Source organism: Marinobacterium profundum, from assembly GCF_001528745.1.
Taxonomy (GTDB): Bacteria; Pseudomonadota; Gammaproteobacteria; order Pseudomonadales; family Balneatricaceae; genus Marinobacterium_A; species Marinobacterium_A profundum.
This window is the reverse complement of the sequence record NZ_BCNS01000105.1, coordinates 1-57,671: the sequence shown is the minus strand read 5'-3', so window position 1 is coordinate 57,671 and position 57,671 is coordinate 1. Positions and strand designations below refer to the sequence as shown.

The 57,671-nt window shown below is 58.7% G+C and carries 43 protein-coding genes and 1 pseudogene; 20 read left to right on the top strand and 24 right to left on the bottom strand.

The annotated features are described in order from the left end of the window. Window positions 1–155: 155 nt before the first annotated feature. From MPRO_RS10775 to MPRO_RS10755, 5 genes are all read right to left on the bottom strand, one after another. The gene (locus tag MPRO_RS10775) at window positions 156–2,486 is read right to left on the bottom strand and encodes an ATP-binding protein (protein WP_067291735.1); all 2,331 of its coding nucleotides are present in this window, start codon (window positions 2,484–2,486) and stop codon (window positions 156–158) included. A 198-nt stretch (window positions 2,487–2,684) separates the two neighbouring features. Next, window positions 2,685–3,065: a response regulator transcription factor gene (locus MPRO_RS10770; RefSeq protein ID WP_067291732.1), complete on the bottom strand. Its 381-nt coding sequence runs from the start codon at window positions 3,063–3,065 to the stop codon at window positions 2,685–2,687. 518 nt (window positions 3,066–3,583) lie between these two features. Then, complete coding sequence (locus tag MPRO_RS10765; protein ID WP_067291729.1) at window positions 3,584–4,939, bottom strand: Do family serine endopeptidase; 1,356 nt, start codon at window positions 4,937–4,939, stop codon at window positions 3,584–3,586. Window positions 4,940–4,986: 47 nt separating this feature from the next. Continuing rightward, a complete protein-coding gene (locus MPRO_RS25780; protein ID WP_158651793.1) occupies window positions 4,987–5,301 on the bottom strand; it encodes a hypothetical protein in 315 nt (104 codons plus the stop codon). 83 nt (window positions 5,302–5,384) lie between these two features. Beyond that, window positions 5,385–5,690 (bottom strand): hypothetical protein, encoded by a 306-nt coding sequence (locus MPRO_RS10755; RefSeq protein WP_067291722.1) that lies wholly within the window; start codon window positions 5,688–5,690, stop codon window positions 5,385–5,387. A gap of 443 nt (window positions 5,691–6,133) precedes the next feature. Between MPRO_RS10755 and MPRO_RS10750 the strand changes: the two genes are divergently transcribed. The 4 genes from MPRO_RS10750 to MPRO_RS10735 all read left to right on the top strand — a co-directional run bounded on the left by MPRO_RS10750 (window position 6,134) and on the right by MPRO_RS10735 (window position 9,859). Next, complete coding sequence (locus tag MPRO_RS10750; protein ID WP_245635075.1) at window positions 6,134–6,487, top strand: hypothetical protein; 354 nt, start codon at window positions 6,134–6,136, stop codon at window positions 6,485–6,487. A 252-nt stretch (window positions 6,488–6,739) separates the two neighbouring features. Next, window positions 6,740–7,222, top strand: coding sequence for a c-type cytochrome (locus tag MPRO_RS10745; RefSeq protein ID WP_067291716.1), 483 nt, complete (start codon window positions 6,740–6,742; stop codon window positions 7,220–7,222). 106 nt (window positions 7,223–7,328) lie between these two features. Next, window positions 7,329–8,291: a c-type cytochrome gene (locus tag MPRO_RS10740; protein WP_067291714.1), complete on the top strand. Its 963-nt coding sequence runs from the start codon at window positions 7,329–7,331 to the stop codon at window positions 8,289–8,291. Window positions 8,292–8,554: 263 nt separating this feature from the next. Beyond that, the gene (locus tag MPRO_RS10735; RefSeq protein ID WP_067291711.1) at window positions 8,555–9,859 is read left to right on the top strand and encodes a DUF2254 domain-containing protein; all 1,305 of its coding nucleotides are present in this window, start codon (window positions 8,555–8,557) and stop codon (window positions 9,857–9,859) included. 100 nt (window positions 9,860–9,959) lie between these two features. On the opposite strand, the gene MPRO_RS10730 is transcribed toward MPRO_RS10735, so the two are convergent. The 8 genes from MPRO_RS10730 to MPRO_RS10695 form a co-directional block, all read right to left on the bottom strand. Then, window positions 9,960–11,753 carry an ABC transporter ATP-binding protein gene (locus tag MPRO_RS10730; protein ID WP_067291708.1) on the bottom strand — a complete coding sequence of 598 codons (1,794 nt, stop codon included), beginning with the start codon at window positions 11,751–11,753 and terminating at the stop codon, window positions 9,960–9,962. Further along, the gene (locus MPRO_RS10725) at window positions 11,750–13,516 is read right to left on the bottom strand and encodes an ABC transporter transmembrane domain-containing protein (protein ID WP_067291705.1); all 1,767 of its coding nucleotides are present in this window, start codon (window positions 13,514–13,516) and stop codon (window positions 11,750–11,752) included. The genes MPRO_RS10730 and MPRO_RS10725 overlap by 4 nt, the downstream gene beginning before the upstream one ends. A gap of 281 nt (window positions 13,517–13,797) precedes the next feature. After that, window positions 13,798–14,910: a lipocalin-like domain-containing protein gene (locus MPRO_RS10720; RefSeq protein WP_067291701.1), complete on the bottom strand. Its 1,113-nt coding sequence runs from the start codon at window positions 14,908–14,910 to the stop codon at window positions 13,798–13,800. After that, the gene (locus MPRO_RS10715; protein ID WP_067291698.1) at window positions 14,903–17,356 is read right to left on the bottom strand and encodes an FtsX-like permease family protein; all 2,454 of its coding nucleotides are present in this window, start codon (window positions 17,354–17,356) and stop codon (window positions 14,903–14,905) included. The genes MPRO_RS10720 and MPRO_RS10715 overlap by 8 nt, the downstream gene beginning before the upstream one ends. After that, window positions 17,353–18,015, bottom strand: a complete 663-nt coding sequence (locus tag MPRO_RS10710) for an ABC transporter ATP-binding protein (protein WP_067291695.1) — start codon at window positions 18,013–18,015, stop codon at window positions 17,353–17,355. Before MPRO_RS10710 ends, MPRO_RS10715 begins: the two co-directional genes overlap by 4 nt. 96 nt (window positions 18,016–18,111) lie before the next feature. Then, entirely contained in the window at window positions 18,112–19,239 is a 1,128-nt protein-coding gene (locus tag MPRO_RS10705) for a HupE/UreJ family protein (RefSeq protein ID WP_216821287.1), read from the bottom strand. After that, complete coding sequence (locus MPRO_RS10700) at window positions 19,229–20,707, bottom strand: DUF4331 domain-containing protein (RefSeq protein ID WP_082708649.1); 1,479 nt, start codon at window positions 20,705–20,707, stop codon at window positions 19,229–19,231. The genes MPRO_RS10705 and MPRO_RS10700 overlap by 11 nt, the downstream gene beginning before the upstream one ends. 27 nt (window positions 20,708–20,734) lie before the next feature. Next, window positions 20,735–22,195 (bottom strand): tetratricopeptide repeat protein, encoded by a 1,461-nt coding sequence (locus MPRO_RS10695; RefSeq protein WP_082708647.1) that lies wholly within the window; start codon window positions 22,193–22,195, stop codon window positions 20,735–20,737. Between the two features lie 248 nt (window positions 22,196–22,443). Between MPRO_RS10695 and MPRO_RS10690 the strand changes: the two genes are divergently transcribed. Together MPRO_RS10690 and MPRO_RS10685 are read left to right on the top strand one after the other, a co-directional pair. Then, window positions 22,444–23,034, top strand: a complete 591-nt coding sequence (locus tag MPRO_RS10690; protein WP_067291681.1) for a cysteine dioxygenase family protein — start codon at window positions 22,444–22,446, stop codon at window positions 23,032–23,034. A gap of 335 nt (window positions 23,035–23,369) precedes the next feature. Further along, a complete protein-coding gene (locus MPRO_RS10685) occupies window positions 23,370–23,963 on the top strand; it encodes an SPOR domain-containing protein (protein WP_158651792.1) in 594 nt (197 codons plus the stop codon). A 99-nt stretch (window positions 23,964–24,062) separates the two neighbouring features. Here the strand turns inward: MPRO_RS10685 and MPRO_RS10680 are convergent, their stop codons facing one another. The 3 genes from MPRO_RS10680 to MPRO_RS10670 form a co-directional block, all read right to left on the bottom strand. After that, complete coding sequence (locus MPRO_RS10680; protein ID WP_067291676.1) at window positions 24,063–24,692, bottom strand: response regulator transcription factor; 630 nt, start codon at window positions 24,690–24,692, stop codon at window positions 24,063–24,065. Then, entirely contained in the window at window positions 24,689–26,596 is a 1,908-nt protein-coding gene (locus tag MPRO_RS10675) for an ATP-binding protein (RefSeq protein ID WP_067291673.1), read from the bottom strand. Before MPRO_RS10675 ends, MPRO_RS10680 begins: the two co-directional genes overlap by 4 nt. A gap of 149 nt (window positions 26,597–26,745) precedes the next feature. Then, the gene (locus MPRO_RS10670) at window positions 26,746–27,099 is read right to left on the bottom strand and encodes a hypothetical protein (RefSeq protein ID WP_067291669.1); all 354 of its coding nucleotides are present in this window, start codon (window positions 27,097–27,099) and stop codon (window positions 26,746–26,748) included. Window positions 27,100–27,590: 491 nt separating this feature from the next. On the opposite strand from MPRO_RS10670, the gene MPRO_RS10665 reads away from it, so the two are divergent. From MPRO_RS10665 to MPRO_RS10640, 6 genes are all read left to right on the top strand, one after another. Next, window positions 27,591–27,851: a BufA1 family periplasmic bufferin-type metallophore gene (locus MPRO_RS10665; protein WP_067291666.1), complete on the top strand. Its 261-nt coding sequence runs from the start codon at window positions 27,591–27,593 to the stop codon at window positions 27,849–27,851. A gap of 256 nt (window positions 27,852–28,107) precedes the next feature. Beyond that, window positions 28,108–28,626 (top strand): DoxX family protein, encoded by a 519-nt coding sequence (locus MPRO_RS10660; protein ID WP_082708645.1) that lies wholly within the window; start codon window positions 28,108–28,110, stop codon window positions 28,624–28,626. 39 nt (window positions 28,627–28,665) lie between these two features. Continuing rightward, window positions 28,666–29,559 carry an MNIO family bufferin maturase gene (gene bufB, locus MPRO_RS10655; protein WP_082708643.1) on the top strand — a complete coding sequence of 298 codons (894 nt, stop codon included), beginning with the start codon at window positions 28,666–28,668 and terminating at the stop codon, window positions 29,557–29,559. Then, entirely contained in the window at window positions 29,556–30,362 is an 807-nt protein-coding gene (locus tag MPRO_RS10650; protein WP_067291662.1) for an HvfC/BufC N-terminal domain-containing protein, read from the top strand. The genes bufB and MPRO_RS10650 overlap by 4 nt, the downstream gene beginning before the upstream one ends. Further along, window positions 30,359–31,936 (top strand): FMN-binding glutamate synthase family protein, encoded by a 1,578-nt coding sequence (locus MPRO_RS10645; RefSeq protein WP_245635074.1) that lies wholly within the window; start codon window positions 30,359–30,361, stop codon window positions 31,934–31,936. Before MPRO_RS10650 ends, MPRO_RS10645 begins: the two co-directional genes overlap by 4 nt. 76 nt (window positions 31,937–32,012) lie before the next feature. Beyond that, window positions 32,013–32,933: a YeeE/YedE thiosulfate transporter family protein gene (locus MPRO_RS10640; protein WP_067291659.1), complete on the top strand. Its 921-nt coding sequence runs from the start codon at window positions 32,013–32,015 to the stop codon at window positions 32,931–32,933. Between the two features lie 906 nt (window positions 32,934–33,839). Here the strand turns inward: MPRO_RS10640 and gcvA are convergent. The 5 genes and pseudogenes from gcvA to MPRO_RS10620 form a co-directional block, all read right to left on the bottom strand. After that, complete coding sequence (gcvA, locus tag MPRO_RS10635) at window positions 33,840–34,763, bottom strand: transcriptional regulator GcvA (RefSeq protein ID WP_067291656.1); 924 nt, start codon at window positions 34,761–34,763, stop codon at window positions 33,840–33,842. 402 nt (window positions 34,764–35,165) lie between these two features. Further along, window positions 35,166–35,330 (bottom strand): annotated as a pseudogene (locus tag MPRO_RS26325) (methylmalonate-semialdehyde dehydrogenase (CoA acylating)); the annotation flags it as partial. A 44-nt stretch (window positions 35,331–35,374) separates the two neighbouring features. Next, a complete protein-coding gene (locus MPRO_RS10630; protein WP_067291654.1) occupies window positions 35,375–36,865 on the bottom strand; it encodes a CoA-acylating methylmalonate-semialdehyde dehydrogenase in 1,491 nt (496 codons plus the stop codon). Between the two features lie 82 nt (window positions 36,866–36,947). Next, window positions 36,948–38,105, bottom strand: coding sequence for an iron-containing alcohol dehydrogenase (locus MPRO_RS10625; RefSeq protein WP_067291650.1), 1,158 nt, complete (start codon window positions 38,103–38,105; stop codon window positions 36,948–36,950). Window positions 38,106–38,206: 101 nt separating this feature from the next. Further along, window positions 38,207–39,826, bottom strand: a complete 1,620-nt coding sequence (locus tag MPRO_RS10620; RefSeq protein WP_216821286.1) for a BCCT family transporter — start codon at window positions 39,824–39,826, stop codon at window positions 38,207–38,209. Between the two features lie 684 nt (window positions 39,827–40,510). Here MPRO_RS10620 and MPRO_RS10615 point away from each other — a divergent pair. Then, entirely contained in the window at window positions 40,511–43,024 is a 2,514-nt protein-coding gene (locus tag MPRO_RS10615; RefSeq protein WP_067291647.1) for a CoA transferase, read from the top strand. Between the two features lie 142 nt (window positions 43,025–43,166). Here MPRO_RS10615 and MPRO_RS10610 read toward each other — a convergent pair whose 3' ends face one another. After that, the gene (locus tag MPRO_RS10610; RefSeq protein WP_067291644.1) at window positions 43,167–43,931 is read right to left on the bottom strand and encodes an IclR family transcriptional regulator; all 765 of its coding nucleotides are present in this window, start codon (window positions 43,929–43,931) and stop codon (window positions 43,167–43,169) included. Between the two features lie 386 nt (window positions 43,932–44,317). On the opposite strand from MPRO_RS10610, the gene aldA reads away from it, so the two are divergent. From aldA to MPRO_RS10590, 4 genes are all read left to right on the top strand, one after another. After that, the gene (gene aldA / locus MPRO_RS10605) at window positions 44,318–45,742 is read left to right on the top strand and encodes an aldehyde dehydrogenase (RefSeq protein ID WP_067291639.1); all 1,425 of its coding nucleotides are present in this window, start codon (window positions 44,318–44,320) and stop codon (window positions 45,740–45,742) included. 247 nt (window positions 45,743–45,989) lie between these two features. Next, window positions 45,990–47,279, top strand: coding sequence for an MFS transporter (locus MPRO_RS10600; protein ID WP_067291637.1), 1,290 nt, complete (start codon window positions 45,990–45,992; stop codon window positions 47,277–47,279). Continuing rightward, the gene (locus tag MPRO_RS10595; protein ID WP_245635073.1) at window positions 47,276–48,514 is read left to right on the top strand and encodes a mandelate racemase/muconate lactonizing enzyme family protein; all 1,239 of its coding nucleotides are present in this window, start codon (window positions 47,276–47,278) and stop codon (window positions 48,512–48,514) included. Before MPRO_RS10600 ends, MPRO_RS10595 begins: the two co-directional genes overlap by 4 nt. A 2-nt stretch (window positions 48,515–48,516) precedes the next feature. Next, a complete protein-coding gene (locus MPRO_RS10590) occupies window positions 48,517–50,130 on the top strand; it encodes a GMC family oxidoreductase (RefSeq protein WP_067291630.1) in 1,614 nt (537 codons plus the stop codon). Window positions 50,131–50,217: 87 nt separating this feature from the next. On the opposite strand, the gene MPRO_RS10585 is transcribed toward MPRO_RS10590, so the two are convergent. Further along, window positions 50,218–51,846 carry a BCCT family transporter gene (locus tag MPRO_RS10585; RefSeq protein WP_067291627.1) on the bottom strand — a complete coding sequence of 543 codons (1,629 nt, stop codon included), beginning with the start codon at window positions 51,844–51,846 and terminating at the stop codon, window positions 50,218–50,220. Window positions 51,847–51,905: 59 nt separating this feature from the next. After that, the gene (locus tag MPRO_RS10580) at window positions 51,906–53,552 is read right to left on the bottom strand and encodes an amidohydrolase (protein WP_067291624.1); all 1,647 of its coding nucleotides are present in this window, start codon (window positions 53,550–53,552) and stop codon (window positions 51,906–51,908) included. Between the two features lie 554 nt (window positions 53,553–54,106). Between MPRO_RS10580 and MPRO_RS10575 the strand changes: the two genes are divergently transcribed. The 3 genes from MPRO_RS10575 to MPRO_RS10565 all read left to right on the top strand — a co-directional run bounded on the left by MPRO_RS10575 (window position 54,107) and on the right by MPRO_RS10565 (window position 57,220). After that, window positions 54,107–55,027 (top strand): LysR family transcriptional regulator, encoded by a 921-nt coding sequence (locus MPRO_RS10575; RefSeq protein WP_158651791.1) that lies wholly within the window; start codon window positions 54,107–54,109, stop codon window positions 55,025–55,027. 172 nt (window positions 55,028–55,199) lie between these two features. Beyond that, complete coding sequence (locus tag MPRO_RS10570; protein ID WP_067291617.1) at window positions 55,200–56,045, top strand: AAA family ATPase; 846 nt, start codon at window positions 55,200–55,202, stop codon at window positions 56,043–56,045. Then, window positions 56,045–57,220 (top strand): vWA domain-containing protein, encoded by a 1,176-nt coding sequence (locus tag MPRO_RS10565; RefSeq protein WP_067291613.1) that lies wholly within the window; start codon window positions 56,045–56,047, stop codon window positions 57,218–57,220. The genes MPRO_RS10570 and MPRO_RS10565 overlap by 1 nt, the downstream gene beginning before the upstream one ends. Window positions 57,221–57,671 lie beyond the last annotated feature (451 nt).

Genomic DNA, 57,671 nt, shown 5'->3' with positions numbered 1-57,671 from the left:
GATGTTACTAATAACCACAGCCATATCGGACAGAGCGCTTTGCAATATGGAGTTCAGGGTCTGTTGAGTATCCGGGCCCTTACCGAAAAACACCGCCCGGAGGCGGTGTTTTTCTGATGCAGCTGAACAACGTACAGTGCGGGATCCAGCGAGTGTCAGGCGAGGGCGGGCTCTGAGACACAGGGCAGTTTGACCGTCACCATAGTGCCTTTGCCAGGTTCGCTTTGGACCTCAATGCTGCCATGGTGCAGCGCAATGATTTCCCAGGCAATCGACATACCGAGCCCGGTACCCGGGATGGATCCGCTTTTGTCGGCGCGGTAGAAGCGCGTAAAGATATGCTTGAGATCCACCTCACTCATGCCGATGCCCTGATCCCTGACTTTAACCTGCAGCATCCTTTGCTCCTCCTCGATACAGGTATCAACGCTAACCTGTATGGCAGCGCCCTGGGGCGAGTACTTCTGGGCATTGCTGAGAATATTCATCATAACCTGGCTGATTTTGTCGGCATCGATCACCGCCTCTGGCAGACTGTCTGCAATCGTCAGCTCGAATTCATGCCCAGGCCCACCGGCCAGGCTGATGTCATGCACCGCCATTTGCACCAAGGGCAGCAGCTCCTGACGCTCCAGCTTGAACTCCAGTGCACCGCGGGACTCGATGCGCGCCAGATCAAGCAGATCATCCACCATGCTGACGAGGCGTGACGTCTGTCGATACACCGATGTCAGCAGCTCCTTCTGCATCTTGGAATCATAATCGGCATGAAGCAGCAGCTCGGTATACCCATAGATGGCGGTCATGGGCGTGCGCAGTTCATGGGCCGCAGTGGACAGGAACTCGGTCTTCATCTGCTCCAGTTCCTTTTGCTTGGTCATGTCGCGGAAGTAAATCACGCCACCCAGGCTTTTCTCGGTAGCCTCAAAACGGACAAGACGTTGCAGGTAACGCGTTTCAGGGCGCGCAAGGCGCAATTCATCCACCAGCAGAGTGCCGTCATGGTCATCTCGATTGGCCAGATGCGCCGCATAATCGATATTCTCCAGCGTCGACTCGTTTTCACATAGCGCCGCAAGTTGCCGATCTAGATCCGAGCAATGCAGCCCTACAATGGCTTCAGAGTTAATACCAAAGGCCACTTCAAACGCCTTGTTCACCTGGCGAATGTGGCCCAGGGCATCAAATGAGGCAAAGGCATCGGGGCTAAGCTGGAAAATGGACTCACGCTCGGCGGAAATCTTGCGCATCAATTCCTCAGCCTTGCGCCGCTGGGTCACATCACGATAATTCCACAGATGCAGGCGCTCTTCGGCATCGCCTACCACCGGGGCATAATCCAGTTCATATTCGCTGCCATTGCTATCAACCAGCAGCATGCTTTTAACCGCAATGCCTTGCTCCATCATGGCCTTGAGACTCTCGGGGAAACGCTCACCATCGACAAAGCGCTCGGCGGCAGGCTGCGTCAGCTCACCGATCTTCATGGAAACATCAAAGATATCCGCGTAGCGCTGATTAGCCAACTGGGCCCGACCATCACCATCCGTCACCAGAATACCGGAAGGCAGAGCCTCGATAAGGTCTCGTAACTGGGCTTCACGCAAAGACAGAGCCTGGGTTTTTCGCTCTACCAGCTGGCGCAGGCGTACGGGTTCTGCATAGACACGTCCACCCAGCCAGGCCAGCAGCAAGGCACCCAGGACCGATGCCATATACCCCAGCGGCAACGCCGCTTCTGTTTCAGGCAGAGACATTTGAAGCTTCCAGATGGCATTGGGAACATGTATGTCGTGGGTGACGGTTAGCTCTTTGGTGTCGTCCAGTTGCAAAGAGCTGGCGAATACCGACATCTCACCCGATACGGGGTCCTCACGTGACATGCGATAGCTGTAGCCTCGCTCGGCAAGAGATCCGAGCTCGGAATCGGACAGCAGGTCATCAAGATAAATCAGCACCGATGTAAAACCCCAAAAGAAATCGGTACCGTTACGATTGATAAAAACAGGGTTTCGACCGATCACCGCCACGCCGCCCTGCACCAGAGTGAAGGGACCTGCCAGTGTCAGCTCATTCTCTTCCACCGCGTTGCGTGCTTCTGCCTTGCGCTTGTCATCGCGCAGAATATCGTGCCCCAACGCACGCTCGTTACCCTCAAGCGGGTAAATACTGCTGACAATCCCTGCCGGAGCCAGCTGCAGATTGGAAATACCACCTACGCGCTTGATGAGTTCCATCGCATAGCTGTCAAAGTCGGAACCGGAAAAGTCACCATTTTTAACACGTACTTCGTGCGCCAGAATGTAGGTCGCCGCCAGTGACTTTATCAGTCGGCGTTCAATCGAGTTGGCCTGAACGCCACTGATTTCATGCAGCAGGGATATCTGGGTTTCGCGCTCCACCTGGCCCGCCAGATAGGACCAATAGCTGCCGGCCAGCATGACCAGTACGAATACCAGTATCCTCACTCCGTTGATTCTGCGCATTGCAATCTCCCTCGTTCAGGCTCGACTTAACGGCATAGCGAATTCTAACCGCAGCATGGTCAAGCGGGGGCGTACGGCCAAACGGTACTGTGCATCTGACAACTATAAAGAATCGGCGCTCAGGCTCTATAGCCTGGCCACACAAGATCGCTGCCTGCTGGCCACCACTGGTCTGTAGTTACTGCGGCCGCGAAAAACTCAGGCTGAATCTTCCAGAGCGCCCAGTATCTCATCGACCGTCTTTTTCAGTGCCAGCGGGCTAAACGGCTTGGTAACGTAGCCATCGGCTCCCACCAGGTTACCGACGTCCAGGTCCCCCTGCTGCGCCCTCGCACTGAGCATGACGACCTGCAGTGATGGCATCTGCTGCTTCAGACGCTGACAGGTTTCAAAGCCATCGTACTGCCCCGGCATCATCACATCGAGCAGCACCAGATCGGGATTTACTTCGGCGACGCGCAGCAGGCACTCATCACCGCTTGCTGCCTCATGCACCTCGTATCCACCTATTTCAAGAGATAGGCGAACCAGCCTTCGCAGGTCGGGCTGATCATCAACCACCATAATTCGCTTATTCATCGCTTTGCTCCGTGACTGCCTTTATCTGCAATAACCGCTGCAGCAGGCCAAGTTATTGTGACTGTCCATCCCGCTAAAGGCATTTCGCCCTTATCTCTAGCCTTATTCAGGTGCGAGATATCCATCTCTCGGCTGTCATGGATACATGCTTGTCCAGTTTGAGCAGCAATCTGCACAAAACCGTGGCGACTCCTGGATGCATTTTGCTCACATCACCTAGTCGCCACAAACAAGTACAAAACTATCCTCTTTGCACTCCGGATACCAAACAATATAGTTCTTAATCGATTGGCCTTGTTCGCAAAATGCGATACATATCGAGAGAGACCCAAATACGTTTCAATACCCTGACACACAGCCTAACATCTTGATTCCAATCAGTTAAGCCACTTAAAGACGCATCCTCAGGCCCTATTTAGCCTGGTTGTGGCCAGATGGCTTAGCATTTACTAATACCAAGCAAGACCCGGGCCAAAAATGAAAAGGCAGCCTTTTCACGCTGCCTTGGGTTAGCTCAATTAGTGAATAACCAGATAAAACACACCGCCACCCCGCTCGACCTGTAACAGCACGGGATCCTTGCTGTTCTGCAACGCCTGGGCGATATCCTCTGCCGAGTCGACCCTGATGCGATTTACACTCAGCAGGACATCATTGGCACGCAGGCCATTGGCCGCCGCCATTGAGTCCGGCGCCAGCGCCTTGATCTGCACCCCTGGCCCCTTAGGGTTGGGCTGCAGCATGACATTTTGCAGCAGTGGATGCTCAGCCTTGATTGCCCAGTCCGCCGACTCACCGACATCGACTTCAAGCGTCAGGGTTCTGCCATCACGCAATACCTTTAACGTCAGGGTTTCGCCTATATCGCTAAAGGCAATGCTGTTGCGCAGCTGACCGGTACTTGGCGTTGCCTGGCCATTAACGGCCATGATCAGGTCCCCGGCTTCCAGTCCTGCCTTGTCGGCTTCGGAACCCTTCTTCACATCGGTCACCAGCACACCCTTTTGGCCATTGGCCAGCTTGAAGGCCTTTTGCAGCGCAGGCGTCATATCCTGAATTGCAACGCCGATCTGGCCTCGTTTGACCTCGCCGTGCTCAAGAATCTGCGCCGCACTGGCCTGGGCCATATTGACCGGTATGGCAAAACCTATACCCACGCTGCTGCCGCCAGGGGCAATAATCGCCGTATTGATCCCCACCAGCTCACCACGAAGGTTCACCAGAGCCCCGCCGGAGTTGCCAGGGTTGATGGAGGCATCGGTCTGGATAAAGTCTTCATAGCCCTCGATCCCAAGCCCGCTGCGCCCCAGTGCACTGACCACACCGGTGGTAATGGTCTGGCCCAGCCCAAAGGGGTTGCCAATGGCGACTACGAAGTCGCCTACCCGCAGATTATCCGAATCCGCCAGAGTCACGGCGGTCAAGGCATCGGCCTCGATCTTCAGCACCGCAATATCCACCTCGGGATCGCCACCCACCAGCTGCGCCTCAAATGTGCGGCCGTCGATTAGCGATACCTGAATTTCATCGGCTCCTTTAATCACATGGAAATTGGTAATAATGGAGCCATTGGCTGCATCGACAATCACACCGGAGCCCGCACTGGTCTGGCGGCGCCTTGGCCGCGGCCTTGCCTGCTCATCGGGAATATTGAAAAAGCGCCGGAAGAATGGATCCTGCAGCAAGGGATTCTGCTGTTGCTGCTTGCTGGTGTAGGTGGAGATATTCACCACCGCCGGATTAACCTGCTCAAGCATCGGAGCCAGCGACGGCAGCTCGCGCCCTGACCCATCCGCCATCGGCCAGCCCGCCATGCTCAAGCTCGACAGGGTGCCAAGCATCAGAATCAGCATGTACCTGAATTTACGCGTCATTGTAGAGATACTCCTGTGCATCAAAATATTCATACGTACAGTCTGGGCTATCGGACCAGCGCACGATTATCGGGATGTCTGTTACGGATAAGACTGCCTATCTGATCGAAGGCATCCGCGACCGCAAGACCAATAGAGCCATTATTCACGTACACATCGCACTGTTTGCGCCCGGCGGCACGCATCGAAATATGGCACTGATACAAATGTTTGGGACGCCCACCATAAGGCACCTGGTCCAGCACTATATCCACGCGGGTAATCTGTGGCGCAGCAGCGGCAAGCCATTGCAGCCTGTGACTAATCTGCTGTTTTGCAGGCGCATCACTCACGCCATGACGAAAAAGAGTTGAAGTAATCATGCAATCCCCCAAAGGCAACAAACTGCAGACGTGCAGGCGCCACCCCAAAATAAATGGAATCAATAAAAATGAAGCTATAGCTGTTAAACGCTTGGAAAGAATGCCGAAAAGGCAGGGGGCGCGCGTATGGCATGAAGAGCGCCTGTCGAGGAGCCGCAGGCGGCCTGACATTTGAACGCAAACAATGCTTGTGGCAGATCGAACAGACTGATCAATACAACGGCGACAAAAACCCTATCCGCACCGCTTGAAGCCGCAGGATCAATAGCCGCAGACAGCGTGCTGAAATCAGCATGGCTCGCCGGCAATGCTTCGTCATGAGCATGCTCGGATGCGCCTGCGCCCAGCGAAAACAGCAGCAGTGTCAGGGTGTAGAGTAATGCCTTCACGTCTGTTCCAGGCTCCGTACAACAAGTTAATTACCGGTGCAGATTCAATAGATTGCACGAATCGCATTTAGTTCGGCAGCAGACCCGCGAAAACTTGCCGGCATCACTTTGACTCCCCCTGCTAAAGACCAGCCAACCCTGGGCCAGTTAAAATATTCTGCCGTTACTCCCCTGTCCCGGAGACAGTTAATCTGGCAGAACTCAGGCCTTTGGCTGCATTGCGCAGCTAATCTCCGTATAGTTAAAAAAGTGCCAAGGGGAAATAATGCGATACAGGCTGATATGCGTCAGTGAGCAACGCTGCTCTGTCGACGTTATTGTCGGCATCTGCCAACACAGGGTGAAATACAAATATGGACGACAGAGTCAGGAATATAAAGACACCAGAAAAATGTGAAATATTTGCCAAAAACTGCGCCGACCGTGGCAGAGATGATTTGGCGATGGAAGCCAAGCAGCGGGCCGTGCAATTGCGGGCCGACGCCTACGAGACTGAAACAGAGGCAGAAAAAGATGCCATAAGCGCCATCTACGCCTATGAAGAAGTCCTGAGCGCCAAAAACGGCAAGAAGACCCGCGCCTCCAGCACCTGGCAGCTAATCAAGCGCCACGGTATCATCAGCGCCGTTGATCGCGCCATCAACCGCCCGGCCGAGCCCGAAGGCTACAGCAGCCTCGTCGATATGGGTCTGGCAGACTATGCGCTGGAAGCCGTGATCATCCGCTATCCGGAAATTTTCAGCGACGACGCCGTAAAAATTTCCCAGGACAGAATCAAGCAGTGGACCTGTCCCTGATCGGTCGCCGTAAATCCCGCGGGCGCTGAACAGGCATCATCAGCGCCCGACTTTGTTTCTACTGTTCAGGCTACCTGGCCCTCAGTGCCGCTGGCAGCCGCATGACCTCCACGCCTCACCCAGCAACAGCCAAACTCCGCAAGACACTCCAAGCCCAATAGGGACTTTTTCGCTGTTTCAAGGTAACTTGGCATTTGTTCATGCCACCGGGCCCTATACTCGCTATACCCCCTAAATCACTGGAGAGCTTTAATGATCAAACGAAAGGGAATTGTCGCAACGCTGGTAATCGTATCGGCACTTGGCAGCGGCGCCGTTTTCGCAGAGGAAGTCGAGAAAATCATCGAAGCCCGGCAATCTTTTATGCAGCTGTACTCATTTAACCTTGGCCTGGTCGGTGAAATGGCCAAAGGCAAGACCGAGTACGACGCAGACATTGCCGCCAATGCCGCACAGAACCTGCTGGCGCTGGCGAAGATGAACACCAGTCCCATGTGGCCTCAGGGCAGCAGCAAGGCCGATGCCGGCCTTGAGGAAGTGACCAGCGCTCTGCCGGAAATCTGGACCACCTACCCCAAGGTGTCCGAAAAGCACAACGACCTTACCGCAGCACTGGAAACCTTCGCCACAGTGGCAGGCAAGGATCTTGCCAGCCTCAGGGGTGGCATGAAGGCCGTCGGTGACGGCTGCAAAGGCTGCCACCAGGATTTCCGCGCCAAGAAAGAAGACAAGTAACGCAGAATAACCGCGTTTCTCAGGCGAGATGCCCAGGCCCCTTCCCAGGGCATCTTTGCCGAGTCTGTCAACAGCGCCACATCACGACCGACATTCAGGACATCCCATGAAACTGTGCTTGAAAGTGGCCACGCTGGTCGCAACGGGCATCGCCGCCGGACTCTGGCTGCTTAGCGCACCCGAGCCCGCCATCTCGGCCAAGGCCCTGGCTATGGCCACAGGCTCGGATACCCAGGCGGGTGATACCGGGCCCGGTGACGCAGAGCGCGGCGCCAGTGTCTTTCATATCGGTGGCTGTGCCTCCTGCCATATGCCGCCGGACTACGAACAGCCGGATACCGACAGTATCCCGCCGCTCAGTGGCGGCATGCGCTTTAGCACCGACTTTGGCACCTTTGTGGCGCCCAATATAACCCCCGACAAGGCGACCGGCATTGGTTCCTGGTCAGACGCAGACTTTGCCACAGCCTTGCTAAAAGGCGTGTCACCCCAGGGGCAACACTATTATCCAGCCTTTCCCTACAGCTCCTACGCCCGCATGAGCCTGCAGGATGTCGCTGACCTCAAGGCTTTTATCGACACCCAGGTTGCCGTCAACCGGCCCAATGAGTCGCACCAACTCGACTTCCCCTTTTCCGTGCGCCGAGCCCTTGGGCTCTGGAAGCAACTCTATCTGCGCCCTGGCCCCGTGATCGACCTGGACACTGAGGATCCCGAGCTGCTGCGCGGCCAGTATCTGGTCGAAGGCCCTGGGCACTGCGGTGAATGTCATTCGCCACGCAATATCCTTGGCGGTACTGACTACAGCCAATGGCTCGGTGGCGCCGCCAACCCCGATGGCGAGGGCAGCATTCCCGATATCAGCCCAGGCGCGGGCGACTTTGGCGACTGGGACAAAGCCGATATCGCCGAGTATCTGTCCTCCGGCTTTACCCCCGACTACGACGTGGTTGGTGGCTCCATGGCCGAAGTGGTGGAGAACACATCGAAACTGGCGGCCAGTGACCGCCACGCCATTGCGGCCTATCTCAAGGCCATACCCACCGTTATCGCAAAAGAGGATGACTGACAGGCCTGCAGGCGCCTAACCGCCTGCTACGCTTTTCGGGTAGCTATTAGCCCGGCGGGTTAATACATGAAGCTGGGATGCTTCATCATTGGCCGCAGGCCAATGCGAACGCCATCTCTTCGTCCCCAAGAAGGCCAGCAAGTCCATGCACTTGCGCCCAATCTTTTAGGCTAAAGAGTTCTGGCGTGACGGACAAATAGGGAGGGAACCTATTTGTCCACCAGGTTAATAGCATTCAACGGGTGCCCGCAAAATGACTGATCATGAATGATCGCCTGAGGTTTCTGTTCAACCGCATCAGCGAGCGCCTCTGGGTCAAGCCGCTGCTCAGTTGCGTGCTGTCGATCCTCTGGGTCTTCGTTGCCAAAATGGCCGACTACGCCGGCCTTGCGGCCCTGGTGCCGAGTATTTCACCGGATTCGATTGAAACACTGCTCAGCATTATTTCCTCCAGCATGCTGGTCATCGCTACCTTCGCTGTCGCCTCCATGGTATCGGCCTACGCCTCGGCCAGCAGTACCGCCACACCACGTACCTTTACCCTGGTGATCTCGGACGACCGATCCCAGAACGCACTCTCCGCCTTTATCAGTGCCTTTATTTTCAGCATCGTCGCCCTCATTGCCCTGCAGAATGGCTACTACGGCAAGGCGGGCTATTTTGCCCTCTTCATTCTGACCCTGCTGGTGTTTGCCATCGTTATCATCACCTTCGTACGCTGGGTGGACTCCATCGCCCGCCTGGGTCGCCTGGGCAGCACAGTACACAAGGCAGAAAAGGCCGCCGCCACGGCATTGCAGCGCCGACGCTGCTCGCCCACCCTCAGGGGCATTGCGGTGACACCGCTTGAACCCGGCGCACAGGCGGTGTTCAGCGACAGCATTGGCTATGTGCAGATCGTGGATCTGGCAGCGCTGCAGGCGCTGGCTGAAAAGTCGCAACTGCATATCAGCCTGACCAGCCTGCCCGGAAACTTTGTCGGCCCAGGTCGGCCCCTGGTACAGGTAACAACAGAGGTACCAGACACAGAATCCGGCGCAGCCCCATCGGACAAGGATCCAGAGCCTTGGGACGACGCGGAAATTGCCGCCGCCTTTCGCGTTCAGCCCGAACGCACCTTCGATGAAGACCCGCGTTTTGGCCTGATCGTACTGGCGGAAATTGCTTGCCGGGCACTGTCGCCGGCGGTGAATGATCCAGGGACCGCCATCGATGTGATTGGCTCGCTGGTGCGGCTGTTTGCGCTCTGGGCGACACCTGTGGACGACGACGAGCGCTGCAGTACCCTGTATGACCGGGTTAGCGTACCGGAACTCGCCCTGCAGGATCTGTTTGACGATGCCTTCGACCCGATTGCCCGCGATGGTGCCGCCAATCTGGAAGTGGCCATACGACTGCAAAAAGCCTTTGAAACCCTTGCCGCCACTGGCCCGGGTGAAATGCAGCAAATCAGCCTGGAGCATGGTCGCCGGGCGCTGGCACGCGCCGAACAGGCGTTGCGCTTCGAGCCGGACCGACTGCGGCTGCGTCAACTGGCAGACAGACTGAGGGAAGCGCCGCCGTACTGAGCCTGCTCTGTTCCCAAAGGCTGCTCCCAAGCCCTGCACCGCCCTCCTGTAACCAGGCCCAGCACCTCCAGCCCTTGCGCCCAACCCTTTGGCCCAGCCCTCAGGCGTCTTCGGCCTCTGCCACCCGCCGCGCCTGTTGCTGCAGGCGATACATGGAAGCGTAAAGGCCATCAAGACGATCCAGCAGTTCGGTGTGAGTACCAGATTCGGCAATCTCGCCGTGGGACAGCACCAGAATACGGTCGGCCTGGCGGATGGTGGATAAGCGATGCGCCACCACAATCAGCGTGACCTTGCCATGCAACTCGCTCAGCGCCTGCTGCACCACTTGCTCGGTTTCGCTGTCGACGTTGGCCGTGGCTTCATCGAGCAGCAGTATGCGCGGCGAGGCCGCCAGCGCCCGGGCAATGATCAGCTGCTGGCGCTGACCGGTCGAGAGCCGCGTGCCCCTTTCCCCCAGCAGTGTCTGATAGCCATCCGGCATAGCCTTAATCAGACTGTGCAGATGCGCCTGGCGCGCCGCCTTTTCAATCGCCGCCAGCCCCAGACCCCGCCCCATATCAATGTTGTCGTAGAGACTGGCCGCCAGCACGAAGGGCTCCTGCGGAATCAGGCCTATGCCTGAGCGCAGGGCCTCGTGACTCAGCTGTGACAGGGGCTGATCGTCCAGCCGGATCTCGCCGCCGCCAGGGCTGTAGAAATTCAGCAGCAGGTTCAGCAGGGTGCTCTTGCCGCTGCCGGTATGGCCCACTACCGCAAAGAATCCGCCGGCCGGCACCTCGATTGAAAGCCGTTTCAACACGGTCTTGCCCGGCTGATACTGGAAATCCAGCTGACGCACGCTGATGGCACCGGCACTGATCTGGGCATCACCCGCCGAGTATTGTTGCTCGCCCTCCTGTATCAGCTGATGCACACGGCTGCCTGCGACCATGGCCTGCTGATACAGATTAAAGCGCTGGGTGATCTCGGCCAGGGGTTCGGTAAAGCGGCTCAGGTAATTGAGAAAGGCGTAGAGCACGCCGATTTCCGCCACACCGGCGACCTGCTGCAGACCAAAGCCCCAGACCACCGCCACCAGCACCAGAACGCTGAGCAGATCGATGGCCGGGCGCAACAAGAGTGCGCCGGCTCGCACGGTGCGCATGCGGGCCTGGTAGTACTGGCTGTTCAGCCCCTCGAACTGGGCACTGAAGCGCTGCTGTTGATTGCTGGCCTGAATCACCCCCATGCCGGCGATAGACTCGCTGATACTGGCGTTGATCTCGGAACGAAGCTGGCGCGTTTGCCCCACAGCCGCGCCACTGAGACGCTGATAGACGTAGATCACCGCCACCACCGCCGGCACCAGCGTCAGTGCAATCAGCATCAGCTGCACATTGAGCAGCCCCATGGCGACTATGATGCCCGCCAGCAGAATCAGGTTGGTCAGCACCACCGACAGGAACTGCACATACAGGTCCTTGATGGCCTCGGTATCGTTGGTGATGCGGCTGACCAGCTGACCGGTCATGGCGCGGTCGTAGAAGGCCATGGGCAGGCGCAACACATGGGCGAACACCCGCTCGCGAATATCCAGCACGGCCCCGAGCGCCATATCGCAAAAGCGCAGCGTTTGCTGATAACGCAGCCAGGCGGCCGAGATCTGGGTCAGCAGATAGACCAGCAGCAGTGTCAGCAGCGCCCGCAGCTCGAAATTTTCCACCAGCAGGTGATCATCGATAAAGATTTTCAGCAGTATGGGGCCAGCCACATCCGCCGCTGTCGCCAGCAGCAACAGGAGCAGGGCCTTGATCAGCAGCGGTTTGTCCCGCACCACATACTTGCTCAGCAGCCGAAAGGCGCCGCGCTTGTCTGCAGGCTGTTCGGAGTGAGTCTCGGCTGCAGCGGTCATGCCCTGACCTCCTGATCCCTGGCATCGAGCGAGGCTTCGAGTTGCTGATACGCTTCCATGCGACTGTACCAGCCGTCCGCGATCTGCAGGGCTGCATGATTGCCACGCTCCAGCACAAGGCCGTGGGACAGCACTATAATCTCGTCGGCATGCTGTACCGCAGACAACCGGTGGCTGATGATAATACAGCTCTGAGCGCCGATATTGCGCCGCAGATGCCCCAGAATGCGCCGCTCGGTATGCACATCCACCGCCGAGAGCGCATCGTCCAGCACCAGTACCGGCGCCTGAGTCAGCAGTGCCCGGGCGATCGCCAGACGCTGGCGCTGCCCACCCGACAGGGTCACACCGCGCTCGCCCACCGGAGTATGGTAACCATGTTCAAAACCCATGATATCGTCGTGTACCGACGCGATGCGGGCGGCGGCTTCGATATCCGCCTGGCTGGCATCGGGCCTGGCCAAGGCAATATTTTGCGCAATGCTGATACTGAACAGAAAAGCATCCTGGGGCACATAGGCGAAAGCGCCCCGCACCGCCGCCAGCTGCAATTGGCCTATGGCAACGCCGCCCAGTTCAAGCGTCCCCTGCTGCGCATCCCAATAGCGCATCAGCAGCTGAATCAGCGTGCTCTTGCCGGCCCCGGTAGGGCCTACGACGCCGAGCACCCGCCCCTGGGGCAGGTCCAGATCAATCTGCTGCAATGCAGGCTGCGGACTGTCGGGGTAGCTGAAGGTCAGCCCGCGCAGGCGAATATCCGCCCCCGATGGCTGCAGGGTACCGCTGGCATCAATGCTGTCCGGGCACTGCAACAGGCTGTCCACCCGCTTGAAGGCGGCACTGCCGCGCTCAACAATATTCAGCAGCCAGCCAAAGGCAAACATCGGCCAGATCAGCTGCCCCAGATACATGATAAAGCTGGCCAGGGCGCCGACCGTCAGCGCCTGCTGCACAATCAGCCAGGCGCCAAAGCTCACACTCAGCGCCAGCGCCGCCGCCATGCAGAGGAAGATCACCGGCTCGAACAGCGCCTCGCTGCGTGCCACCTTGAAATTGCTTGCCGCGGCTTCTTCGGCGATGGCGCAAAATGCGCTGATTTCAACCCTTTCTCGCCCCATGGCCTTGACCAGACGAATGCCGGCCAGGGCTTCCTGGGTACGGTCATTGAGGCGGGAAAACTGCTCCAGCGCCTGCTGAAAATGGCGGTGCACGGCGCTGGATATGCGATAGAACGCCAGCGCCATAAAGGGAAAGGGAATCAGTGCCACCAGCGCCAGACGCCAGTCGATTACGACAAACATCATCAGCAGCACCAGTAACAGCGTCAGCAAACCATCAAAGCCCGACAGCACCCCCTCGCCCGCCGCAAGCTCAATGGCATCTATATCGTTGGTGGCGCGGGCCATCAGGTCGCCGGTGTTGTGGACGTTGTAGAACGCCTGGCCCTGGCGAGTCAGGCGCTGATAGAAGCGCGCGCGCAGCAGATTGCCAAGCCGATAGGAGGTGCCAAACAGAATCAGCCGCCAGCCCATGCGCAGCAGATAAACCGCCAGCCCCAGGCCGCACAGCGCCAGCAAATAATGCGCGCCCGGTATGGCGTCATCGTTGCCAGCAGACGCCTGCAGCAGCGCATCAATGGCGCGACCAATCAGCCAGGGCACACTCATGTTCAGCACGGCTACGCCCGCCAGCATCAACAGCGCCAGGCTGTAGGTACGCCGGTGTTCACGAAAAAACCAGCCAAGCTGTAAAAATAACGCCATGGGAAAAACCGGTCTCGGGGCAGGATGGACAGTCGATATTAACCCAGCGGGGTAATACATGAAGCAGGGATGCTTCATCATTGGGCCTTTCGCTGGAACAACGGCCCAACGCGAGCGCCATCCCTTCGCCGGAAAGAGCCCAGCAGGTCCACGCACCTGCGGCCATTCTATTAGGCTAAAGAGTTCTGGCGTGACGGACAAATAGGGAGGGAACCTGTTTGTCCGTCTGGTTAATGGCACAAAGGTCGCCAGCATAACCCGAAGCCTTACCGGGCGCAGCTTCAGTCGCCGTAGCCGGTCATTTCCAGGTAACCTTCACCCCTATGACTGCCGCTTACCTCCACCGGCCCTTCCCAGTAACTCAGCCGGCCCGGATTCCAGAAGTCCCCGGGCCAGGCCGTCACCTCAAGCTCGATGCCCGCTGCCGGCACCCTCACCTGCCAGCGCACCGGCACCTGGCCACGCCTGCTGTCGCGAAAGGCCAGCGGCTGCAAGCTGAATTCATCGGGGCTCAGTGCCTGGCTGCTGCCATCGGCCTGAATCAGGCTGGCGGCATAAAACGGCGCTTTGCCTCGTATCCGGAACAGCATCAAGCGGCGGCCATCATCCAGATGCAGCGCCATCCAGTCCCAGCCACGCTGATCGGGTTGCAGCAGCTGACTGCTCCACTCGCGGTCAAACCAGCCCTGGCCGCTGACCTGGTGCGTCTTGCCATCCAGGGTGATCTCTCCACTGATGGCCAGGGCCGGGTAACTGAAATACATAGAGCCGCCGCCCACAGCCGACTTGGCGCTAAAGCCCTGGTTACCGTGCTTTACCGCAGCCAGGGTCGGCATCAGCTGCAAGCGGTAGCCAAAGTCGCCCGCCTGGGTCTGCAGCGCCCAGCCACCCTGTTGCAAGGCGCTCAGCTGCCAGTCATCAATCCAGGCCTCAAAGGGCGCCGCGACGACCCCGGCCTGACCACTGCCACCGCGCCCAAGCTTGGAGGCAAAACGATGGCGCCCCGGCTGACTCAGCGCCGCGTGCGCCAGCCACAACTCATCGCCATACCAGCCGGCCATGGCTGTTTCTTCTGCGCGCTGCCCGCCAAGCCCCATGCGAAACAGCGTCCACTGCACACCGAAGGCCTCGCCTGTCTCGCTGCGCAGATTGGCATTGAGGTACCACCACTCCAGCCGATAGTCCGGATGAGCGCCCATATCCTGGGGCAATGAAACTGTCATGCCGGGCTGGGCCTGGGCAAAGTCCGCTTCAGGCGATACCTGCTCGCTCAACACAGCCGTTGCATCACCTTGTGGCGGCGGTGCAGGCTCAGAGCCCGCCAGCAACAGCAACAGCAACAGCAACAGCAGGATGCCCACCCAGGGTCGCCAGCGGCCCAGACAGCTATTCATTTTTCAGTGTCTCGAGCCGCACCGGGCTTGCCATCAGCACACCGGTTACGGCACCGACCAGCAGACAGGCCAGCCACACCTGCAGCCAGTAGGCCGGATAAAGGTTGAACGGCAGCGCCCAGCCAAAGGCCACCGGGTTGACCCTGGCCACCAGCACCCAGGACAGGAAAATGCCCAGGGGCGTCGCCAGCACACTCAACACTGTGGTGAGCAGCATGGAGTGAGCACAGAGGCGCCAGCGCAACTGGCCGCGGGTCAGGCCGCAGACGTAGATCCAGCTGTACAGGCGTTGGCGCAAACGAAACAGTGTCAGAGCCATCAGCATAAGTGCCACTCCTGATAGCAGTAGCGTCAGCCCGCTCAGCGCGCCGGTAATGTCGAAGGTACGGCCAAACACCGCCCGGGCCCCCGCCTTGAGCGCGGCCTGATCACGCAGCCGGCTATCCGCCAGCCAGGGGTACTGTTGCGGCCAGCGCTGCCAGTCCGGTGCTGAGCCCGGCGCCAGCCCCAGCACAAAGGTGGTATGGCGCCCAGGTAGCGCTGTTGGAAAATGGCGGTACCCCAGCATTATTTCGCCATCCGGCCGGCCATAATCGGCATAGATGGCCGCCACCTGATACAGCTTTTCCATGGAGCCCAGGCGCACCTTGATCCAGTCGCCCAGCTTGAGGTGCTGGCGCCGCGCCAGCTGCTCATTGAGCATCAGGCCCTGCCCCCGCAGCGCCAGCCAGGGCTGCGGTGCCGACTCCAGAAAATCCCAGCCCGACACAAGCGCAGACTCAGGGTCCACCCCCAGCACATCCACCGCCTGCTGCTCCACCAGCCCCCGCCCGCGCACCTGGGGCAGTACCGCCACCACCTGGGGCAGCGTCTGCAACTGGGTCACCCAATCCTGCAATATCACCGGCTGCGCGGGATCCAGATAAAGCTGCCCCTGCAGCCGCTGATCGAGCCAGCGTGCAAAGGTGCTTTCAAAGCCCGTCACCATGGCCTGGATGCCAATGGCAGAAGCGATGGCAAATGCCAGCGCCAGCAATGGCAGGCGCAGCAGACGACACAGCGCCTGCATCTCCGAGCAGGACCATTCCAGCAACACTGCGCCAGGCCTGCGTTGCACCAAAGCCTGCAGCCCTGACAGCAAGAGTGACAGCAAGCGCGGCAGTAACAGGCCTGCGCCCAGCAGGCAGGCACCGGTGGCCGCAAAAATCAGCCACAGCGGCGTATCCAGCGCCAGACCCAGCACACCCAGTTGCATCAGCAGCACACCGGCGAGCCAGCCCCAGGGCCCCTCCGGGCGGCGAGTCTCTCCCGTCTGAATATCGGACTTCAGCAGCAAGATATCGCTGCAGGCCCAGGCCAGTAACACCAGCAGTACAAAGGCGGCCCGCAGCCAGAGTTCTGCCGCCGACAGGCCCGCGCCCAGACCCTCGAGGCTGAACAAGCCCGCCAGGGTGCCTCGAAAGCCCTCAGCCAGCAGGCCAGCCAGCAGCTGCCCAAGCCATACGCCCAGAGCCCCGCCGAGCACGCACAGCAACAGCATTTCCAGCAGCAGGTAGAGCCGCAGACGCCAGAGTTCAACGCCCTGGCGATAGAGGATATCCAGGCTGCGCCGGCGCTGCTCCATCGAAAACAGATAGACCGCACGTACCAGCAGCGCCGCCACCAGCAGGGCCAGCCAGCCCAGCGCCTCCAGACTGAGCAGAAAGCTGTTTGCCAGCGGCGCCGATGAAACCCCGTAGTCCTGCAGCGTCGCCTCGTAGCCTGAAGGCAGCATCCGGGCCAGCGGCGCCGGCATCAGCAGCTCAAGCCCTGCCACACGCCCTGTCTGCCGGGCAAGAATGGCTATGGTGGCTATATCACCCACCAGCACATCGGCCGGCAGATCAGGTGCCGCCTGCAACGCATATTCAGTGGTAACGGCGTGCGCGCTGCTTTGCCACAACCGCAATGCGCTAGCTGAACCCCAGAGTGTGCCCCGTGCCGCCCCCCCTTCTGCTGGCGATTGCCCGGCTACTAGCTCAGGTTCTGCGGCATCCAGCACCGCCGTCATCCCGGGGAGCGAAGGCAGGCAAGCCGCCGTAAGAGGATCGATGCCCAGCAGGCGCAGCCGTGCGCGTACGCTAGAAGAGGGTTTACTCTGCGCCTGGCTTGGCCGGTCGAGTTCAAGCTGCAGATTGAGGCGCGGCGTAACGCAAAAGCCTGCTCGGCGTAGCAACGCAAAGTCATCCACCCCAAGGGGACGCCTGTCGAGCCGCTGCAGCGACAATTGGGGCGCCTGGGCCTGTACTGAGGCTTCAATGGAGGCTGCGCCCCGACTGGTGAGTGATTGCACGCCGCTCCAGAGCATGGCGGCACAGGCGAGGATCAGCAGCAGGCCGGCCAGCTGCCCGGGGTGGCGGCGGTAATGGCTCAGGTACACCTGGAACAAATACACTGCCGAGCTCATGGACTCAGAGCACCGTTGCTCAGGTGCAGCACCCGATCACAGCCCTGCGCCAGCACCGGGTTGTGGGTCACGATCAGGGCCGTCAGGCCGCGTTCGTGCATGGTTTTGAAAAACAATGGCATAACAAGTTGGGCACTGGCTTCATCCAGGCTGCCAGTGGGCTCATCCGCCAGAATCAGTTCAGGCTGCATGGCAAAAGCGCAGGCCAGGGCCGCGCGCTGGCGCTGACCGCCGGACAGCTGGTCGGGGTAGCGTTGCGCGACATCACTAATACCCAGCGCCTGCAGCAGCTCAAGCGGCTCGACCTTGAGCCCCGCCAAGCCCGCCCGAAAGACAAGATTGCGGCTGACGCTCAGGGTTGGAATCAGATTGCCATCCTGAAACAGGGTCGCTATGCGGTGGCGACGCCAGCGGGCCCAGCCGTTGTCGCCAAGGCGCTGATATGGCAGGCCGAACACTTCCAGTGAGCCCTGATCGGGGTGCATTAGGCCATTAAGCAGGTTCAGCAGGGTCGACTTGCCACAGCCCGATGGCCCCATAATGGCCACGGACTCGCCTGCTGCAAGCTCAAACGACAGATCACGCAGCACCTGGACCCGGGTTTCCCCGCGGCCATAGTGCTTGCAGATCCCATCCGCCTGTATAACCCGTTCCGTCATCACTATCCGCATCCTGTCATCGCACTCAGTATAGAGCCCGGTGCCCATCATGCCGCAGCTGGACGCAAAGCATATGCCAGTATCACAAAGCGACTCTCAGGAACCCCCCGGGAATACACGCTGCCACAGCCAGACACCGGCCACCAGAATCACCAGCACCGAGCCTGTACGCAACACCAGCGGCTGGAAAAACAGCTGCGACCGGGCCAGGTAAAGCGGTGGGAACAGTATCGCGACCAGTGCCAGCTGGCCGAGTTCTATGCCTATATTAAATCCAGCCAGTGCCGCCAGCTGCCCGCCCGCGGGCAGCCCGAGCAGCGACAGCACACTGGCGAAGCCAAAGCCGTGCAGTAACCCAAAACCCAGCGCCAGCGGCCAGCGCAAACCTCGCCCCAGCGGCCACAAATTATTCAGCGCCGCCAATATCACCGATAGCGCAATCAGGCTCTCCACCAGGCGCGACGGCAGACTCAGAATATTCAGCACACTCAGACTCAGGGTGATGGAGTGCGCCAGGGTGAAGGCCGTGACGACCTTAAGCAGCTCAAGCGTGGCGGGCTTCAACCCCTCGGCCGGCGTCCAGCCTGCGCCCGTGCGTACCAGCACCGCCGGCAGCAGCAAGGTGACGAGAAACAGCATATGATCAAATCCGCTCCAGATATGCTGCATGCCCTCGGTAATATAGGTCTGGAGCAACCGCAGGGTGGAGATTGCCTGCGCCGGCACGGTCAGCTGTGGCGTACGGGCCGACAGAATGCGCGCATCCAGCAGCGTCCCATCCTGCTCCAGGGAGACATAAAGGCGATGGTCGGGGGGAAACTCGTCCAGCCGCAGAAAAGCCAGCTGGGTGTCGACGGGAACAACAGCGTCGTCAATCCGCACAGCCAGCTCGATAGTCTGCTGTGCGCCCAGTGCAACGGTACCGGCACGGGGCATCCGGGAGTCACTCGCAGGCTCAAGCCGTACCAGGGAAATGGCCAGGCCCCGCAGACGCTCGGCCGCAGCCTCAACTTCCGCCTCACTCACCGTCGCGTTACTGTCGCTATCCAGGCTGACAAAACGTTCAAGCTCGCTGGCATTAATACTGAACAACAGCGATAGGCCCGCCGCATCAGGCATGACCCGGACAGTACTGATGCCCGGGTCATGCGCCAGTGCACTGTGCCAGGGCTGCAAAAGCAGCCCCAGCAACAGCCACAGGGCGGGTTTAACCTTAGTGCCCATGACCATGATTACGCCCGTTCAGGGGCGTCGCGGCGTAGGGGAACACCTTGTTATAGGCAATATCATTGGCATCGACGTTGTCACCGGCAGGTCCGTTGATCACCAGTGGATCATTGCGCAGATCACTGATCAGCGCCGTAACCGCAATATCAACGACATCATCACCAAAGCGCCGTCCATTGGGCCAGCCACCTGGAATGGTACCCGCCGCAAAGCCGGGAAGACCTGCCTGCACCGAGCTGCTCAGCGCATCACCGCCGAACACACTCAGGCGCGAGAAGCCGGCATCATCGGGATTGGCCACATCATCGGCACCGCCGCCTGCCAGACGCGCAGCGGCGGTGGACAGATCCACCTTGATCAGGTCGGGAATAAAGATCCCGGCGATATCTGTGCGCCCGGTTTCAAGCGCTACCATATCACCGCCAAACACCAGATCATTCAGCAATGCGGCCAGCTCAGGCTCCTCGGCGTATTTGGCAAAGAGTGCAGCGTCCACCTCGGGTGAGGAGCGGTTATAGAGATCCTTGTCGGCAATGGCGACCAGGGCTTCGTTGAACAACGGATTCCCCTGACGGGCCACCTGCACCCAATCACCAGACTCCTTGGGCCCGTCCTTGCGCAGCACTGTCTGTTTCTGCCGGCTGGTACTGGCATAAACACCCACCACCTGGTCGGCACCGCCGATCGCCTGCAAGGGTATATCCAGCACCACCGTATGCACGTTGTAGCCACCCTGGGCATCAACGCCCGGGCTGCGCAGCTGCAGCAGATCGAAGATCGACTGAATATCGCCGTAGAAGCCGTCGTCTCGCTGACCGGCAAAAGTGCGATAACCGCCCGGCAGGTTGTAAACGGTCTGCGCTGTATAGGCATCAAGTGAAGCCACCAGCGCTACGCCGTCGCGGGCCGGGTTTTCACCATTGTTATCAATATTGTACAGAGGGGTCGCAATACCCTGATTATTGGGCGGTACCAGCATTTTGAATCCCGGCGGCGTCAGGTCCGTCACTATGCCGGTGCGGTGGTTCTCCTGCGTCAACCGGTAACTCTGGGTCAGGTTCTGGGCATCGTCCCCCACCCTGTCAATCACACCCAGGTAAGACTGCAGTATCGTCTGGTTGGTCTTGTAGGCGGTATTGAAACGAAAGTGGTAGCTAAGCGAAGGCCTGCCGGCGGCCAGATCATCACCGGTCGCAACATGGATCGAGTAGCGCACCCGGTCGTCAAAGTTATATTTGTTGGGCCCGATACCGGGCTCCTCGAACGGATAGACGCTCAGCGCCGTGGTCAGATAGGCCATGCCGTCGCTGTTACTGCGAAAGGCATACACATCGGCGGTATTGGCCGCATCATCCAGAGTGATCAGGGGGGCATCCATATGGCTGGATGCCAGTGCCAGGCTGGCTGCACCCACACAGGCTAGCAGCACACTGGGCGTCCTGATCCTTTCTATTCGCGATTTCATGGTGTATCTCCAGATTTGGAGTTGCCCTTACGGGCGAAGGAGAGCCTTGCGACTCAGTACAGCATTTGAAAGCTGCTGTTCACTTGCGCTACAGCGGGCTTGCGCCAGCATGCGTTGCTCGGATGGCAGCAGCCGATAAGCCGGCTGCCGGGCCCTATTTAGCCAGTTCTGTGCCTGCTGGCAGTCACCGCGGGCGGCGGCGATCATACCGGCATGCAACTGTACGCGCGGGTCCTGCAGGCCCGATGCCAGTGCGCTGGAAATCAGATTCCAGGCGGATACCAGATCACCCTGACGGTATTGCGCCAGGGCCAGGGTATCCAGCGTGAGAGGATCCTGGCGGATTGCATATTCCTGCTGCGCCAGGGTCAGCGCCCTTGAGAGTGCCGCAGCGCTGGTCGAGGTGGACGCCAGGTAGAGCGCATAGGTGCGCCTGTCGGCGTCTGCACCCCGCCGTGCCAGCTGCGCCTGCAGCGTAGCCTGTGCTTCAACCTTTCCTGCTTGCTCCAGCGCCTCCAGCAGCGGCCACTGATAGAGGGGCTGGGGCGCCTCTATGGCAGCACGCTGCAACTGCTCAACGGCCCGGGCGTAGTCACCCCGCGCCAGCCAAAGGCGGCCCGATAGCAGCAGTGCCGGCGGATAGTTCGGGCGTATTTCCAGCGCCGCCCGTACCAGAGTGAGCGCCGTATCAGCATCGCCCTGGGCAATCACAAAGCTTGCCAGGCGCGCCAGGGCCCAGGCCTTGGCCTCGGGTTGCCGCGCACTGGTAGAGCGGGCACTGAGCGCCATCATTTCGATGGCGCCGTCACTATCACCGTTGAGCCAGCGCAGTTCAGCCGCACGACTGTAAGCCTGGGGGCCGGGATGCAAATCCATCATGCGCTGGTAGGCGCTGGCAGCGGCCTCGAGATCGCCCTGTTCCAGCTGCAGATCACCCAGTAGGCCATAGTCAAACCAGCCCCCGCGGCTGCTCACCAGCTCCAGCGCCAGCACCTGGGATTCGGCAAAACGATGCTGCTGGTGGAGTGAGCGTGCGAGCAACAGCTGTGCAGCCGCACTGCCCGGTACCTGGGCGTTCATGCAATTACCGGCCTGCTCAGCCAGCTTCAGATAACCGGCGTCAAAGGTTTCCCGTGCCAGGGCCAGGTGACGCCAACCCAGACGCTCCAGCAGCTCCAGCCGACGCGAATAGCTTATTTCATTACCGCGCAATTGCTGCTGTATCTGCTCGATATCGGTCACTGTGCGGTCGGCCTCGAATTGCGCCTGTACCAGTTCACAGGCAAGCGGTCGTCGCCCCTGAGCGCCGACCATGCCAGATGATACTTTCGCAGGGGAATCCAGCAGGGAGACAGAAGCAACAGGCACTGAAAGGCCAGGCTGAGATTGGATCGCTGCAGAGGAAGATGTATCGCTGCCACTGTCACAGCCGGACAGCAGTACCAGGGCCCACAACGAGACTGAAACCCGTTTGCCGACGCATCCCATTGGAACCTCCACTGCATTGAGTTTCTCTTTTCTACGCAGAGAACCCGACAATGGATGCGTTAATTATGCAATTAGTCTGTATGCAGCTTCTGATCACCGCTGAAAAATGCAGGCGCGCACTCAAGTAATGATTTGGCCTTGAAAAACATCTTTTAATATCAGTCAGTTGGTTGCAGTTTCTCGCCAAAGGCGCAAATGCGCTAGCTTCTGATAGGCTTTAAGACAAATCCACCCCTGAGGAGACAGCCATGCATAACACCGCCCGCCTGCGTGATTTTGTCCAGGCCTTCACCGCTCTGGTAAACGAATCGGATGATGAAGCCTACCTGCTGGATGCCGGTGAATTGCTGCTCGCGGATCTGATCCGACACGACGACTGGCTGCCGGAGGCCTATAGCGAGCCAGGCCTCACCGAGTATCGCCAGTACCTGCTGCACTGCGATCCGCTGGAGCGTTTTTCGGTGGTCAGTTTTGTCTGGGGCCCGGGCCAGTGCACACCCATTCACGACCACCAGGTCTGGGGTATGGTCGGCGTGCTGCGCGGTTTGGAACGCTGCGAGGAGTTCGCCCCCGATCCCCAAAGCGGCAAACTGCTGGCACTGGGCACTCACGAATTGCACCCCGGCAGCATTGACCTGGTATCACCGCGCATCGGCGATATCCACCGCGTGTCCAACGGGCTGAATGACACAGCCTCTGTCAGCATCCATGTTTACGGCACCAATATCGGTGCCCAGCGGCGCAACCTCTACGACCCCAACAGCAGCGCTCAGCAGCCCTTTATCTCCGGCTACGCCAACGGCGAAATCATTAATCTGTGGGATAAATCAGATGAATAGCCCCGTCCCATGACTCAGAAGCGCAGAACGATTTTTGAATGTTTCAGCGGCAGCACTGAACGCTGCCGAAACAGATAGCGGCTGTATATTGTTACTGCTAAATTTGCGAGACACCGCCATGAAGCAGAAAGGGGATATATACCGTGCAGTCTGATGAATTTGAACCCTCCTCTGAGTCACGAAACAAGCCTCTCGGTAAACGGGTCAATCAGACCCCGGATAGCGAGCCGCTCACTCCCTGGGAAGAGCGCAGCCGCAGGACAAATGCTCAAAGTGGGGAGCGTCCCGCCCCCCCAACGGCCGTAGCTCGCTATCAGTACACCCTGTCCGCGGTTTTGATCGCTTTCGTAATCACAGCCGTCGGGCTTTTTCTGCTGACAGACTCACGCGTCAGCGACCTGGAAGCCCGCCTTGACGCACAGATAGCCCTGGCCGCGACACCACCGGCTCCCGTCGACAACAGCAATCAGATAGCAGCCATAAGCGAATTAAATAGCCGTATTGATACGCTGCAAGCTGCACTGGATGAACTCCAGACGCAGTCCGACACAGGCAAGGAATCCGACGCACCCGCGATAAATGCAGACTCTGGTGGCCCCATATCCAAGACCGAAGCCAATACCGCTGCCCTGGCGGAGCCGGAAGAAACTGAAGTGGCGGCCAGTGAGCATATAATGGCCCCAGCGCAGGACACTTGGTTAATCAATATTGCCTCATTTTCCCAGCAGAAATCCGCGCAGCAAATGCAAAGCAAATTGGTGGCGCTAGGCCAGAGCGCCACCACAGAATCCGTTAACCTGAAAGGCAAAATACTCTATCGAGTGCGCATCACCGGCCTGCCCGACCGCAAAGCCGCCGAAGCCCAAGCCCAGCGCCTGCAAAAGGAACTGCAGCTTTCCGGCTTATGGGTTGCCAAAGACCCTGGCTGAAGTGACGCACAATAGAGCCAAGCCAAGCTTTTTAAAGTAGCGCGACAGCTTGGCAAAAGTGGCGTCTTGCCCAGCCTTCGGCAGTTTCCGAGGATCCGCTCAGGCCGGCCCGCTCTCATCCAGCTCCAGCATCTGTGCAAGTCGCACCAGCTCTGCCAGGGACCCTGCCTGCATCTTCTCCATCACATTGGCTCGATGCAGTTCCACAGTACGGGTACTGAGATTCAGTTCGTGCGCGGTCACCTTGTTCATTTTTCCGGCGACCACTGCTGTCATGACTTCCCTTTCCCGCGGTGTCAGCGCCGCATAACGCTGTCGCAGCTGTCCTCTGACCTCAATCTCCGCACGCCTTTCCAGATCCCGCCTGACCGCGCTCTGCACCTTGTCCAGCAGACGCTGGTCGCTGAAGGGTTTTTCCAGCAGATCCAGGGCACCTTCCTGAATCGCCCGCACCGCGGTGGGCACATCGGCATGACCGGAAATGAAAATAAGCGGCATATCGGCCCCCATGGCGTTCAGTTTCTCCTGCAGTTCCAGGCCGCTCATGCCCGGCATGCGAATGTCCGCCACTATGCAGCCCGACCATTGCGGCCGGTAACTGACCAGAAACTCCAGAGCATTACTGAAGGTCTCGACCTCCAGACCGATCGAGCGAATCAGCATCGACAGCGCTGCGCGAACATCGCTTTCATCATCGATTATGAATACACGTGCCTGATCCGAACTCATGATCCTCCTCCCTCGCCCACCAACGGCAGCGTCAACTGAAAGCAGGCGCCCCCCTGTGGATGATTAAAGCCGCCGACCCGTCCACCATGGGCCTCTACGATTGACTTGCAGATAGACAGACCGATGCCGATGCCCATCGATTTGCTGGTGACGAAGGGCTCGAACACCCTGTCGAGCAGTTGCGAGTCGATACCGGGACCCTGATCCAGAACGCTGATCTGCAGTTCCCGCGGTGCGCTGTGGTGAGCTCTGATACTCACCTTGCCGGTGCGCCCCACGGCTTTCATGGCGTCCCGGGCGTTGCACAGGTAATTTAAAATGACCTGTTCAATCTGGGTAACGTTGATGCGAACCGGCGGCAAAGATTGCTCACACTCCAGCTGGATTTCGATAGCGTCGTCCCGCAGTTCCACCCGAGCCAGGGTAATGGCGTCCTGCAGCACCTGGAAAATATCCGCCATCATTAAATCCGGTTCACCCTTGCGCAGAAAGTTGCGCATCTGCTGAATGATATCCCCGGCCAATTCTGCATTGGCAGCCACGCGCTCCATTGCGTGGCGAATTTCTGCGACATCGGTGGTTTCACTGCCAAGCAACCTAAGACAGGCCTGAGAATACGTCAGGATCGCGCAAAGGGGCTGATTGACCTCGTGGGCAAAGGCAGAGGCCATCTCGCCCATGGAGCTGACCCTGGACAGGTGGGCCAGATCCTGCAGAGTCTGGCGGGCATTCTCTTCCGCCTCCCGGCGCTCCGTAATATCACGACCAACGGCTATTACACTGTGCAGGGCACCTTGCTCAATGGCGGCCTTCAGCGACCAGGAGAGCCAGCGCTCGCCTCGCTTCGTTTCAACCCTGTGCTCGAATTCCCCATGCTGCCCAGGAACTCCAAGCTGGCTCCAGCAGGCCCTGCCATGTACCTGATCCGAGGCCTGAACCAGATCAAGCAAGGGCATTCCCATCAGCGAAGCCTCAGTGCGACCGAAAAACTCACACAGCGAGGGGCTGGCAAACTCAAACCGACCGTCTGAATCCAACTGGGCCACCAGCTCTTGCTGATTCTCGACCAGCAGGCGGTATTTCTGCTCCTGAAGGCGAAGGTTGCGCGTAGCCTGCATTCGTTGCAGTTCAGCACTGGCCCGGGCGCAGAAGATATCGAACACCGCCTTGTGATAGAAGCCATCCGGCATCGCTTGTGAATCGAAAAAGGCCATATGGCCGATCACCCGCTGATTATCGGCGTCGAAAATCGGCACCCCCAGATAGCTCTCGGCCCCGACATCCTTGGGATAGCGCTCAGTCAGTCGACTGGCATAAAGACAGACGCGCCCTTCCTGAACCACCTTCTCGCAGGGAGTATCCGCCAGGTCATAATCAATATCTCCGGTAAAATCACGATGCGTCCAGTACGCCAGGGTATGCACCCGAGTGGTGGGAAAATCCAGGCATTCGGTGATCAGGGCACCGTCCACATTGAGTACTTCAGCCAGTGACCGGGCCAGGACACGAAAGAACTCGCTCCCGGTACTTTGCGCGGTGGTGCGTGCTACCAGCTGCAGCAACCGCTCGGCTTCGCTGCTGGCCACCATGGGCTGAACGCAGGCACACAGCTGCATCTGCCCGCCAGCCTGAATGCGGCCAAAGCGGATATCGACCGGGGAATGCCCACCACTGCAATCCACCAGGTGACACTGCAGCCTGGCACTGCCCTCGGCCATCGTCTGCTGCCAAAGCGCAGCAATCCGTTCGTCGGTCAGTTCCGGAATCAGATCTGTCAGGGGGGATACGAAGAAAACCGAGTCATCGTAGCCGAGCAACCGCAGCATTTGCGGGCTGACGTAGACCAGCTCTGAGGTGTCATTAAAGCGCAAAGCAGCGTTAAGGTTAGGCGCAGCCGATATCATCTGGAGACTCCCAGCTCGAGTTATAAGCCGGAATTTCGAACAGGTACCCGTTCAGGCTGAAGCAATAGCTCAATGGGAAGGAAATTCTGATCCGGCTCACCTTAGTATAATGCCCAACCCTATTTATGGTGCGGCAGCTCAGAACGTCGTTATGACGGCAATGCCACCTGCCGGAGATATTCGGCGGCCTGGGCACGGGTATAGAAGCGCTCATTCAGAACGAAACCGGAAATGACGGCCGCCCGGATCCGACGGCTCTGCCCCGCCTCACTGATCACCAGCGCGGCCGGCAGACCATCCAGCAGATGGATGGGGGCTGGCCGCCCATCGGCAAAACAGGAAATATAAATACGACCCGTCAGCGTATCCAGAAAGGCCGGGCGAAATCCCTGGGCGCGGTTGTTTTGACTAATACCACCGGTACCGCTGAAGTGGGCGTTTTCCCGGCTCAGTACTGTGTGGCTGAGACGGCTATGGGTGGGTACTTGATTCAAGGCTTGCATGATTGGCCTCCGCCTGTGACCGGGTTCAAACGGATACTGAACCCAATGTCGAATGTATGACCTGTTATCCAAGATACCCGCCAAACTCGTCCCGCATAATCCGTTCTCCTACCTGCTGCTTTGCGGATACTACCTGTGCCATGGAGCAGAACCGGGCCAACCCAGGCTGCTGTCGGTGCCAGTACACGAACTTTCACGCCAAGACGCCAACCCGGTGCAAAACCACAGCACCAACTCAAATCACACTCGCTAGAATCCCAGGCTCCTTAAATACATTTTATTTATTATTTTTCATCAAGTTAGCGGCCTAAACCTGCACTTAAAACCACACCAATACCGTAGCACCCGAGACCCGACCTGCGGTTTTCCACAGGTACGACAGGTGACATTGCGAATGTTATGACTAGGTCGATTTCTTCAGACTGGCTCCCATGGCAACGACACCTGAACAGGTCAGCCATATCCCCTACAGACCCCTGAGGAAACAGACAATGAAAGCTTCTACTCAACTGATTAGCGCCGCCATTTTTGCACTGTCCACTGCCGGCATTATCAGCGCAGGCACAGCACTGGCAGACGAACCCCAGTTCGAAAAATGCTACGGCGTTGCCGCCGCCGGCAAGAACGACTGCCAGACCGCAACCAGCTCCTGCGCCGGCACCGCCAAGAACGATCGCCAATCCGATGCCTTTATCGCCGTACCCCAGGGCACCTGCAGCAAGATCGCCGGCGCCACCCTTGAAGCCAAGTGAAATTGACTATTAACCCGCCGGGTTAATACATGAAGCATCCCTGCTTCATCATTGGCCGCAGGCCAATGATGAAGCCCACAAAAACCAGCACGTCCACGTACTTGCGCCTGTTTTTGTGGGGTGATGGATAAATAGGTAGGGAACCTAATTTATCCGCCAGCTAAATAGCCTGGCCCAGCACAGGGTCAGGCTCTGATCCAATCCACCGGCAGTGGTCCGGGCCTGTTCCGGCCACTGCCTGCAGGAGAACGCGACCATGACCCAATTCAACGCCCATCGCGAAAATCCGGTCAGCACCGGTTCACCCCTTTTTACCCGCACCCTGTATTGGGCCCAGCAGTGCACTCAAGGACTGAACCTGCTTAGCCCTGCCGTAAGCCTGTTATTCCGACTCTGGATCGCCGCCATTTTCTGGAAAGCGGGCATGGCCAAGATTGCCAGCTGGGACGCCACTCTCTACCTATTCACCTACGAATACAGCGTTCCGGTTCTGTCGCCACAGCTCGCAGCCTGGCTGGGCACAGGCGTGGAATTGCTGATGCCGGTACTGCTTGCAGTGGGGCTGGCAACCCGCTTCAGTGCCCTGACGCTGTTCCTGTTCAACATCATCGCCGTCCTGTCCTACCCCAGCCTGAATGAGGTGGGCATTCAGCATCACCAGTATTGGGGATTGATGCTGCTGGTGCCGCTGTTCTACGGACCAGGGCTAGTTTCGCTGGATGCGCTGATACACCGTTATCTGCGCTCCAGGTCAGCCAAGCCGCAGGACCGCTAAATCAGCCTTAATCCTCAATACTGCATAAGGAGGCGCCAGATGAACGGTCTGATGCCCAACCAGAGTACAGCTGTCTCCAGTCGGGCGATTCCGACCGAAGCCGGCATAGGCCTGCGAGGTCCCCATATGGAGGCGCTGCTGCAAAGCCTTCCCGCTGTCGGCTGGCTCGAAGCCCACTCAGAGAATTATTTCGGCGGCTCCGGGGTTCCGCTTTATTACCTGCTGCGAGCCCGTGAGCACTACCCGGTCAGCCTGCACGGCGTGGGGCTATCCCTGGGTTCAACCGATCCGCTGTGCAGGTCTCATTTGGCACGGCTGCGAGACTTGGTAGACCAGGTGCAGCCGGGCCTGGTGTCGGAACACCTGAGCTGGGGGTCGGTATCCGACATCCATTTCAACGACCTGCTGCCCCTGCCCTACACCGAGGAAGCGCTGGATCATTTCTGCCTGCGGGTCCATCAGGTACAGGAGGCCCTGGGCCGTACTCTGCTGATTGAGAACCCTTCCAGCTACCTGCGTTATCGTCACTCGACCATAGCGGAGTGGGAGTTTCTGAACGCTATCTGCCAGCGCACCGGTGCCTTGCTGCTGCTGGATATCAACAATGTCTTTGTCAGCGCCTTCAATCACGGATTCGATGCCCAAACCTACCTCAGGGCAATTCCGGCCACTCAGGTGGCGGAGATTCATCTGGCAGGCCATAGCCTGAAACAGTTCGAGGACGGCGCGCTGCGGATCGACGACCATGCCTCACCGGTCTGTGAGGACGTCTGGGCACTTTACCGGCAGTCCCTGCAGTGGCTTGGGCCCAAACCGACCCTGATCGAATGGGATGCAGAGCTGCCGCCCCTGCCGGAGCTGGTCGATCAGGCCCGGATTGCCCAGGACTGCCTGGATAACCTCTCGCCCCCCGATAGAGGTATCCGCTCATGAGCGCCCTGAATCGGCTGCAACGCGCCTTTGCCGAGGACCTCTGGGGCGCTGAGCTGCGGCACTTGCAGGGCCTGATTATGGATGGCCGCCTGCCCGCCGCCCGGCTGCTGCAGATCTACCGCAATAATTTCAGCATTTCTCTGGAGGAAGCCCTGGAGGCGGATTATCCGGTACTGAAACGGCTGGTGGGTACGGAGTTTTTCCAGTTTCTGGCAGACCACTACCTGAGGGCTCATCCCTCAAGATGCGGCGATCTGTTGCAGTTCGGCGACCGAATGCCTGCGTTTATTGCCGGCTTCAAGCCAGCGGCAGGCCTGCCGTATCTGACCGATGTTGCACGCCTGGAGTGGGCCTGCCACGAGGTTGTCCATGCTCCCGATAACAAGACAATCGATATTCAGACACTGGCACTGATGTCTCCCGGGGCACTGGCACAGTTGCGCTTTCGCCTGGGGCCGGCCTGTCGACTTGTGGACTCAATCTTTCCCATTTATCACATCTGGCAATGCAACCAGGCGGAGGTCGAGGACCCGCAGACCGTCCACCTGAACAGCGGCGCTGAATCGGTACTGGTGATACGCCCTCAGCTGAGAGTTCAGCTTTGGTCATTGCAGCCCGGCGCCAGCTTGTTATTGCAGCAACTGTCGCGGGGGGCGCCCCTCGGGCATGCGGTCGAGCAGGTACTGGCCAGCGACCCAAGATTCGATCTGCAACCCCTTGTGTCCCACTATCTTGCGGCCGGCGTTTTGGTGCCGCTGAATTCCAAGTCAGACCGGCCTTCACCGGCAGGAGCTCAATCATGATGTCCCGCGAAACCTTCGACCTTGTGCATAGCGTACTGTCCACCCTCGCCTACGCGTTCGTGTTCCTGGTCGGCCTGACCTTGCTGGCGCTTTGCCTGGTGTACCTGCTCGACATCAGCCAGACCAAGCAGGCTCTACGACGCAACTATCCGGTAGTTGCGCACTTTCGCTACGCCTTCGAGCACCTGGGCGGCTTTTTCCGGCAATACTTTTTCGCCATGGACCGGGAAGAAATGCCGTTCAACCGCGCCCAGCGCAGCTGGGTGTACCGGGCTGCCAAGAATCTCGACACTACTCAGGCGTTTGGCTCCACCCGGGATATTCACCAGCCGGGGGCACTGATATTCGTCAACTGCCCCTTTCCTACCCTGGGCATTGATGCAACCCCCGTGAGCAGCCTCATTGTCGGCGCCGACTGCCCCCAGCCATTCACCGCCAGTTCCCTGTTCAACATCTCCGGCATGAGTTACGGCGCACTGTCCAAACCCGCAGTGCAGGCCCTGTCCCGCGGAGCAAAACTGGCAGGCTGCTGGCTCAACACCGGTGAGGGCGGGCTCTCCCCCTGGCACCTGGAGAGCGGCTGCGATCTGGTGTTCCAGATAGGTACGGCCAAGTACGGTGTACGCGATGCGCAGGGCAACCTGTGCGACGCCCGCCTGCGAGAGGTCGCCGCCCATGCCCAGGTCCGCATGTTCGAAATCAAGTTGTCCCAGGGTGCAAAGCCTGGCAAGGGCGGCATACTGCCGGGCGCCAAGGTCAGCGCCGAAATTGCCAGCATCCGCGGCATAGCCGTCGGCAAAGACTCCATCAGCCCCAACCGTCACCCGGATATCAACAACGTGGACGATCTGCTCGACATGATCGCCAGAATACGGCGTGTCACCGGCAAGCCGGTGGGATTCAAGTGCGTACTGGGGGCCTACGGCTGGCTCGATGCATTGTTTGCGAGGATCCGGCAGCTAGGTATGGACTCGGCTCCGGACTTCATCACCCTCGACAGCGCCGACGGCGGCACAGGCGCTGCGCCCACCAGCCTGATGGACTACATGGGACTGAGCATCCGCGAAAGCCTGCCCATGCTGGTGGACCGTCTGCAGAGCCACGGCCTGAAGTCACGCATCAGAGTGATCGCTTCGGGCAAGCTGATCAATCCGGCAGAAGTCGCCTGGGCCCTGTGTCTGGGAGCTGATTTCGTGGTCTCGGCGCGGGGCTTTATGATGGCCCTGGGCTGCATCCAGGCGCTGCAGTGCAATCGAAATACCTGCCCTACAGGTATAACAACGCACAACCCCCGCCTGCAGAAAGGCCTCAACCCGGACCACAAGGCGGAGCGTGTACATCACTACGTTCACAACCTGGTGCATGAAGTCGCCGTGATCGCCCATGCCTGTGGCGTCAAAGAGCCCCGCGAATTGCAGCGCTATCACTGTCACCAGGTCATGCAAGGGGGGCGCAGCAGCCCCCTGAGCGAACTGTTTCCACTACCGGCGCCGCCAGCCGCAGCAGAAATGATACCGCTGAGGGAGCTAGCCCTGGGTGATGAACTCGCTGAAAACCAACACCCCCACAGGTAGCAAAGGCTGGCCTGTGCAGTCCCCGCCCGGATCAGTCGGCACTATCTCCGGGCTTCACACCTGAGAGGATATAACCATGCTGTTGCTGACAGGTGCAGTGTTACTGGTCGCTATTCTGGGATATATGACGCAAACCACGGGGCTGTGCATGGTGCGCGGTGTCAGGGAATGGTCCCAGGGCCGCCCCGAGGTGATGCTGTCGATCCTTTGCTGCGGCGTGCTGGTATGGGCCGTCGCTGTGGCTTCCCAGCACCTTGGGACTGCGATCCCTTTTCTCGTGTTCGAGCCGGGGCCCTGGTTTGCCGTTGGCGGACTCTTGTTCGGACTGGGTACGGCGCTCAACCAGGGTTGCAGTATCTCCACCCTGAGCCGACTGGCCAGCGGAGAACTGCAGATGCTGACCACTCCCCTGGGCTGGGTCGCAGGCTGGTGTACCCTGGCCTATTGGCAGCCGAACCTGGAGGTCACGATGCTGCCGGGGCCGGGGCCCGGTGCCTTCGCAATTCTGGCGGCCATGACCTGCGCACTGGCGCTTTGGGCGTTACTGGGTAACCCGCTGCGCAGAAACCTCTGGCTCGGCATGATGGGAATCGGCCTGCTGTCCGGGATTTTGTTTTTGTACGAACCGGGGTGGTCCCCCAGCGGCCTGCTGCAGGATCAGGTTGCGGCACTGATGGATCCGGACGGGCGTCAGACTCCCAGGCTAGCTCGATACGCGCTGGTACTGGCCCTGTTGTTCGGCATGTCTGTGGCCGCCCGCCGCCTGAATAAACTGCAGCTGCGGCCAGCCAGCACAGGCCCGCTATTGCTGCACTTTATCGCCGGTACTCTGATGGGCATAGGCGCGGCGCTGGCGATGGGCGGCAACGATTCCCAATTGTTGCTGGCTCTGCCTGCGCTCTCGCCGGCAGGCTTTCTGACCGTCGGCTGCATACTGGCAGGTATCAGAATGGGCCTGTTTATGCTGGACCAGACACAACAGCGCGAGACCGCCTAGAGCATTTTCACGAAACACTTACCTGTCGATCAAGGTTGCTGTGAGTGCATCCTTACTTCGAGGTGGCCGGATATGGGTCGATGTAAGTTGAAAGTGCGCTAGCAGCGCGGAAGCTCCGCTGATTTTTTCGAGCCCGTATTTCGCCTGTCGGCGACACACTTTCTTTGCTCGTGCAAAGAAAGTGTGCAAAGAAAGTACAGCCCCCATCAGCCGGCCTTCGGCTGCACTGCGCGCCGGAATGATGTCCCGGACGCCGCTAAGGGGACATCCATGTCCCCAATCGGCGGCTCGGCAGTCCCTGCCTCACCCCTTCGGGTCTGATCGGAACATAATCCCGGTGCTCGTCGGCTGCTGAAGGGGATGGGAGCCGTTCTGCCATATCGGTGGGGTCCCCAAGTCTGGAATTAGAGCATTTTCACGAAACACTTATCTGTCGATCGAGGTTGCTTTGAGTGCTTCCTTGCTTCGGGGCCGGATATGGGCCAAGGTAAGATGAACATGCTCTAGTTGCCTACTGTCACCGAAACATCAGAGCGGCTCTTGTTCCCCCTTGTGAAGCCGGCGAGCACTGAGGTCATGCGGCGAATTGGCCCGAAGGGGCGCAACAGGGACTGTTGCGCCTCCGATGAGGTACAAGGATGTACCTTCAGCGGAGCCCGCCGCAGGAGCTCAGAGCGCAGCGAAAAGGCGTCATTGGGGCGTGCTTTCTTTGGTTACTTTCTTTGCACGAGCAAAGAAAGTAACGCGCCAGCAAGGCGCAACACGCACCATCAAACCGCTCCGATACCCCAGCCTGCACAGGCTCCAACACGGTCATCTTAATCTCGTCTCAACTATCGCAATGGGTCGAGGTAAGTTGAAAGTACTCTAGCTGCAAAGCCTCCGGTACCTGAAGGCTCGACCCATTCAGCCAGCCTTGTCTTTAGCTACACTGGCCTCGGAGGCCTGCTGCGCCTCGCTCACGATCCAGCTGCGAAACGCCTCGGCATGGGGGTGCAGGTACTGGTGCGACGGATAGGTCAGATGGAAAGACTCCAGGGTTGTCACCCGCTGCGGGAAAGGTGCAATCAGGCGGCCACTATCGATCATCTCCGCCACCAGAGAGCTGCGCCCCAGGGCAATGCCATGGCCGCGTGTGGCCATTTCCAGCGCAGAAATCAGCGTATCGAACTGAATACCAGGGGTGGTATCCGCCTGCCCGAATCCGGTCTGATTCAGCCAGTAACTCCAGCCTTCCTTGTAGCCGATCACGTGCAGCAGCGTCTGTTCGGACAGATCCAGCGGTGACAGCGGCGGCGCCTTGGCATCCAGCAGCTGCGGACTGCAGACAGGCACCAGTTCATCCCAGGTCAGGCGGTCGGCGCTAAGGCCCGGCCATACCCCTTCGCCATAACGGATCTCCAGATCCGCATCCCACTTGGTTTCGTCGACCCAGATATTACTGCTGAAACGCAGCCCGACGTCGGGGTGCAAAGCGCGAAAACGCTCCAGTCTTGGCGCCAGCCAGAGGGTGAAAAAAACCAGATTAACCTTGATGGTAAGCGACTTGGCGCGCCCCTGACCGAAGATTTCATCGGTCACGGCGGCCAGACGCTCGATGGAATCCCGCACCGGCGGCAGATAAGCGCGACCGGAGTCCGTTAACTCAAGCCCGCGCGGCAAACGCTTGAACAGCGCCATGCCCAGCTGGCCTTCAAGTCCCTTGACCTGCTGGCTGATGGCCGCCTGGGTAAGGTTCAATTCGGCCGCCGCCAGGGTGAAACTGAGGTGACGAGCAGAGGCCTCGAAGGACCTCAGCCAGTTCAGCGGCGGCAGTCGTTTTTTGTTCATGGGCAGTGCTCTGAAGTCTTCTTGTTTTGCGCCTGAGTGTTACTGAAAACAGCCACCAATACTATCCTCGATACGACGCCCGCAACGCCGTACACCCCGGGCCAGGGCGACCCGGGGTGTAGCATTGCATTGGCGTCAAACGCATGGCCCGTTAGACGAACTCAGGACGGGAAGGCAAACTGCGCCCCTTCGCGTACGCCGGCGGACGGCCAGCGCGTGGCTTAACAGCATGGTTTTGCGCCTGGTGTAAAGCGCACCGCATCCAAACCATCCTTCACCTCAGGACGGAAACGCGAACTGCGCACCTTCACGCACACCGGCACTCGGCCAGCGCGTGGCTTAACAGCATGGTCTTGCGCCTGGTGTAAAAGCGCCACCGGCGGCGGCGCTATCTATTTCACCTCAGGACGGGAAGGCAAACTGCGCGCCTTCGCGTACACCGGCGGACGGCCAGCGCTGGGTGATAGTCTTGCGCTTAGTGTAAAAGCGCACCGCATCCGGGGCCCTGCCGTTCTCTAAAGAGGCATGCAGGTCCCCAAACAGGGAGCGCTTCCAGCCACCGAAGCTGTCAGTTAGAAAGCGCCACCGGCGGCGGCGCTATCAATTACACATCAGGACGGGAAGGCAAACTGCGCCCCTTCGCGTACACCGGCGGAGGGCCAGCGCTGGGTGATAGTCTTGCGCTTAGTGTAAAAGCGCACGGCATCGGGACCATAAGCATGCAGGTCCCCAAACAGGGAGCGCTTCCAGCCGCCGAAGCTATGGTAAGCCACCGGCACCGGCAGCGGTACGTTGATACCCACCATGCCCACCTGGATATTATCGCTGAAGTAGCGTGCCGCCTCGCCGTCTCGGGTAAAGATACAGGTGCCGTTGCCGTATTCATGGGCATTAATCAGATCCATGGCTTCCTGCATGCTGTTAACGCGCATCACCTGCAGTACCGGGCCGAAGATTTCCTCCTGATAACTCTGCATGTCCGGCGTAACCTGATCGATCAGGGTGCCGCCGACAAAGAATCCATTCTCGTAACCTGGCACTGTGACATCACGCCCATCAACAACGATTTTGGCACCCTGGGCTTCGGCGCTGTTGATATAGCCGACGACCTTTTCCTGGTGCTGGCGGCTAATCACCGGACCGAAATCATTGCTGCTGTCGTTACAGGCCCCAACCTTGAGCTTGGCCATGGCAACACGCATTTTTTCAATCAGGCTGTCGGCTGCAGCATCACCCACGGCGACCGCTACCGACAGCGCCATGCAGCGCTCACCGGAGGAACCGAAGGCCGCACCCAGAAGCTGATTCACGGCATTATCCATATCCGCATCGGGCATAACGATGGCGTGGTTTTTGGCGCCGCCCAGTGCCTGGCAGCGCTTGCCATGCGCCGTAGCCGTGGCATATATATACTCGGCAATGGGCGTTGAGCCGACAAAGCTCACCGCCTTGACCCGGCTATCCGTCAACAGCGTATCCACCGCTTCCTTGTCACCATTGACCACATTCAGCACGCCATCCGGCAAGCCGGCTTCCTGCAGCAGCTGGGCAATATAGAGAGTCGAGGACGGGTCACGCTCCGACGGCTTGAGCACAAAGCAGTTACCGCACACCAGTGCCATGGGCATCATCCACAGCGGCACCATCACCGGGAAGTTGAACGGCGTAATGCCGGCCACTACACCCAGGGGCTGGAACTCGCTCCAGGAATCAATATTGGGGCCTACGTTCTTGCTGTGTTCACCCTTGAGCAGTTCAGGTGCGCCACAGGCATATTCAACATTTTCGATGCCGCGCTGCAGCTCGCCCAGGGCGTCATGGCTGATCTTGCCGTGCTCTTCACCGATCAGGGCCGCAATCTTGTCGGCGTTCTGCTCCAGCAACTCCTTGAAGCGGAACATGACGCGCGCACGCTTGAGCGGCGGCGTATCACGCCATGCCGGAAAGGCCGCCTCGGCTGCGGCTATGGCCTGCTCAGTGGTTTCCCGCGATGCCAGCACCAGCTCACGGCTGGCCTCGCCTGTCGCCGGATTAAATATGGCCTGGCGGCGCTTATCGTCTGCCAGCATCTGGCCGTTGATCAAATGTCCCAGTGTTTGCATTATTCCTGCCCTCAAGGTTAAGCCCGCGGCGCCCAGGGGCGCGCAACGGATGTCGTTAATTGGAATGGGGTATTCGGCGGGCTTACCAGAGCTGCTGGTACAGCTCGGTAATTTCAGCCAGGTTCGGCACCCTTGGATTGTTGCCCGGCGAACCGGATGCCAGCGCCTGCTCCGCCATCACCGGCAGCAGGTCGAAGAAAGCCTGCCGATCGATGCCAAACTGCGCCGGACTGGGTACCCGCAGCTCGTCATTCAGGGCGTGCAGTTCATCCAGCAGTTTCTGATTCGCCTGGGCGTCGCTGTCCTGCAAGGTGGCGATGCCCATGGCCCTGGCGCAATCGGCATAGCGTTCGGGCGCGGCCGGAATAGACCAGGCCGTGACGCAGGGCAGCAGCATGGCGTTTGATAATCCGTGGGGCACATGAAAGGCAGCGCCTATGGGTCGGCTCATGCCGTGCACCAGTGCCACTGAGGCGTTGGAGAATGCCACTCCGGCCAGAGTCGAGCCCAGCATCATGGCTTCGCGCGCTTCGCGGTCGCCGCCATTGTGATAGGCCCGACGCAGATTGGGGGCCAGCAGGCTCATGGCCGCCAGTGCCTGGCTGTCGGAGTACAGGCTGGCCTTCTTGCTGACATAGGCTTCAATGGCATGGGTAAGCGCATCAATACCGGTATCCGCCGTGGTGCGCGGCGGTACGCTCAAGGTCAGGTTGTAATCGATCAGGGCCGCCAGCGGCATAAAGCCGATACCGACACAGAGCATTTTCTCGTCGCTGGTTTCATCGGTAATGATGGTGACCCGGGTGACTTCAGAGCCAGTGCCTGCGGTTGTAGGTACGGCGATAATGGGCAGTCCGGCTTCCAGCACTATGCGCGGGAACTTGTAGTCACGCATCTGGCCGCCGTGTTTGGCCAGTATCGCAATGGCCTTGGCGCTGTCGATGGGGCTACCGCCGCCCAGGGCGATGATGCAGTCATAGTCGCCGTTGCGGGCCTGCTCAACGCCGGCCTGAATGGAGGCTACCGTGGGTTCCGGCACCGTATTGTCGAATACATCGGCATAGATGCCGTGGGCACTGAGGCTGCTCTGGATGCGGCTGGCATAGCCCAGCTCCACCATCATCTTGTCCGTTACAATCAGGGGCCTGGAACAGGTCAGGCTGGTGAGGATGTTGGGGATCTCTTCGCTGGCGCCGGCGCCGACCTGCAGGATGCGCGGCAGTATTATTTGAGTAGACATGGCGACTCCAAATTCTAGGATCAGGGCGTCGCAAGGCCGTACAGCGCGAACGCTGCACTCTGGTGGCCTTGCGAAGGGTTAAAAGGATTCTGCTTTAGTACTCAGCGCACAGCGGCCGCGGGCTCTTCACTACCAGGCAGTTCTACCCTGCGGTGCAGCGCGCTGTGCCTGGCAATGGATGCCGCGGCTTTCTCTTCACGCAGTGACTTGAGCAGACCATAGATGGCCAGCAACAGCACCACCGAGAAAGGCAAGGCCGCGACTATAGAGGCGGTTTGCAGCGCCTGGAGCCCGCCTGCGAACAGCAACACGGCCGCGACTGCACCTATTGCCAATCCCCAGAACACCCGGTACCGGGCCGGCGGGTTGTCGTTCCCCATGCACACCAAAGTGCAGATCACCAGGGTGGCGGAGTCCGCCGAGGTCACAAAGTAAGTCACCAGCATCACCACACAGACAATGGTCATCAGCAGCGTCACCAGGGATCCCATGTGCATCAGCTCCATGGTTTTGAACAGCGAACTGGTTACATCTTCATTCACCGCAGCCACCAGACCACCCTCACCGAAAAGCTCGATATACATGGCGGTATTGCCGAACACCGTGATCCAGAAGGCTGCCAGCACAGGGGGCGCAACCAGCACACCCAGTACGAATTCGCGCAACGTGCGCCCCCTGGATATACGGGCAATGAAGATGCCGCAAAAGGGTGCCCAGGCAATCCACCAGCCCCAGTAAAAAATGGTCCACCAGCCCTGCCACTGCCCCTTGGGATCAGGATCCACCCAGAAACCGAGTTCAACGGCGTGCACCAGGTAGTCACCGGTGTTGGTGACGAAGGCGCCCAGCAGATAGGCGGTGGGCCCAAAGACGAGAAAGCAGCCCAGAATCAGCACCGTCAGATGCATGTTCCACTCGCTTAGTATGCGAATGCCCTTGTTGATGCCCGACAGCACCGAAGCCGTGGCGATCACCGAAATCACCGCAATCAGAATCACCTGGTTGCTGATCGATACCTCAATATCCAGCAGCTGCGCCAGGCCTGCATTCATCTGCTGAGCGCCAAGGCCCAGGGATGTCGCTATGCCAAAGACTGTGCCGAATACCGCCAGCAGGTCCGCTGCGTGGCCAACGGGGCCATAGATCTTTTCGCCAAAGATCGGATAAAGGCTGGAGCGAATCGACAGCGGCAATCCCTTGCGGTAGGCAAAGTAGGCCAGCGCCAGCCCGGTAACGGCAAAGAGTCCCCAGCCATGCAGGCCCCAGTGGAAGATGGACACACGCATCGCCACCTGGGCGCCTGCGACCGTGCCCTGCTGCGCCTCGGTGATAAAGGGCGTGCCCTGCAGATGATAGATAGGTTCGGCAATACTCCAGAACAGGATACCAATACCAATACCTGCGCCGAATAGCATGGAAAACCAGGAAAAGTTGCTGAACTCCGGCCTATCGCTGTCCTTGCCCAGGCGGATATCACCGTAACGGCTGAAAATCAGCCAGACGGATAGAAACAGGCAGAAACTCACGACGCCGATGTAGTACCAGGCCAGATCCGAGGCGATAAAGCTTTTGGCGCCGTTGAACAAAGTGGCCGCGTATTCGGCATTCATGACCGTAAACAGGACAAAGGCCAGCACCAGTACGGCGGCGCCCACCACCATGACCGGATGACCCGCCGCCGGCGCTCTGCTATGCGGGATTGCAGAATCTACGCTGCTCATAAGACACCCCTGGGCAAGCGGCGAGAGACCGCGAAGTCGGAAACCTGGCCGTTGTTAACCGCGCCATGCACCACCGGCATGTCGTTGTTGTATTTATTATTCATGGTGAAGGTCTTCTTTATTATTTAATTCGATTTTAAATTATCGAATCAGGTTTGATTAATACGGCAACTCATCTTATGCATAAAAATAGTTACATTTTTTACTACCCGAAACCTTTTCGAAAAGCATTAACTGAAACAGATTAAATACCCATAGTGAGCTGCCATCACCGACACGAGGGCCATTGTCAGGATTCGGAGCAATTTTTAAAAGCAATATAAAAACACCCTGAGACCACAAAAAATTTATGGCAGGCTTGGCAAAGCAATCTGCCCGAAACGCCCATATACGTAGAAAACCTGCATAACGATGGCGGACATTCTGCACGACAAGTTCCGGAATGAGCGTTCACAAACACTTATAAAAAAAACGAGGCCTCAGGGTCATTTTTTATTGCTGGTGAACGGGACTGCAGATTTTTAGTATTCGAACCGTAGCAAGGCAGCATTCATTTAATCTAAATATTCCGCCTGACTGATTTCCAGCCAGACTCTTTTAGAATATTAAAAACAAATTTACTTAAACCCGAATACCGGCCCAGAAAAAAGCCAGGTAATTTCCTCTCGCTAAGGATGAATAGACATGCACAATAATAATCAACTGCCACTGGCGGGTGTTCGTGTCATTGACTTCGGCCAGCAGATTGCAGGCCCCGCGGTTGCCATGACACTGGGAGATCTGGGCGCCACTGTTGTGCATATAGACCCTCCCGGCGGGCCTCAGTGGGATCATCCGGCCAATGCCGTGCTGAACCGCAACAAGAGCTGCCTGCAGCTGGATTTGAAAACCGGCAGCGGGCTGGAACAGGCACTGGCGCTGATTGCACAGGCTGATATTGTCATCGAGAGCTTCAGGCCCGGCGTCATGCAGCGCCTGGGGGTCGACTTTGCCCAGCTGCGCGAAGCACGACCGGAACTGATCACCCTTTCGGTACCCGGTTTTGCCAGCAACGATACATTGCGCCGCGAGTGGAAAGCCAGCGAGACAGTGGTTGCCGCCACCGCCGGCGCCTTCACCGACATGGGTTTTAACCGCGTACTGCTGGGCCTGAATCCAAGCTTCTCGCCGCTGCCTTTGGGCTCTGCCTATGCCACCACTCTGGCGGCGGCGTCCGTTGTCCTGGCGCTGCAGGCTCGCGAGCGCAGCGGCCGCGGCGATGCCATCGAAGTGCCGGTCATTTCCGCCCTGATGGAGGGGCTGTCGTACAACTCCTACGTGATCGAAGGCCTGCCCGAGCGCTACAAGACCATGCGCGAGCTGGAAATCGAGTACCGCAAGGCCAACAACATTGCCATGGATCTGAGCTACGACGATCTGCAGGAATACCTGGATCCCTTCTACCGCACCTACCTGTGCGCGGACGGCCGCATGTTCTATTGCGTCTGCCCGTCGCACCGCAACCATGCCAAGCGCGCCCTGACAGTATTGGGCATCTATGACGAACTGGTCGCCGAAGGCTTGCCCGAAGTGCAGGATCTGCATGCCCCGATCAGCCAGTGGGACGGCGAGACCTCCATCGGCGTCTACCCGCTGCCCAAGAAATGGGCCAATATAATCTCCGCCAAAATGAAGCAGGCCTTCCTGACCAAAACCTCCGAGGAATGGGGACAGATCTTCGGCGAAGGCCAGATTCCCGGTGCACCCCACCGCACGACTCAAGAGTGGGTCAACCATGAACACACCAACGCCGCCGGCCTGATTGTTGAGGTCATGGATCCCGAATACGGCCTGATGAAGCAGCCAGGACCCTTCGCCTGGCTGGAAGAAAACGCAGCGCAGATGGTCAAGCCGCGTCCACGCAGAAATGTCAGCTTCGAGCAGGCCCTGGCCGAGCTGCATGCAGTGGCGAGCGCAGAAACCCTGACCCGCCCGGTCGGCAGCGCCATCGCGCCCGCCACCAATACCGGCTGGCTCGAGGGCTTTCGTGTGCTCGACCTGACCAACGTCATCGCCGGTCCCCACTCCACCGCCTTCCTGGCCCGATTTGGCGCCGAGGTGATCAAGCTTGATCCGGTCAAGCCGCTGTACGACCCGCTGATCGGCACTCTGTTCACCTTCCAGACCGGCATGGGCAAGCAAAGTGCGCTGGTCGATATCATGAGTGACGAAGGCCGCGAGGTGTTCAACCGCCTGGTGCGCTCGGTCGACATGGTGGTCATCAATGCGCCGGAACGTCAGCTCAAGGCCCTGGGGCTGGACAACGACAGCCTGCAGGCGGTGAACCCCGGCGTACTCTTCTGCCGTCTGGACTGCCTCGGCGGCCCGCTGCCCGGACCCAAGAGCAATTACATTGGCTACGATGACATCATCCAGGCCCACAGCGGCATCATGAGCCGTTTCGGTGGCCCCCAGACGCCGGAAGAGCACGCCCACCTCGGCACCCTGGACGTCAACTGCGGCTTCGCCGCGGGCCTGGGCATGGCAGTATCGATTTACCACAAGCTCAGAACCGGCCAGCCGACCCGCTCACGCACCTCGCTGTCGGCCATCACTAACCTGGCGCAGCTGTCGTTTGCCTTTGACTACGAGGGGCGTGCACCCTTCAACGAGCCCTCAGGCCGCGAAGTACTGGGCCATAATGCCCTGTCGCACTTCTACCAGGCCGCCGATGGCTGGATCTACCTCGACTCGAAGGACTCTGAGCTGGCACGACTGGAACAGATTGAAGGCCTGACCGGCATAGGCAATGCAACGAACATCGGCGAATTTCTGAAGACGGCGCTGCAAGCCGCACCTGCCGCCTACTGGGCAGACATGCTGCAGACGGCCGACATCGCCGCCGCGGTTCCGCAGTCCATTGAGTCCCTGCGCGAGCAGTACAGCCGTGACGGTGATGGTAGCGTGGGCATCGATAAGGGCAGCTTCGCCTTCTCGATCCACCGCGATCATCCCAGTGGCCACTGCCTGACCCAGATCGACCACCTGGCGATCCGCCCAAGCGAGGCCAGCATCAAGGCCGCCAGCCTGCCGGAGCGCTGGGGTCATTCCACTCGGGAAGTGCTGGCCGCTGCCGGCTACAGCGCAGACGAAATCGAGTCGATGCTTGAGCGCAACATTGCCAGCCTCGGCTGGGCCAGTGAGTACCTGCCAAGCTAAAGCACCCAACCCAGCAACCGCAGGCGGGCTCCCGCTCGCCTGCGCCCTTCCAAGCCTTGCCATCAGGTTGCCAGCCCTGCAGGCTGCGGTTCAACCTGCCCCCCAGGCCGTCGCACAAGCCATCAAGCAAGACCCGAAGCAATCAGACGATGCGGGACGATAGCTGGCGCGCGGCCTGCACCAGGTTCTTCGAATAGGTTCGCGCATCCTGCGCATTCAAAAGTTCGCCATTAATGGCAGCACTAATCGCCGCAACCGGCTCGTTTCTCAGGTTCAGGATGGGGGCTGCAATGCAGCTGACCTGGCTGTCGATCTCGCCGTGGGTCACCGCATAGCCCAGACGCTTGGCGCGGGAAAGGTCATCGCCTATCTGCGGCAGACTTTGTTCGATAGCCGGGTTGGTTCTCTCCTCCCCCTTAAAATAGCTGCGCTGAAAGTCATCCGAACGCATGGACAGAATGGCCTTTCCGGCCGCCGCCTGGTGCAACGGCATGGTCTGGCCGATATGAATATTGAACGCATTGTTCAGCGAGGATTCCACCTTGGAAACCACCACAACCTTGTTGCCCACCGGTACGCAGAGAAAGATCGACTTGTGAATTTCGTTCTTGAGAATCTCGGCAATGGGATAGAAGAACGGAATAATGCTTTGCTTGTTGTAGATGGTGGAGGCGATCTGAAATATGCGCGAGCCGATGCAGTAGGATTTCTTGCGGCTCGGGTCCAGCGCCACCAGCTGGTGATCCAGCAGTGCATTGATAATGCGATGTCCGCTGGCGGCAGCAATACCGGTCTGCTCGCAGATCTCGGACAACGCCAGGGGATAGGCCGAAGACGCCAGCAGGTCCAGGATCAGCACACTGCTGTCGATCGCCGGAGCCTTGGATTTTTCTTTAATCGGTACCATCTCCACCCCTGATTTTCATATATAGAATAAAACGGCCGAATATGGCCGTTATTGCTGCCTGGCGCTCGCCGAGTGCCATCTGACAGCCAGGCGTGCCCGCGTCGCTGAAAAATTTTCATTTGCCCGCAATCGGGCAGCCAGTGCCATCAATCCCCTGCGCGCGCTTTATTCAAGCCTGCGTGAACACTACCTGATAACGAAGGCCCGGTTCAAACGCTGCGGCCGGCTTCCAGACAGAACTGCCGGACAAGGCCTTGAAACATAAAGCTTCAGAGGAAATTACCCTATTATTTCCATATATGGAAATAATATTTTTCCTGTGGAATTTATTTGACAGGCTTATTGGCAGACCCTAGGATGCGCTCAACAACACCAAGGAAGCTGTCATGCGTATCGACAAGAACTTCGTTAACAACCAGTTTGTAAGCTCCAACAAAGGCGCGATGATTTCGGTCTATAACCCGGTAGATAACACTGTTGTCGGGCAGGTTCAGGCCGCCACCGCTGACGAGGCCATTGATGCCGTTGCCATTGCCGCTGCCGCCCAGAAAGGCTGGCGCCAGCTGACCAGCATCGAACGGGCCGGTTACATGCACAAACTCGCCGATGCTTTGGTGGCACGAAAGGACGCCATTGGCCGCGCTCTGGCAGATGAGTCAGGAAAAAGCCTGGAGGACGCCACCAATGAAGCGGTGTACGCCGCCGAAATCACGCGCTACCACGCCGAATGGGCACGCCGTATCGAAGGTGAAATCATCCCCAGCGACACCCCCTGCGAAAGCCTGCTGCTGCAGCGCGAGCCGATCGGTGTCGTGGCCTGCCTGATTCCGTTCAACTACCCGGTGTACACGCTGCTGCGCAAGATCGCGCCGGCCCTGATCACCGGTAACGCCGTGGTGGTACGCCCGAGCAACAACACGCCCTGCTCTGCATTTGAAATCGCCAAAGCGGTACAGGACTCCGGCATGCCGGCCGGCGTAGTGAACATCCTGACCATGGACCACGCCACAGCAGAGACCGTTTGCACCCACCCGAAAGTCGGCATGATCACCCTCACCGGCAGTGTGGGCGCCGGCCGCAAGGTGCTGGAATACTCCCAGGTCAATATCGCCAAGTCGTCGCTGGAACTGGGAGGGAAATCCCCCGCCATTGTCGAAGCCGATGCCGACCTTGAAAAGGCCGCCCGTGAAATAGTCGCGTCCAAGACCACCAACTGTGGCCAGCTCTGCACCGCAATTGAACGCGTCTATGTGCATGAGGCGGTGTATGAGCAGTTTGTTGAGCTGCTGCGCGCCAACCTGGCCGAGCGTCAATTCGGTGACCGCGCCCTGAATCCAAGTTTTATGGGGCCGCTGATCAATGAAAATGCACGCCTGAATATTCACCAGATGGTGGAGCGTGCGATCGATGACGGCGCCAAGCTGGAAGTGGGTGGCTATATCCCGGAAGGCCCTGGACACTTCTATCCACCGACACTGCTGACCCACTGCCGCCAGGATATGGAGATCGTCCAGGAAGAGATCTTTGGGCCTGTGCTGCCGGTACTCAAGTACCGCGATGCCGATGAGGCGCTGGCGCTGGCCAATGACCACCAGTTCGGACTGGCCTCCGTGATCTACACCGAGAACTACCGCACGGCGATGAAGGTTGCCAACAACATCGAAGCCGGCGAGATCTATATCAACCGTACGCCGGCCGATCCGTACCAAGGCTACCACGCCGGCTGGAAGCGTTCTGGCCTTGGCGGTGACGATGGCAAACACGGCATGCTGGAATTTATCCAGACCCGCCTGGTCGTACTCAACTACTAACCCGAAGGACAGCCCGGCGTTCCTGCCGGGTTGTCTATCAGCGCTGCAACACCGTCATCTGTGCGCACAGCTGCCGAGGTTTGTGGCTCAGCCTTTGGCCTGCTGCCAATGGTGGCGAACACCTGCGCCATCCATTAGCCCGCCGGATCAATGCCCGCAAGTCTGACGCAATGCGCCATTCACGGCCATATTTGCGCCGGCGTGATACCAACAACAACAAACAATGTGTCACAGGAATAACAATTACATGGCCAATACTCTCACCCAGTCCCCCGCGTCTGCCGGGACGAAAATAGATCTCAAACGCTATTTTCAGTTCAGCCTGCTGCTGCTGGCAGCCGGTGCCATTTATCCGTTGCTCTACCTGCGACAAAACTTCGAAACATCCATTCTCGAAGCCTTCCAGATCACGCCTTCGGAGCTGGGTAACTATTACTCCATGCTCGGTGTCATGTACTTCATCTGCTACCTGCCAAGCGGCTGGCTGGCGGACAGAATCTCGCCACGCCTGCTGGTCACTGTTTCCATGATAGGCACAGGCGCACTGGGACTCTGGTTTGCCACCATTCCCTCAAAAGACGTACTGGTTTACATCTTCATGGCCTGGGGTATAGCCGCCGGCCTGACCTTCTGGGCATCCATGCTCAAGGGCGTAAAGATGCTGGCGCAGAAAGATGAGCAGGGGCGATTTTTCGGCATCCTCGACGGTGGCCGCGGACTGGTTGAAGCCGTATTGGCCACCATCGCCATCAGCATCTTTGCCTATGCCATAGAAACCAATAACCTGAGTAATACGCTGGCACTGAAGCAGGTGATTTACATGTACTCCTTCACCTGTATCGGCATCGGCCTGATGACGTTCCTGTTTATCCGCGGAGGCACTGCTGCCGAGGAAAAGGTCAGCAGTGAAGGCCGTGGCAATCTGTTGCGCGATCTCAAATTCCTTGCCTCCATTCCTGAACTCTGGATGGTGGCCATCGTTATATTCTGCGGCTACCAGCTGTTCTGGGCGACCTATTCCTTCTCCGCCTTTATGCAGGACGGCTACGAAATAACCGCCGTCACCGCCGGCTTCATCACCGTGGCCAAACTCTGGATGCGACCGATCGGCGGCATTGGCGCCGGCATCCTCGGCGACCGCTACGGCAAGGAAAACATTCTGGCCATCGCCCTGCTGGGTGCCTCGCTGGGGCTGGTATTCCTGATCCTGTTCCCGCAGCTGGGTAGCATCTACCTCCTGCTGGCGATCGTACTGCTCATTGGCGTACTGACCTACGCCATCCGCGGCCTGTACTGGTCCATTCTGGATGGCTGCAATATCCCTCTGCACGTCACCGGCCTGGCCATCGGCATCGTCTCCCTGATTGCCTACACCCCGGATATTTTCCTGCCACAGATCAATGGCTTTATCGCCGCCCGCTATGAGGGCGTCACCGTCTACCAGCTGTACTTTGGCTACATTGCGGCTATGGGTGTCATCGGCACCCTGGCCGTCCTGAAACTGAAAACTATGACCGCTAAGAAAAAGGCATCATGATGAAAGTTGTATCTTGTGAAACCTATGTCGTCGCAACACCGCCCCCGCATGTGGGCGGCATGTACTGGATCTTCGTCAGTCTGAAAACCGACTGCAGTATCGAAGGCATTGGCGAGGTGTACGCGGCCACCTTTCATCCCAAGGTGATGACACCGGCCATCGACGATGTATTTGAGCGCTGCCTGCAGGGCAAGGATCCTCATCATATCGAGCGTTTCTTCCGCGAAGCCTACTCCAGCGGTTTCACCCAACGACCTGACCTGACCATGATGGGCATCGTCAGCGGCCTGGAAATGGCCTGCTGGGACATTATCGGCAAAGCCGCCGGCAAACCCGTGTATGAACTGATCGGCGGCAAGGTACACGACAAGCTGCGCTGCTACACCTACCTGTACCCCAAAGACAGGAACGGTGACTACAACTACGACAATGTCGAACTGGCCGTCGAGTGCGCGCTGGAGAACAGGGAGCGCGGCTTCACCGCGCTGAAGTTCGATCCGGCCGGCCCCTACAGCGCCTACTCCGGGCATATGCTGTCGCTGGAAGCCATGGACAAGAGCGAAACCTTTTGCCGGCGCATTCGCGAAGCCGTCGGTAACAGCTGTGATCTGCTGTTCGGCACCCACGGTCAGATGACGCCGGCCTCGGCCATTCGCCTGGCAAAACGTCTGGAGCCGTTCGATCCGATGTGGTTCGAGGAGCCGGTGCCGCCGGGCCAGAGCGAAGCCATGTCCCGCGTGGCGCAGAACACCAGCATTCCGGTGGCCGCAGGCGAGCGCCTGACGACCAAGTACGAGTTCCATGACCTGCTGAAAAACGGCGCAGCCTCTATCCTGCAGATGAACCTGGGCCGCGTCGGCGGTATCCTGGAGGCCAAGAAGATAGCCGGCATCGCCGAGGCGTACTACGCCCAGATAGCGCCGCACCTCTACAACGGCCCGGTCGGCGCAGCCGCCAGCATCCAGCTGGCCACGGCCACCCCGAACTTCCTGATTCAGGAAAGCATAGGTACCTGGGATGGTTTTCATGCCGATGTGCTGCAACAGAAAATCGAGTGGAAAGACGGCTATATCATTCCATCCGACAAGCCGGGACTGGGTATTGAGCTAAACATGGATGTGGTGAAAGCGCACTCGCCCTATACCGGCAAGGCACTGCACCTGAGCATGGACCCCAGACCCTACGACTATAAAGAGCAGTCGTCCACCGAATGGAAGGCACAGCCGGAGCGCTAAGTATGGAATACGATTTCATTATCGTAGGCGCCGGCTCTGCCGGCTGTATCCTGGCCCACCGCCTCAGCGAATCAGGGCAGCACAGCGTGCTGCTGCTTGAGGCGGGCGGCAAGGACAGCTCCCCCTGGATCAAGCTTCCAGTCGGCTTCGCCAAGACCTACTACAACCCGCAATACAACTACATGTATTACAGCGAGGAAGAGGAAGGCATGGCCGGGCGCAAGCTCTACGCTCCGCGCGGCAAGGTGCAGGGCGGCTCCGGCTCGATCAATGCCATGATCTACGTGCGCGGCCAGGCGGCGGACTTCGATGACTGGGCCGCGGCTGGCAATGCCGGCTGGTCCTACAAGGACGTACTGCCCTACTTCAAAATGCTGGAGCAACACCCGGCCGGCGATACGGAGCACCATTCCAGCAAGGGCCTGATCGGTATTACCCCGATGAAGGACGGCGCCCACCCGATCTGCCAGCATTATCTGAAAGGCGCCCAACAGCTGGGCTACACGCTGAACGACGATTTCAACGGCGAAACGCTCGAAGGCGCCGGCATCTACGAAGCCAATATTCGCGACGGCCAGCGCGATTCCAGCAATACCGCCTACCTGAAGCCTGCGCTCAAGCGTTCGAACCTGCACATCAAGCGGGTCAGCATGGCGCAGAAGGTGCTGCTGGACGAGAACAACCGTGCGATCGCCGTAGAGGTGCGCAGCGGCGACACTGTGGAAACTATCCAGGCCCGGCGGGAGGTCATCCTGGCAGCAGGCGCGGTGGACTCGCCCAAGCTACTGCAGCTGTCCGGGATCGGCGACAGCGCTCTGCTGGACAGGCACCAGATTCCCGTGCGCAGACATCTGCCCGCCGTGGGTCAGAACCTGCAGGATCACCTCTGTGTCAGTTACTATTACCGCGCCAACATGAAAACCCTTAACGACGAATTTCTGTCGTACTGGGGGCAGGCAAAAGCGGGCATCCAGTATCTGATCAATCGTACCGGGCCTCTGAGCATGAGCGTCAACCAGTCTGGCGGCTTCTTCAGGGGTGACGACAACGAGCCCCTGCCGAACATTCAGCTGTACTTCAACCCGATGTCGTATCAGATCCCGAATGACCCCAATGCCAAGATGATGCCGGAGCCTTACTCAGGATTCCTGGTGGCATTCAATTCATGCCGCCCCAGCAGCAAGGGTCAGATCGAAATTGCGTCGAACAATCCGCAGGATGCGGCCCTGATCAAGCCGAACTGCCTGTCCACCGAGAAAGATATTCGCGAAGTGATTCAGGGCAACAGGCTGATCCGCAAGATCATGGGGGCGCCGGCGCTACAAGCCATCACCGAGGAGGAAGTTCTGCCCGCAGACAGCGTGCACGACGAGGCCAGCATGCTGCAGTACTTCCGCGAAAAAGGCGGTTCCATCTACCACCTGTGCGGCTCCTGCACCATGGGTCCGGACGCCGAAACCGCCGTGGTGGATGCCCGCCTGCGCGTGCACGGCGTTGACGGACTGCGCGTAATCGATGCCTCCATCTTCCCCAACATCACCTCCGGCAACCTCAATGCGCCGACCATGATGGTGGCGGAGAAAGGCGCCGAGTTGATCCTGCAGGACCACGCCTGACCCACGACTAACGGCTGACGGCCGGGGCAGCGTTCAAACGCAAGCCCCGGCCGGTCAGGTACTTGGTGCAGTTTTTTTGAATCCTGTTTAGTCGGCTGTTCTATAGGCCAGCCCGCTCACCGATGAGAAGTCTTCCGCACTTTCCTCACGTCTTTGCTGCTGAGGAACCTCTTGCCCTGCCTCCTCCAGGAGGTCTTTGGCGTACTCCAGCTTCAGTGAGCGCAGCAGCGACCAGACCATAAAGCCGATGCCGATGGCGAAGGGGCTGCCGGCGATGATGGAGGCCGCCTGCACCGCTTTCAATCCGCCGCTGAGCAGCAGCACTATCGCCAGCAGGCCGGTAAACAGCCCCCAGGTAGCTTTCATGCCAAAGCTGGGTTCATAGGCGCCTTTAGACATCTGCATTGCGACGAAGAAGCACGCCGAGTCGGCCGAGGTGATCAGGAAGATAATCATGCTGCAGAACACCACCAGGCTGAGGACATCACTCATGGGGAAGCTGTCCAGCAGTACGTAGATGCCCGAGCCGACGTTGGCTTGCACAGCGTCGAAGATCCTGATGTCGCCCGCAGCTTCGAGGGCGATGGCGGAGCCGCCTATGACCGAGAACCACAGCATGGAGCAAAGGGTCGGAGTCAGGACGGCAAACATGATGAACTCACGCAGCGTGCGACCGCGGGATATGCGCGCAACAAAGCCACCGACAAAGGGAGACCAGGAAATCACAATCAGCCAGTAGAAAATTGTCCACCAGTTGATCCAGTCGCTCTGCTGCTGCGGGTCAGTCCAGAAGGCCATGGGCAGTAAATTGCCCAGGTAGTTACCGATATCGGTAACAAAATAACGCATCAGGGTATTGGTATCTCCGGTCACCAGTATAAAGATACCGAAGGCGATCACGACGACCACATTCAGGGTACTCAGAAAGGCGACACCGCGTTTCAGGCCTGAAAGGGCCGACAGACTGTAGGCCAGGGTCAGTAGCGTGATAATGATGATCTTGCCGGTATTGCCGGTCTCAATGCCGAAGATATGCCCAACGCCATAGTCGATGGAAATCACACCCAAACCCAGCACTGTGGCGATACCGCCGATGGTGGCAACAGCGCCGACCAGATCCAGCAGGCGCGCCCAGATGCTGTTTTCGGTGCGCTCCCCCAGCAGGCCGTAGAGGGCAATACCGATGTTCATCGGCTTGCCGTAGCGGAACGCCGGGAAAGCGATGCACAGCCCAACAATGCAATACCCCATCCAGCTGTGCAGCCCCCAGTGCAGCGAGGTAATCTGCAGCGCCACCGGAATCGCTTCCGGCGTGGCCGGCTCGGCCATATAGGGCGTCTGCATATAGTGGTACAAGGGTTCGGCCACGCCCCAGAGCAGGAAGCCGACCCCGATCCCACAGCTAAACAGCATCGCGACCCAGGTGAAGGTGGAGAACTCCGGCGTGTCCTCCTTCCTGCCCAGTTTCAGATCGCCATAGCGACTGAAACCAATCCACAAACCGATACCGACATAGGACGTCAGGGCCGCAATATATGCCCAGCCAAACTGGTGGCTCAGGTAAGCCTGGGCATTACTGGCGTAGGCTTGCAGGGTTACAGGGCTGATCACACCCAAGCCCACTATGAATAGAGTGATGCCGGCCGTGGACCAGAACAGTGGCTTGTCGTAATCCCCGAGTACCCCTTTGCTGCGGTTTTGTATCGAGCTATCCATCGTCAATCTCCTGCTTATATTTATTATCAGTCGCTATTTTTTGACTGGGCAAAAAACAGCTACTTCCGGTAGACGATCTCCCCGCTGGACAGTGTCATCAGCACCTGCTGACGGCTAATTTCATCCAGCGGCACGGATAGAAAATCCGCATCTATAACCACCAGGTCAGCCAGTTTTCCGACTTCGACCGAGCCCTTGCGGGTCTCATGATAAACGGAGTAAGCAGCGTTCCAGGTGTAGGCACGAATCGCCTCGAGCACGCTGATACGCTGATCCTGGCCCATATCCCGGCCCGTTAAGCTGCGCCGGTTGACCGCCGCGCTAATCGCATCAAAAGGCTTGTAGGACTGCACGAAGGCGTCAGTACTGACCACCGCTGGTATGCCTTCGTCCAGCATGTCACGCAATGGACAGAAACGTTTGGCGCGGCGCTCGCCGTAGATGTGGGTCAGGTCATCACCCGTTTCGTTAAGCTGGCCTGGCTGTGTAACCGGAATCACACCAAGGCGCTTGATGCGTGCAACCTGCTCCCGGGAGGGGCCGTGGCAGTGTTCGATACGATGGCGCGTGTCTGAGCGCGGAAAGCGACGGTGGGCTTCTTCAATGGCATCCAGCACTATGTCCATCGCCATATCGCCCTGGGTGTGCACACCGAATTGCATGCCGCGCCTGTGGGTATCGATCAAAGCTTCCTTAAAGGCTTCAATATCCGGCCAGTAGGTATAACCACGGCCAGCGCTCTTGTTGCATTTGCAGCCTTGCTCGCCCTGGGGCTCATCGGCGTAAAACAGCGCTGTACCGCCGATCAGAGCCCCGTCGCAGTAATATTTCATGGGCCCGATGGACAAGAGGTCATTACCTATATGGTCGGTTATGCCCAGCTCGTTGATCGCATCTTGATGATTGGACAGGTACATGCAGGTGGTTTTGATGGTCAGTTTGTTTTGCTTGCGCGCTTCCATATAACCGGGCATTTCCCGGGTGGTAACCTGCGGGTCCACAATCGAGGTAATACCGACTTTCAGATAGGCTTTGCAGGCACGGTCTATATCATCCACCAGCTCTTCCAGTGGCAGGTCGTAGCCGATATCCGGCCCGTGATGACCGACATTGACACTGGTGGGTATCACCAGCTGCTGGGCGCTGTCATACACATATCCCGTGATGCGCCCCTGCTCATCGCGAACAAACATGCCGCCGGCGGGGTCTGGCGTATTGTCATCCACACCGGCCAGCGCCAGTGCGACACTGTTGACCAGAACGTTGTGACCACTGACGTGAACAATGCACACCGGATTATCGGAAGAGATGTCATCCAGATCCCAGCGTGTGGGGATTCTGCCGTCGCTGAATTTCTCGTAGTTCATGCCCCAGCCGCGAATCCACTGACCGGGCGTGCAGTTCTCAGCGGCATGACCCACCGCATCACGCAAATCGGCGATGGAGGACACCGCAGGGTAGCCAAAGTCGACGGTGGCAAAGGCCGCGCCCTGGTGAGTGAGGTGATTATGGGCATCGATAAACCCCGGCATCAATGTCCGGCCTTGCAGGTCGATCACTTCAACCGAATCATTTACCAGCGCCGTAATTTCAGCGCTGGTGCCGACCGCCTTGATATGCTGCCCTTCGACCAGCACGGCCTGACAGATACGGTCACTCTGATCGACGGTTATCACCTGGCCGTTAATAAACGCGTAATTCGCCATATAGACCTCATTATTATATTGTCTAACTGACCCTGAATTAAAAATCAGCATCGGCTTTAAATTCTTACAGGCTCTGGATGTTCGGTTAAAAATCCAGCGGGGCTAATAAATCAACATTCTGAAACAAGACCCGCCGGACGAATGGACCTAAAACAAACCAGAGTGCTCAGTCTAGAAAAAATGCTGAATGAGTAAAATCACGAATAACTAAATGTTACTTTACGAATGACCGAAGTAACCGATGGCAGCACCGATGCCCAGACAGCCGCGGCTGCCCGCTATCTCGCCCCCTTGCTCTCTATGGCTGTCCACACCGCGATTCAGAGGGTCATTCAGCCAGCTGACAGCTGGGCTTGTATCCGGGTCCAAAGTGCTGCGGTTACTCCATGACCCATAGGTGGGGTGCAGAATAGGTTCAGGCTACCGGGCGGCACTGGTAAGATGGAGTTCAGCCACGAATCAGCCGTTTAATATAAAACCGTGATATTCAAGGCCGTAATGGTATTCTCTTCACAGGTTTTAGTAATTAAAATAATGGGGCGAGTGATATGCCTTTGCATAGCAAACAAGATTACTCTATAGGTAAAGCCAGCAATATTGATATCCGGCTTTTAAGTGTATTTATCACCGTCGTCAACAGTGGTGGTCTTACACAGGCGCAGGAACCGCTGAACATCGCGCTCTCCAGTATCAGTACCTCTATTCAGGATCTGGAAACCCGGCTTGGGCTCAAGCTCTGTAACCGTGGACGGGGTGGATTTTCGTTAACCGAAAACGGTCATGAAGTCTATCACCAGGCCCAGAAACTGTTTGAAGCAGTGGAGCATTTTAATGCGAATGTCGCCGGTCTGAAGGGGAAGTTTACCGGGGAGCTCAAGATCGGCATCCTGGATAACTCAACAATGTCACCCTCCACCCGGGTGCCGGAAGTGATTCACCGTTTTTCCGAGCAGCATCCGGATGTGCACATCAGCATCAAGGTGCTGCCTTCCAATGAGATTGAAGAGGCGCTCATGAGCGGCGGCCTGCACCTGGGTATTGGCCTGTTTCCAGACAGCAAACAGACCCTGCGGGCACTGGTGAGTTTCCCGGTGGTTATCGATCTTTACTGCGGTAATCAAAGCCCGCTGTTCACCAAAGAAAACATCAGTATGCATGACCTGCAGCTCACCGGTTATGCCAAGGGCTGCTATTCGCCAGACATCAAAAGCAAGCTGTTACAACAGCTGCCCGCACCACCGGCCTCCTCCTACCTGTCTGAAGGTCTGGCGTTTCTGATTATGTCCGGCCGTTATATTGGCCACCTGCCAAGGCGCTACTCCGCCAACTGGGTCAAGAACGGTGAAATGCGCGCTCTCCCTGAGGCCCTATTCAGCCATGAACTGGAACTGTCGCTGGTCGTGCGCCGTGGTGAAACCATGGGGCCTGTTATGCGTTCCTTTCTGGAAATTTTTTCCGCATTTACTGACGCGTAAATTGTCCGCTTTTTAGATGCGTCGAATCACTTGGCCTCCTGAGTCAATCCGCTGACCGTTCTCGTCATTACGGAGCCGCTGCGGGCTCTGCTAGACTCGAGTCTTTTGCGCCAGACAACAGGCAGCGCCGCGCCCGCGTCTGTCGCCCGGCTTGCATCGAGGACTTGGACAGATGAAATTCGAAGGTACGGAACGCTATGTCGCCACCCGGGATTTGCAGATGGCCGTCAATGCGGCGGTAACGCTGCAGCGCCCGCTGCTCATCAAGGGGGAACCCGGCACCGGCAAGACACTGCTGGCCGAAGAGGTCGCCAGTGCGCTGGAAATGCCGCTGCTGAGGTGGCACGTCAAGTCCACCACAAAGGCACAGCAGGGACTCTACGAGTACGACGCCGTATCCCGTCTGCGGGACTCACAACTGGGTGATGCGCGGGTGCATGATATCGGCAACTACATTCGCAAGGGCACGCTCTGGCAGGCCTTTGAGGCCGAACAGAAATGCGTGCTGCTGATCGATGAAATCGACAAGGCCGATATAGAATTTCCCAATGACCTGCTGACCGAGCTCGACAAGATGGAGTTCGATGTCTACGAAACCGGCCAGCGTATTCAGGCCGCCAAACGCCCGGTAGTAATCATTACCAGCAACAACGAGAAGGAGCTGCCGGACGCCTTTTTGCGCCGCTGCTTTTTCCATTACATCGCCTTTCCCGATCGCGATACCCTGCAAAAAATCGTGGCCGTCCACTACCCCGACATCGAACAGCGCCTGGTCAGGGAAGCACTGGAAATCTTCTTTGCGTTGCGTGAAGTGCCCAACCTGAAGAAGAAACCCTCCACCTCCGAGCTGATCGACTGGCTCAAGCTGCTGCTGGCCGACCGCATCGACGCCAAAACCCTGGCCGAACAGGACCCTTCCAGCGCCATGCCACCACTCTACGGCGCCCTGCTGAAAAACGAGCAGGATGTGCACATGCTGCAACGCCTGGCCTTTATGGCACGCCGCGGTTCACGCTAATGCTGATCGACTTTTTTACCCGCCTGCGCCAGGCCCAGATACCGGTCAGCCTGCGCGAGCTGCTCGACCTGCTCGCGGCGCTGGATGCCCGTCTGGCCTGCTGTGATATAGATCACTTTTACCTGCTGGCCCGCGCCTGCCTGGTGAAGGATGAAAAATACTACGACCGCTTCGACCGCGCCTTTGGTGCCTATTTCGGCGGCCTGCCCAGCGGTGAAGACCTGCGTGATGCGCTGATTCCCGAGCACTGGCTGCAGGCCGACTTTCTGCGCCAGCTGTCCGACGCCGACAAGGCCCAGATCGAAGCGCTCGGCGGGCTGGATAAACTGCTCGACACCCTGCGCCAGCGCCTCGAAGAACAGGGCGAACGCCACGCCGGCGGCAGCAAGTGGGTCGGCACCGGCGGCACCTCCCCCTTTGGCCACGGCGGTTACAACCCAGAAGGGGTTCGCATCGGTGGCCCGGGGCGTCACAAGCGTGCGGTGAAAGTGTGGGAAGAGCGCCAGTTTCGCAATCTGGATGACAGCCTTGAACTTGGCACCCGCAATATCAAGGTGGCGCTGCGCAAACTGCGCAAATTTGCCCGCACCGGCGCCGCCGACCAGCTAGACCTAGACGACACTATCCGCTGTACCGCCCGCAACGCAGGTTTTCTGGACCTGAAAATGGTGCCCGAACGGCACAATGCCGCCAAGGTACTGCTGTTTCTGGATGTGGGCGGCTCGATGGACCCCTTTATACGCACCTGTGAAGAACTGTTTTCCGCCGCCCGCAGCGAGTTCAAGCACCTGGAGTACTTTTACTTTCACAACTGCCTGTACGAAGGCGTCTGGCGCGACAATCGCCGCCGTTTCGAGCAGCGCATCCCCACCCTCGACCTGCTGCACACCTACGGACGGGACTATAGGGTGATATTTGTCGGCGATGCCGCCATGTCGCCCTACGAGCTGGGCGAGCGCTTTGGCAGCGTCGAGCACATGAACGAGGAAGCCGGCCAGACCTGGCTGCAGCGGGTGCTGGACACCTGGGAAAAATGCATCTGGCTCAACCCCATGCAGGAGTCCAGCTGGAACTACACCCGCTCAACCCAGATGATCCACCAGCAGTTCGGCGGCCAGATGTACCCGCTGACGCTGGAGGGACTGGAGCGCGCTATCAAGGCGCTGTCGCGCTGAGCCACTTACAGTAATAAAACACAGGCACAAAAAAGCCGGAACCAGGGGACCCGGTTCCGGCGTGCTGAAATCCAGCGATGAGTGTCAGAGTGCTATAAAACGACGATCAAAAAAGCGAACGTCACAGTGCCTAGGAGGCTGTCCGACAATACTCAACCTACTGCGAGCCACCTGAGTTTGGCTGTTTTTTGTGCTGTTTTGCGTTAAATAGAACCACTATTCGCCTTAAAACACCGCAAAAACCCGCTCAAATCAGTCGGCTCTCGCTACGGCCAGCATTCTCGGACAGCCTCCTAGCCGCAACTTTTTTCCGTGCCTGCGGACAGGTAACGGTAGAGAGCAACACCAAAAAGCGCACCAAGCAGGTCCAGCACCCAATCGGTCAGACTGACCTAGCGCGCGGGAACCCCCACCTGGACACCCTCATCGTAAGCGCAGTCCCCCGCTGATA

Coding starts and splice junctions, on each gene's coding strand:
- MPRO_RS10745 (WP_067291716.1), top strand. CDS start 6,740: ATGATCAAACGAAAGGGAATTGTCGCAACGCTGGTAATCGTATCGGCA.
- MPRO_RS10680 (WP_067291676.1), bottom strand. CDS start 24,692: ATGAGTTCGGATCAGGCACGTGTATTCATAATCGATGATGAAAGCGAT.
- MPRO_RS10720 (WP_067291701.1), bottom strand. CDS start 14,910: ATGAATAGCTGTCTGGGCCGCTGGCGACCCTGGGTGGGCATCCTGCTG.
- MPRO_RS10585 (WP_067291627.1), bottom strand. CDS start 51,846: ATGGATAGCTCGATACAAAACCGCAGCAAAGGGGTACTCGGGGATTAC.
- MPRO_RS10595 (WP_245635073.1), top strand. CDS start 47,276: ATGATGAAAGTTGTATCTTGTGAAACCTATGTCGTCGCAACACCGCCC.
- MPRO_RS10740 (WP_067291714.1), top strand. CDS start 7,329: ATGAAACTGTGCTTGAAAGTGGCCACGCTGGTCGCAACGGGCATCGCC.
- MPRO_RS10695 (WP_082708647.1), bottom strand. CDS start 22,195: ATGGGATGCGTCGGCAAACGGGTTTCAGTCTCGTTGTGGGCCCTGGTA.
- MPRO_RS10625 (WP_067291650.1), bottom strand. CDS start 38,105: ATGTCTACTCAAATAATACTGCCGCGCATCCTGCAGGTCGGCGCCGGC.
- MPRO_RS10690 (WP_067291681.1), top strand. CDS start 22,444: ATGCATAACACCGCCCGCCTGCGTGATTTTGTCCAGGCCTTCACCGCT.
- MPRO_RS10615 (WP_067291647.1), top strand. CDS start 40,511: ATGCACAATAATAATCAACTGCCACTGGCGGGTGTTCGTGTCATTGAC.
- aldA (WP_067291639.1), top strand. CDS start 44,318: ATGCGTATCGACAAGAACTTCGTTAACAACCAGTTTGTAAGCTCCAAC.
- MPRO_RS10715 (WP_067291698.1), bottom strand. CDS start 17,356: ATGAGCTCGGCAGTGTATTTGTTCCAGGTGTACCTGAGCCATTACCGC.
- MPRO_RS10675 (WP_067291673.1), bottom strand. CDS start 26,596: ATGATATCGGCTGCGCCTAACCTTAACGCTGCTTTGCGCTTTAATGAC.
- MPRO_RS10670 (WP_067291669.1), bottom strand. CDS start 27,099: ATGCAAGCCTTGAATCAAGTACCCACCCATAGCCGTCTCAGCCACACA.
- MPRO_RS10750 (WP_245635075.1), top strand. CDS start 6,134: ATGGAAGCCAAGCAGCGGGCCGTGCAATTGCGGGCCGACGCCTACGAG.
- MPRO_RS10735 (WP_067291711.1), top strand. CDS start 8,555: ATGAATGATCGCCTGAGGTTTCTGTTCAACCGCATCAGCGAGCGCCTC.
- gcvA (WP_067291656.1), bottom strand. CDS start 34,763: ATGAACAAAAAACGACTGCCGCCGCTGAACTGGCTGAGGTCCTTCGAG.
- MPRO_RS10660 (WP_082708645.1), top strand. CDS start 28,108: ATGACCCAATTCAACGCCCATCGCGAAAATCCGGTCAGCACCGGTTCA.
- MPRO_RS10710 (WP_067291695.1), bottom strand. CDS start 18,015: ATGACGGAACGGGTTATACAGGCGGATGGGATCTGCAAGCACTATGGC.
- MPRO_RS10640 (WP_067291659.1), top strand. CDS start 32,013: ATGCTGTTGCTGACAGGTGCAGTGTTACTGGTCGCTATTCTGGGATAT.
- MPRO_RS10775 (WP_067291735.1), bottom strand. CDS start 2,486: ATGCGCAGAATCAACGGAGTGAGGATACTGGTATTCGTACTGGTCATG.
- MPRO_RS10700 (WP_082708649.1), bottom strand. CDS start 20,707: ATGAAATCGCGAATAGAAAGGATCAGGACGCCCAGTGTGCTGCTAGCC.
- MPRO_RS10565 (WP_067291613.1), top strand. CDS start 56,045: ATGCTGATCGACTTTTTTACCCGCCTGCGCCAGGCCCAGATACCGGTC.
- MPRO_RS10630 (WP_067291654.1), bottom strand. CDS start 36,865: ATGCAAACACTGGGACATTTGATCAACGGCCAGATGCTGGCAGACGAT.
- MPRO_RS25780 (WP_158651793.1), bottom strand. CDS start 5,301: ATGATTACTTCAACTCTTTTTCGTCATGGCGTGAGTGATGCGCCTGCA.
- MPRO_RS10730 (WP_067291708.1), bottom strand. CDS start 11,753: ATGACCGCTGCAGCCGAGACTCACTCCGAACAGCCTGCAGACAAGCGC.
- bufB (WP_082708643.1), top strand. CDS start 28,666: ATGAACGGTCTGATGCCCAACCAGAGTACAGCTGTCTCCAGTCGGGCG.
- MPRO_RS10570 (WP_067291617.1), top strand. CDS start 55,200: ATGAAATTCGAAGGTACGGAACGCTATGTCGCCACCCGGGATTTGCAG.
- MPRO_RS10610 (WP_067291644.1), bottom strand. CDS start 43,931: ATGGTACCGATTAAAGAAAAATCCAAGGCTCCGGCGATCGACAGCAGT.
- MPRO_RS10580 (WP_067291624.1), bottom strand. CDS start 53,552: ATGGCGAATTACGCGTTTATTAACGGCCAGGTGATAACCGTCGATCAG.
- MPRO_RS10705 (WP_216821287.1), bottom strand. CDS start 19,239: ATGGGCACTAAGGTTAAACCCGCCCTGTGGCTGTTGCTGGGGCTGCTT.
- MPRO_RS10770 (WP_067291732.1), bottom strand. CDS start 3,065: ATGAATAAGCGAATTATGGTGGTTGATGATCAGCCCGACCTGCGAAGG.
- MPRO_RS10645 (WP_245635074.1), top strand. CDS start 30,359: ATGATGTCCCGCGAAACCTTCGACCTTGTGCATAGCGTACTGTCCACC.
- MPRO_RS10590 (WP_067291630.1), top strand. CDS start 48,517: ATGGAATACGATTTCATTATCGTAGGCGCCGGCTCTGCCGGCTGTATC.
- MPRO_RS10665 (WP_067291666.1), top strand. CDS start 27,591: ATGAAAGCTTCTACTCAACTGATTAGCGCCGCCATTTTTGCACTGTCC.
- MPRO_RS10650 (WP_067291662.1), top strand. CDS start 29,556: ATGAGCGCCCTGAATCGGCTGCAACGCGCCTTTGCCGAGGACCTCTGG.
- MPRO_RS10765 (WP_067291729.1), bottom strand. CDS start 4,939: ATGACGCGTAAATTCAGGTACATGCTGATTCTGATGCTTGGCACCCTG.
- MPRO_RS10600 (WP_067291637.1), top strand. CDS start 45,990: ATGGCCAATACTCTCACCCAGTCCCCCGCGTCTGCCGGGACGAAAATA.
- MPRO_RS10725 (WP_067291705.1), bottom strand. CDS start 13,516: ATGGCGTTATTTTTACAGCTTGGCTGGTTTTTTCGTGAACACCGGCGT.
- MPRO_RS10620 (WP_216821286.1), bottom strand. CDS start 39,826: ATGAGCAGCGTAGATTCTGCAATCCCGCATAGCAGAGCGCCGGCGGCG.